Source organism: Gilvimarinus sp. 2_MG-2023 (genome assembly GCF_030547685.1).
Classification (GTDB): Bacteria; Pseudomonadota; Gammaproteobacteria; order Pseudomonadales; family Cellvibrionaceae; genus Gilvimarinus.
Map to the genome: position 1 here is coordinate 457 of NZ_JAUOQM010000022.1, position 51167 is coordinate 51623.

The window sequence follows — 51167 nt, forward strand, 5'->3', positions numbered from 1 at the left end:
GATGTTGGATGTTGGATGTTAAAAGTAGCGCTTCATGGCCAGATACAAAGGCTCCACCCCTTGTCAGGCTGGATTTGAGGCGCGATACCGATTATCGTACGCGTCTCAATGAACCCCATAGAAAGAGAGACAATTATGCCTCAAGCAGCAGCACGTCACATTCTGGTCGACAACGAAGCCACCTGTAACGAACTCAAAGCCAAAATCGAAGCCGGTGAAGACTTCGCCAAGCTGGCGCAAGATCACTCCAGCTGCCCTTCAGGCCGCAACGGCGGCGACCTGGGCACCTTTGGCCCCGGCCAAATGGTTGCCGAGTTCGACAAAGTGGTATTCAGCGCGCCTGTTAACGAAGTACAGGGGCCGGTGAAAACCCAGTTTGGTTACCACCTGCTGGAAGTCACTGAGCGTCAGGACTAACTAAGAGTTAGAACCTCCACGGCCGAATCTACACTGACCGTGGAGGGAAATAAACGGCAACTGCAACCCCTCCTCTCCCCAACCTGTCCAAACTAAAATTACTTAGGCCGCTAATTTAAGTGACGCTGTAAGTTAAAAGAGTGCCGATTGGTAGATATCCCGAAACCATCCAAAAGCACAGCCGCCAGCACACGCTTGGCTTGGCGACTCTTTACACTTAAAAAGGCTTAGCCCGGTCTCCCAAGCTAAGCCTTTTTTATTTTTATACCACAGGCAAGTTTAACCAGCCCTGTATCGCAGCGAGATAAAGCCTGTGAACATGAGCGCCAGACACATCAGTAACAGAGCTTGCCATCCCATTACCGGTAAGTGGGTAGGGCCCAGTGCACTACTTGCCAGTACCCGCGATGCCGTGGCAGCAGCGCCAAGGTTACCAGCGGCATCTTCCAGTGTAACCGACAACGTAATAGTGCCGGGGGCCATGGTACTTAGATTAATACCTGTGATTTGATCAGTGGCTGTGGCAACTACACCACTGCCAGTCACATTGGCACCACCACCGGTACTGCTGAATGTATATTGATAAGTAGCCCCAACCTCGGCACCGGCAAAGGTAAAGCTCACGGCATAAATATTAATCGCCTCAAGCACTGCCTGATCAATTGTTACTGAGTAACCAGAAGGCACAGTGGTCTCTAAACTGGCTGAGTTGTCGGATACCGGCGCGCCCGAGTTGCTGCTTGCATCTGTCAGTGTTACTTCAACGGTCAGTACGCCATCAGTCAGCGAGCTGATATCCGCGCTCAATACTTGTGTTGCATTGGTCGCGACGAGGCTACCGGTTACGGTGGCGGTATTGCCGTCGCCCGAACTACTAATGCTGTAGTCAATGGTCGCACTAATTTCTGCGTTGCTAACGGTAAAGGGGGCTGCGGTAGCCTCTGTCGCGCTGATTAACGCCTCATCCCAGCTAACAGTGTAACCCGTCGGGGGGCCTGCATCTTTGGTTTGCGTATCGGTCGCATCAGTACCAACATTCCCCGCCGCATCTTCCAGAGTGACGGTTAAGGTGATGGTACCGTCGGTTAGCCCACTGAGATCAAACCCTGCTCCCGCATTATCAAATTGCTCTGAGGCGGCGCTTACCGTTTCGGTTCCTGTCACAGGCGCCCCTCCGCCATCACTGGTAAACGCATAGTTGAGCGTGGTGCCCACGTCCAAACCTGTGCCCATAAACTCAATCACGGATTCATTGGTGACATTAATTTGTGCCTCGCCCAACAAATCAATACTGACGCTGTAACCCGATGGCGCTATCACATCTTTAGTTACGGTATCGGTTGTAGCGACACCGGTATTGCTGTTGGAATCAGTCAAGGTAACGGACAAGGTTAAGGTGCCGTCACTCAGGCCGCTTAGATCCAACCCGGTATGTTGATCGGTAGCGGTTGCAATCGTGCCGCTGCCAGTGGCGTTAGCGCCCCCCCCATCGCTGCTAATGGTGAATTGGTAAGTGGTACCGACTTCGGCCCCCGCAAAAGTAAAACTGGCAGCGGCTTCGTTAGTGGCGTTAATGTACGCTTGGTCAAAACTCACGCTATAGCCGGTTGGTACTTGCACATCCTTCGCTAGCGTATCGGTTACCGCCGCAGCGGCATTGCCCGCCGTATCGGTCAATACGACTGACAGCGTCAGCGTGCCATCAGCTAAACCGCTAACATCCAGCGAGCTTACTTGCGCGCTTGCACTCGCCAAGGTGCCAGAGCCGGTCACATTGGCACCGCCGCCATCACTGCTGATGGTGTAGCTATAATCCGCACCCACCTCGGCTCCGGCAAAAGTAAAGCTGATGCCTGTCTCGTTGGCCGGCGTCACCGAAGCTTGATCAAAAGTCACTGAGTGCCCACTGGGTGATGTGGCATCCTTGCTCACGGTATCGGTGGCGGCCACACCTGTTCCCACAGTATTGGTGAGCGTAGCGGATAAAGTTAAGGTGCCGTCACCCAGCCCACTCACATCGATACCTGTAATTTGATCGGTGGCGGTTGTAATGGTCCCTGAGCCTGTCACGTTCGAGCCGCCACCGTCGCTGCTGAGGGTATAGTTATAAGTCGCTCCTACCTGTGCGGCGGCAAACGTAAAGCTAACAGCGGTTTCATTGGCACTACTAATACTGGCCTGATCCATGGCCACGGAATAACCACTGGGTGGTGTAGTCGCCTTACTCACGGTATCGGTGATTGCCGTGGCAGCATTGCCTGCCGTATCGGTCAATACGACCGACAGTGTCAGCGTGCCGTCACCTAAACCGCTAACATCCAGCGAGCTTACTTGCGCGGTCGCACTCGCCAAGGTGCCAGAGCCGGTCACATTGGCACCGCCGCCATCACTGCTAATAGTGTAGCTATAATTCGCACCCACCTCAGCTCCGGCAAAGGTAAAGCTAATACCTGTTTCGTTGGCCTGCGTCACAGAGGCTTGGTCAAAAGTCACTGAGTGCCCGCTGGGCGTTGTGGCATCTTTGCTCACGGTATCGGTGGCGGCTGCACCTGCACCCGCAACATTGGTGAGCGTGGCGGATAAAGTTAAAGTGCCATCACCCAGCCCGCTCACATCGATACCTGTAATTTGATCGGTAGCGGTGGTAATGGTCCCCGAGCCCGTCACGTTAGAGCCGCCACCGTCGCTGCTGAGGGTATAGTTATAAGTCGCGCCTATCTCTGCGCCGGCAAACGTAAAACTGACAGCGGTTTCATTAATACTATTAATACTGGCCTGATCCAAGGCCACGCTATAACCCGAAGGGGGGAAGTCATCATCAACAATCGTATAAGTTATTTGCTGAATACCATTTTCTACGCCGTTGGTGACACTTGTAATATCAACCACCACCGTTTCATTACCTTCTTGGGCACCATCATTAACATTAGTGATATTTGCGGTGCCGGTGGTTGAGCCTGCGGCTATGGTTATGGTGCTCGATGATACCGTGTAATCCGCACCGGTAGCAGTACCGGTAAAACCCAAATTAACCACCGTATTAGCCACATAGCTGCCGGATAAAGTCGCGGTAATAACATTGGCTGTGGTGTTGGATTCTACCCGACTGGTTGGGGATACCGCTATGGAAACGGTCGGGACTGGGGTCATATTCAGCGTAGCCACATAGTTGCCCGTACTGGTATCGGTGCCATCGTTTACTTCAAACTGGAAGCTGGTATCGGTCGAGCCTGACTGAACGTACTGTAAATGACCGGCGTTTAGATTAGCCAAGCTGACCTGATCAGAAACAGAAAGCTCCTCGCCAGCGTTATAGGTGTCGCTCGAATTGGCATCAACATAAAGTGTGCCAGCAGCCGGTAGCGCCTCAATAAGCAAGTGCGACAATGAGTCACCATCGCCGTCACTGTAACCAAAATTGGCCGTGGCAAAAGTGTAAGTGGCATCTTCATACGGGCCATTCGCCGCTGTAAATGAACTTGCGGTGGGAGGGGTGTTAGCGGCAACTGTGGTGTTACCGCTAAAGGCATCAAAGTGGACGTTGTCAAAATCGGTAGACGTTATTCTAATTTCATCAACTGTAAGGCCGCCAAAGTTTAGGGTTTGTGGCGATGCCCCCACAGTAACACTCTGGGATGATCCCTGCGCAATCCCACCGTTATAACCCTCAACGGTGACTGTCTCCACGCCAAATTCATTATCTATTTCGATGCTATTAAATAAAAATTCATTACTACCTGCGCGAGTAATGGTCACCCGCTCAGGCGTCGGACTGCTGTTGGGAAATACTGAGAGAAGGTTAATGTCTTCCTCACCGCCATCCCAGTTCATATCGCCGCCATCACCATCACCCGTGAAGGTATACGTAAAAGTTGCGCCACCATTATTGGTTGTGAAAGTGGTCACAATACCGCCGCCACCCGTTGGGTCGACATCAAAATTCTCAGTAAAGGCTACCGCATGCGCATTCTGGCCTATCAGGCTAAATATTAAAGCCAAGCAAGCCAAACCTAGGCTGTGAACAAACCGTTTAGATAAACGGGTAGTGACTAATCGCAGATATAAAAATTGCCCTAGCATGCGGTTTCCTTATTCGCGCTTTGCGCCTTTTCTTCCATTTTAGGTATGTCGATACTGACCCGCTAGGAAGACCTAGCGAGCCGTGCACACAGAATATTGGTTAGTTACGAGAGGGGAAAATGCCTTGCATTGCTATTACATAATAAATACCCAAATAAGGGTCGCGGGTTTCAAGGGGGTACCCCCCCCCAATTGAGCTGGTGGATCCAGTCACGGGAAATGGAGCTAACGTGGTATCGACAGCCTCTTCAGAATACAGCTCGGCAGCCCGACCGCCATCTTGTGCGGGGCCTAGGTGCTTAGTTTTATCAGGTTCGGAGGAAAGATTTTCGCTATTAGTGGTCGCCGGTATTGCAACCTCTAAGTTTACGGACGAAGAATGAGGGGGAAGATTTGCAACACTGATGTTTCTTTGCTCTGCTCCGCCTTTTTCGCCCCAACTCGTATTGCTTAGCCCGGGGCCGTGCCCAAAGCCAACAATGCTGCGACTACGCAAATCAGGCAAGGCAAAAGACGTGCGGCCATCTCCACCATAGGTGGTCCCAAGTAATGAGAATAATGCACTATTGTTCGATATAGGTATCAGTTGACCAGCACAAAGCTCCCAGCCACGGGGCGCGAAATTAAAGCCAACGGTACGGATCTCACCGAGAAATGGTTCCATGATTACTACTCCTAGTAGGTTTTTAGCATTTAGTTGTGACACTATCCATAATCCTTGTTCAAACAACTGAATTTTTTATCGATTCACTATTCCAAAGTAATGACAGGTGTGTGCTCGTTTCTCCACACACGATAAACTCACCTTTTTTATACCAGCACAGTGCCGCAATATTATTTTTATCAACCGACAAACTAATCGCCAAGCCGCAGGTTTCAGCCTTCAACTTCAGCGCATTAATAATAGAGGTACCAACTCCTTGCCCTTGAAATTCAGGATCAATACAAACCTCTAAAATATGGAAAGACGTTTTATTTACATCGATTGAAATAACACCTATCGGTCGTGCATCGCTACAAATAACCCAAGAACTATAACTAGGCCACTGCTTAGCAAAGCTGGCCTCCTTCATTAACCATTGTTGTTTTATCAAAATAGCTTTTGAGATGCTAGGTAGTGGTAACGCTTGCAAATGAGGCCGAGCCGATAAAAATAATGTTTCTAAAAATTCACTATCGGCTTTTATAACTCGGCGTAGGGTTATGTATAGAGAAGTATGAAGTTCAAGATCTGAAAAGTCCTCCATAACCAAAAGATTCATTTGTGCTTAAGACCCATACATATAGCGGATATACATGCGAATGAGAACACACGAAAAGACCCTATTGCAATAATATAGCTATATCTAATTTGAATTATACTCAGATACAATTATTCAATATCCGAATGTTGAGGTTGGCGCCATTAGTTTTTCACCTCTACTTGCCCATCTCTAACGACCTGTTTGATTATTTCGCGGATTCAACCGCGAAGCGCATTGTAGTCTGCGCTGCTAGTTTAGCGATGCCTTAGGTCATTCAGTGGGCCAGATTTATAGCTCCCTTTCTCGGACGAGAATTCAACCGGCTCACTGCACGCGGCACTGCTTTTTCTGCCTCACCCTTAAAGTCCGTATTCTTCAAAAAATTTTGGCACAGAAATTCGCTAAAGCTTGTATTCAAATTGAATACAAAGTTAAAACCTGCTCGGGAAAATATAAATACGGACTTTGGGAATCACACCGGGCATAGCAGGCCGCTAAGAAACCCCTTGCTTGCTCACCTCATGCTGAATATTTTCGCTAGGTAAAAATGCGAGTGCTAGACAGCTTCGACACCGAACTTTATGTCGTCATCGCGTGGATTCTGAGTTCATCGATGACACCCGACAATCAGTAAAAAAGATATTGGCATTGGGCTATGACTGCCTAAAAGACGAAGCCGAACAGTGGCCAGACCAAAGAGCTCGACCCGCAAACAAGGACGTCGGAATTTAAATAATTATTTTCACGCCAAAATTTTCATCTAACCTGCCCCGCCACACCTACTCACAATAACAAAAGGTAAGAACAGTTGCTTCAACACAAACAATACCATACAGTATGGTATTACTTTAAAAACTGAGGGATTGACATGAAGGTGGCTCAATATAGTGGCTGGTATTTACTGGCCACGGGGATAATTCACAACACCATCGGCCTGGTAATGGGCTGGCCGATTCTCAAAGGTATACACAGTGCAGGTTGGTGGAACGCGGTAGAGCGCGGCGGAGAGATTGATTTTGCGCGCAGCGCTATTGTTTGGTTTTTGGTGCTTGGCTTTTTCTGGATGCTAATGGGTTACCTTATGCAGCAGTGGCTCAAGCAAATCCGCCGTCCTCTGCCAATAGCCATGGGCTGGGGTATGGTGCTGATCGGTGCCTGGGTGGCGCTAATGCTGCCGGCATCAGGGGCTTGGTTAGTGATCGTACAAGGTCTGATCGTATTGCTGGACAGGCGCGAAGCGTGAGGCTACATAAAACCGATTGGCTGGAGGCGGGCCTGACTTTACTAAAAGTCGCAGGCCCGCGCGCACTGACTATCGAGCAACTGTGCCGTGTGCTGCAGGTCACCAAAGGCTCCTACTATCACCACTTTGGCAACCGAGAGGGCTACCAAAGCGCCTTGATAGCCTATTGGCGCGAGCAAAACACCGAACAGCTGATTGCCACCACAGAGGCCGTCGATCCACAGCAGCGTTCGCAAGTGCTCAGTGAGTTGGCGCGAAGCGCTGACGCAGGCGTGGAAAATGCCATGCGCACCTGGGCCCAGCAAGACGCGGCTGTGGCCCAGGAGGTCGCAACGGTGGACTTGGCCCGCACCCATTACCTTGAACGCTTGATTGCTCCGCGCTTATCCAACGAGCACGACGCCAACCTAGTCGCCAAGCTAATTTATTCCCATTTTGTCGGTGTGCAGCAGCTACCCGGATTAGTCACCGACACCGAGTGGGAAAACATGGATAAACTTTTGATGGAGACGTTTTTAAAAGTGTAGCTCGAGCTGACTATCGCGGGGATGGGAAATGTGTAGGCAACCATTTGGCCTTCGGCCCCGGCCAAATGGTTGCCGAGTTCTACAAAGTGGTATTCAGCGCGCCGGTTAACGAAGTACAGGGGCCGGTGAAAACCCAGTTTGGTTACCATCTGCTGGAAGTCACTGAGCGTCAGGACTAACTGATGTTTAGCCCCGCGTCCGACTTAGATTCGAATCGGTCGTGGGGCATCGAGCTCAGTCACCCGTTTCCCATAAAATAGCCACCCAAACACTGGGGCCAGGCTAGACTGACACTCCCTCCAACCCAGCTGTGGGCTCAGCCGGCTCGCTTGGCTTCGGGCAGATTAAAACTAAAACTGGCGCCTTCACCTTCTGTGGATACCACAGATATACGGCATTGATGCAAATCTAAAATACGCTTCACAATAGCCAGGCCCAGTCCGGTACCCTTTTCAGAGCCCATTAAGGTATGGCGACTGCGAAAGTAGCGGTCAAATATTTTGGGAATATCACAAGAGGGCATACCCACGCCATTGTCGGCCACCTCAACTTTCACACCATCGGGGCTATCGCCTATTGCAATATCGACTCGCCCCCCTGATGGGGTATAGTTTAAAGCGTTGTCGATTAGATTTTCTAACACACGCTCGATCAACCCAATGTCTGCATTGACCACATTGGCTTGGTTAGGAAGTTGGGCGCGCAAACTGATTTGTTTTTTTTCGGCTTTAAGTTCGTACTTTTGAATAATATCCTGCAACAATTCGGTCAGTGAAAAATCCTCTTTCACAATCTCAGTTTTTCCTGCATCCAACTTCCCGAGCTCAAACAAATCTTGCACTAAACGGGTTAACCGTTTGCTATGGCTAAAGGCTACCTTCAGGTATTTCTCACGATCTTGCTCAGACAATGTATTCTTGCGCACAAGCAAGGTTTCCAGATAACCCTGCATAGAAGCCAAAGGAGTGCGTAAATCATGTGACACATTCGACACCAGTTCACGCCGGAGGTTATCGGTTTTAGACAAGGCTTCTATTTGCTCGATAATGCGCTGCTGCATTTGAGAAAAAGACTGTTGAATTACCCAAATTTCGTTTCCAGACTGAGAGCCTTTATCGATATCATCTTGCAGGATTTCGCGCTGAAATTTTTGCATGTCGTGGGCTAATCGTCTTAATGGTTTGGTCATAAAAGAGAAGAATATTATCGCTGTTATCAAAGCAAATAGACTTATCGCCAACAGCCCTGCCGCACTCAACCGGTAGACATAACTATCTCCCAGAGAATCCCGCATTTTTTGATATTTTTCTCCACCTAAAACCACATATAAATAACCTGCTTTCTGGCCGTTATCGTCGACGGGCCACGCGGAGAACACCACATCCCGCTTTCCGCTTCTCGGGTTTGTACCAAACACGGCGGCGGGATTATTCGTGTTTAACCACGCATCTATAGGCGCCACATCGACAATTTTATGGTTTACTTCAGACTCTTCCACCGCGTGCGAGATAATCTGCCCATCTCGATCCAGCAAGTACACTTCAACAATAGGATTCACCACCATAACTAAATCAGCAAGCTCGTTCATGGCTTTACGATTGACGGCTCCATCGACAATAAGCGGGCTTCTCCCGGCAATATACATTCCCAAGCTTTTGTTGAGATTTTGTGTGACTTCTTGGTAGTAGCGGTTTGTGCTCCAATTGACTAGTACCAGATAACCGACACAAATCACCACAAACAAAAGTAGAAGAACAAACGATAGGCGAGCATTGAGCGATGTAAATGTTATCTTCACGATAGATTGTCCAGTTCGTCGGCCGAGCAAAATTTGTAACCCACACCCCACACTGTTTTAATAAACACATAGTCCGGATCTACTTTTTCCAGCTTGCTGCGCAACCGGTTTATATGACTGTTCACAGTATGCTCGTAACCTTCGTGACCGTACCCCCATACATGATCCAGCAATTCAGTGCGCCGGAAAACACGGCCTGGATTTTCAGCAAAGTACCAAAGCAAATCAAACTCTTTAGCCGTAAGGTCAAGCGCCTTACCGCCAATCGATACTTCGCGGGAGATTTTGTCGAGCGTTAAATTGCGTATTTCTAAATATTGACCTGCGCCATCGTCTACAACCAACTCTGAGCGGCGCAGCAATGCTTTAACTCTTGCCATCAATTCCAGCGTACTGAACGGCTTTGTTAGGTAGTCATCAGCCCCTAACTCTAAACCAAGAACTCGATCCAATTCCGTCGAACGAGAGGTAAGCATAAGCACGGGGACATTGTTACCATCGGCTCGGATCGAGCGACAAATATCTAACCCATCCACACCAGGCAGCATTAAATCCAGAACCACAACATCCCAGGTTTGACTTGCAATCAACGTCAGCGCTTCATCGCCACGACCACAAATTTCGACTTCAGCATCAAGCTCTTTTAAATGCAGTCGAATTAACTCAGCTAAATCCTGCTCATCTTCCACGACCAAAAAGCGTCTTTTTTTGCGGTGTTTTGGGAGGGCGTGGTTCACGTGGGCCAAATGAATGCGATTTGACATTAAAACTCCGGGTGTCGGCCCGGCACACAGTGCCGAGCCTATAAGTTATATCAGTGTTACTCAATACGAGACACTTTAACGAGCATAACCGGATTATCCCAGCGGTGCTCTGCCTGTAACACTGACGTTTCCAACCCGTCAGCGGCAGTAATCACACCACTGTGCATCAGAACCTGATTTACAAAGTCGTCGCGCACTTCGCTGAAGCCCTCTTGCATTCCTCCGGCCGCAGCGGGACCAGGGATATGATCGGCGTGCTCCGTATTAGCCTCCGTCCCTGCATCATAGCTCAAACCTGTGAATGTTACGCTCTCGCCCACGTTTAAGCTCGCAATAGACTGACCATTGATCGCGGTGACAGCATCGTTGGTATTAACTAGCATGCTCACTACAGACACTTGCATGTCGAGCTCATCATCGCTGTCTGGACGCTCAAACTCCAGCGTAACACTCTCAGTGGTACCCGGGGTGAGAACACCTTCACCGCTCATAGTCGCAAGGGTCGTCTGATGCTCTGCAGCCATAGCCAGCAGTTGAGAATTGTCTCCACCTTCGGCAAGAACCTCAAGCTCGGTCGAGGCAGTGCTACCCACCGTCAGCAGCTCAAGCTCCGGGCCGTGAGACATCACCGCAACCGGCGATAGTGGTTGTGCCGCCGTCATATTGGTGACATCCACTTCAAAAGTATAGTGAGTCAGTGTCGCTTCGGGCTGCGAATCATCATCACTACCACAGGCCGATAACAAAACCGCCACGGCCATAAGTTGTGCTTTAAATATAAAGGATTTCATGACGCCCCCTACTGAACCGTAATGGTGAGGTGAGCAACAGGGTTTAACCAGCGATGCACACCAGCGTCAAGATCACTTGATCCGCCTTCGGCATTTGTATCCCCTAATACCCCACGGTGGATGTGAACGAACTCCTCTGCATTAGCCTCCACACCGGTTGCGTTATGACCAACCATTTCTTCCAATGGCGGTGGTACCGGCAAGCCCGGCTCCCCTGGCGCACCACTGCCACGCAATTCATCATTCGCCTCGGTGCCCGCGTCATACGCGTTGAGCGTATAATGATAAACGCCTGTTTCAGTCGGCAACATTAGTGAATTCAAACCAACAAAACCGTCGTTAGACGGTACAATCATCCCCGCTAATGACAAATAAGTATTAGCGGTAGAGTCGGTATTCAGCACCACCTCCACACTATCACCCGCCATTAAAAGCCCTTCAGCCGGATTGTTAGAAATAGTCGCGCCCACCGACTCTAATGAAGTCACCAAACCACTAATGTCTCCACCTTCGGCCATAGCCTGCACAGCGGTAGAGGCCGACTCCCCGACCATAAACAAAGAGTCACTACCAGAATGAGCAGCCACCACCAAAGGGGCAAAAACTGAACCGCGGGTAAGGTTTTGAATGTCGATAGTATATTCGGCTGCCTGAGCACCGCTAGCGCTCAACAAAGCACCTGTAATAATTGAAGTTAACACTTTCATTAGGACTCTCCCTTAGCATCGTTAGATAAACGACTGAATCAACGAGTCACCATTGTGTCCTGTAGCCATTGGGGGATTCCTCACGAAAGTATCACAAGAAGTTCATTTTTTAAGTCAAATTGAAATTGGGGAATTGGGGAATTGGGGAATTGGGGAATTGGGGTCAGATGAGAATGGCACTTACTTAAGCTTTTTGGGGTGGCCATTCTTCCTGACCCCATTTAATTGCAGTAAAACGGGCCCGCAACCACGGCGGGCCCTGCAAGTCTAAGGAGTCATGAAAACTGGCGCCCCCATAACAGTGCCATGATGGTTGCCCAGAGCGTCGCGGCCATCTTCATTGAGTGGCCAAACGGCTATAAGCCCTTCTTGAGGTTCGGTTATGGCAAGATCCCAGGCGGCGGCTATCTGCACCTCTGAACGGACCAGCCCCCACAAACGAATCTCAGATAACGCAATAAACCCAACGTTATCCCCAAAATCTACATCGCTGCCAATCCGCAACGCAAGGTCATTGGCTATCAAGTCCCCCGGGGCTTCAACTTCATCCATTAGCGCACCATTGAGATAGAAACGTACAATACTATTGTCCGACGTTACCGCCCAGTGAGTCCACTTATCCAGCTCAAAACCAAACGAGGCATCAACGTTGATTGCATCGCCAGGATAAAAGCGAAATTTGGTACAAACACCTAGCCAGTAGCTCGAGGTCCATTGTTTTCCGATAATGTTGGCGCAACTTACGTCAAAGGAATCTACCCTGATCCAACCTTCGATCGTAATGCCTTCGGTGGGGTTTAGATCGGCATGATGAGGGATCTCAATGTAATCATCGTTAACGCCCTCCAGCAGCATAAAGCCATCAGCTACAGGGGCGGGAACAGTTTCTGCAGAACTTGAACTTGAACTTGAACTTGAACTTGAACTGGAACTTGAACTGGAACTGGAACTAACGCTAGACTCAGAAGATGCTTCGCTGCTAGAGCTAGAAACTGATGAGGTTACACTGGACGACGAAGCTGACGAATCTGATCCGCCACCACAGCCGCTTATTAATACACTAAACAACAGCACAAACATGAGTAAGGTGGTATTTTTCATGGCCTAATCTCCCTAATATATTTCCCAACATATTCCGATTCCACATAACACCCTAATACAGTGCAAACCGGGGACAGTAGGCGAAAACTATGAAACCACCCAGCTTTATGTTATTCGCAATCCCCGTTAAACGCTAGTTTTTATCCAACATAGCATTTAGGCGCCAAACACAAGCGACCTGTTGTGATTGAACTCTATTTTTCGGCTTGGCAAGGAGCGACTCCAGTGTATTGTACGTGAGCAATTTTGAGCGCGTATGTGGAAGTGTTATTTAGAGCCACAATTAATTCGTCATCATGTAGATTCTGAGCTGACCGATAAAATCCGACAATCAGTGAATAAAAGATTGGTACTAGGCAATGATCGCTTTAAAGACGAAGTCGAACAACTGACAGGCCAAAGAACTCGCCCTGCAAAACAGGAGCGACCGGCGATAGAATCCTGATCCCTGCGCCAAAAGTTTCATCTGACACCATTTAATTCACTCGCGCCTGCGGGGAACGGTTAGCTGGTCGCGTTTCGGCTGAATGCTGTAGCGGTTAATCCCCGTGCCTGCGGGGAACGGTGATGAAATGCAACTCGCTATTACTGACGCCCCGGTTAATCCCCGCGCCTGCGGGGAACGGCGGTCCAGCTTATATCCGCGCTGTTTGGCGTGCGGTTAATCCCCGCGCCTGCGGGGAACGGCAATAACTACCCCCTCAACCTATGTGGCTATCCGGTTAATCCCCGCGCCTGCGGGGAACGGCGTTTTTAAATCCCGTAATGCCCGATTAAATGCGGTTAATCCCCGCGCCTGCGGGGAACGGCACGGTGGGAGGAAGTAGGCCATTTCCCAAACCGGTTAATCCCCGCGCCTGCGGGGAACGGCTGGTCGAAACCGCCCGAGGCCTCAATGACGGCGGTTAATCCCCGCGCCTGCGGGGAACGGACAACCCAAAAGCCGCAAGAGATATACAAAACCGGTTAATCCCCGCGCCTGCGGGGAACGGCGCCTGAGCTTGACCCTCAGTTGGAATCTGACCGGTTAATCCCCGCGCCTGCGGGGAACGGCAAATACAGGGCCAGCCAGCCGGGGCGGCAGACGGTTAATCCCCGCGCCTGCGGGGAACGGTGAAAGCCGCTAAGGAATGCCGGGGCGGGTAACGGTTAATCCCCGCGCCTGCGGGGAACGGTAGATGATCCAGAGTCGAACCCTGCAAACAAACGGTTAATCCCCGCGCCTGCGGGGAACGGCTTCGACGCCCTCGGTTTGTCTGCCGTCTACGCGGTTAATCCCCGCGCCTGCGGGGAACGGATGAGCGGCAATAACTCGAGTTTCAATCTCTCCGGTTAATCCCCGCGCCTGCGGGGAACGGATAGGCGCTGTTATTGTGAGCGAGGCCGTACGCGGTTAATCCCCGCGCCTGCGGGGAACGGGTCTTTTTCGCGAGCCGCCACGGCTTCAAACTCGGTTAATCCCCGCGCCTGCGGGGAACGGATAAGATCGGTGGTGATAACAGAGAAGCCACCCGGTTAATCCCCGCGCCTGCGGGGAACGGCAGTATTACCCGTGCCCGGCTTTTGGGTATCTCGGTTAATCCCCGCGCCTGCGGGGAACGGATCATCACAACAATATACAGCGCCTGAACGTTCGGTTAATCCCCGCGCCTGCGGGGAACGGTTCTGATCGTTGTTCTAGTCGCCTTCTTTATGCGGTTAATCCCCGCGCCTGCGGGGAACGGCAAACAGATGAGCCCGCGACGTACACGATCCACGGTTAATCCCCGCGCCTGCGGGGAACGGCTGGCTAATTTAACCGGTGTTTCACCGGATCGCGGTTAATCCCCGCGCCTGCGGGGAACGGGAGTAGCTTGATGTACCACTCCCGCATCTGCGCGGTTAATCCCCGCGCCTGCGGGGAACGGACAAAGTTCTTTAGGCTGTCTAGCGATAATATCGGTTAATCCCCGCGCCTGCGGGGAACGGCAGGTGCCATGGCCGAAGGTGGTTTAAGTGGCCGGTTAATCCCCGCGCCTGCGGGGAACGGAAAGGCGGGCCTCCCACCCGCTCGGATCACATCGGTTAATCCCCGCGCCTGCGGGGAACGGACACATCTAAGGCATTTTTGTAGTGTTTCTCACGGTTAATCCCCGCGCCTGCGGGGAACGGGGCAAGCTCTTCTAACACCTCCACCAATTCATCGGTTAATCCCCGCGCCTGCGGGGAACGGGAACATGCTCGCGGTGATTGCTCCGGTGCGAGCGGTTAATCCCCGCGCCTGCGGGGAACGGATGATTTCCGCTGTGCGCTCAAAGGCGTCACACGGTTAATCCCCGCGCCTGCGGGGAACGGTGCTATCACGGTGCTGACCACGGTTAGCGGTGCGGTTAATCCCCGCGCCTGCGGGGAACGGAATCTCAAGTTGTTCGTCGGTCATGCTATACGCGGTTAATCCCCGCGCCTGCGGGGAACGGCCTGTAACGCCACCGAGATTCTCGATTTTAACCGGTTAATCCCCGCGCCTGCGGGGAACGGGGCCGCTTCGGGATCGTCAATGAAGTCATCTGCGGTTAATCCCCGCGCCTGCGGGGAACGGGCTCGCCCGGCGATGGGGAAAAGTGCCCTTGGCGGTTAATCCCCGCGCCTGCGGGGAACGGGTGCTCAACTACTTGATTTGCGTTACTCATACCGGTTAATCCCCGCGCCTGCGGGGAACGGTCGTAAAGCTTGGGTAGCGCGTGAACAATCACCGGTTAATCCCCGCGCCTGCGGGGAACGGCAGCGTTAATTGCATTTTTCTGTCTCCGGTCGCGGTTAATCCCCGCGCCTGCGGGGAACGGCTGAGCCAACTCCAAAGCCTGCTGAATCTGAGCGGTTAATCCCCGCGCCTGCGGGGAACGGGCATGGGTTGATGCTAGCGGAGGGAATGCCTCTCGGTTAATCCCCGCGCCTGCGGGGAACGGGTCCTGACGCTTCCAGCCCCAATCAACGCACTCGGTTAATCCCCGCGCCTGCGGGGAACGGCGGCCCTGGATCCATTGCTCTAGGTGTTCGCGCGGTTAATCCCCGCGCCTGCGGGGAACGGATCAATTAGCGCGCTGAACAAGTCGTTGGGCTCGGTTAATCCCCGCGCCTGCGGGGAACGGGCCCCCAAAGTAATGCCAATCAAGAGCGATACCGGTTAATCCCCGCGCCTGCGGGGAACGGACATGGCCTTCTTTATATATCCGCTCTTCACACGGTTAATCCCCGCGCCTGCGGGGAACGGCGTTTTCCAGACACGCAGACTTCGACGATCCACGGTTAATCCCCGCGCCTGCGGGGAACGGTTTGCTCCCCGCGTGGTAAAAATGCCCAGCATCGGTTAATCCCCGCGCCTGCGGGGAACGGACTAATTGTAAACACTTGTTTTTAAAGAGCAAATCTCATAGTGAAAATTCTACGGATTTATTGCGGCGGGCCTTCAGGCAAGAAGCGAACTAAGCGCATACCTTCTAGCTCGATAGGCTCTCGGCGGTTTGCACCATAAGTAACAAAGTCAAAGCCGGATTCGGTATTGGTTGCCCAGCTCATGACCACGTTGCCATCAGCCGCCATAGCGTTCACTTGATGCCAAACCATTTCTCGCACACGCTTTGAAACATCACCAATATAAACACCAGCCCTAACCTCTAGTAGCCAGATAGCCAAACGCCCCCTTAAGCGTTGAGGTATAGCCTCAGTAACAACAACCAGCATTGCCATACTCAACCACTCCTGTGACCGGTATCGCCAATACTGTCAGGCTCGGGAATCGCTGGCGGCTGAGCATCATCTGGCGGGGGTGGAGGCGCAATTTCTCCTGCGGCCAGCACCTCTTCGGTTAATGGAATTATACGTTTCAGCAGGTTTGACGAGCGGAACAGTTCGCGGCAGGCAATACGTGTCTGACGATCAGGGGCTTGGGGCGACTTGGCAGCCACTTGAAAAGCCGTAGGAACCACTGTTTCAAATTTAACAATATCAGCTATATCGTATACAAACGATAGTGGTTTACCTGAGTGAATAAAACCAATCGCTGGTGCATACCCTGCCGCCAGTACGGCTGCTTCGGTTACGCCGTATAAACAGGATGTCGCAGCGCTCAGGCACTGGTTTACCACATCACCTTTTTGCCAGTCCTTCGGGTCGTAGCGCCGCCCCTGCCATTTAACGCCGTATTGTTGAGCCAGTAACTGATAGGTTTTACGCACTCGCGCGCCTTCGATGCCGCGTAACTGATCAACGCTACGCTTAACTGGGGCGGGCTCTCCAAAGCGCAGCTCGAACATTTTTCGCACAACTTTTAAGCGCAAGCCTTCATCCAAGGCAAGTTTGGCCTGATACAACAATTTATCTGACCGAGCGCCACCTGGCTGGCCCGATGCATACAGCCGAACCCCCGCTTCGCCCACCCATATAAGCAACGTCCCCACTTGTGCTGCCAGTTTTACAGCGGCATGAGATACGCGCGTGCCCGGCTCTAACATGATGCAGGTAACAGACCCCACGGGGATATGCATACGTACGCCACTTTTGTCGATAACGACAAAGGCACCATCAAGCACATCAATCTGGCCATACTCCACAAAAATCATGGAATTGCGATCTTTTATAGGAATCGGCTTTAGGGGGACAAAGGTCTCATCAGCCATTGGGTTTATCGCCCTCCAACACACTAAGGGAATGCACTTTGGTCAAAACCTTCATCTGACTAATGGCTAACGCATTCAGTTTTTGCAGACGTTTCTTCTGTGGCATTCCCTCAGCAATATAATGAGCATTCATGGACTCAAGATTGGCCAGGCACACTAATTGATGAATGTTGGCGTGGTCGCGAATATTACCTTTTACGTCCGGATTTTGATCTCGCCATTGCTTTGCCGTCATACCAAACAGTGCCATATTCAATAGGTCAGCTTCGGTCACATAAACCAAACTAACCTGTTGCGCAGTCAGCGTATCTGGCACTAGATTTTCCTTGATTGCATCGGTATGAATCAGGTAATTGACTTTGGCAAGGTTGCGACGAATATCCCAGCCTAGCTGAGAAAACTCTTGTTCTTTAAGCCGCTGAAACTCTTTGATCAGGTAGAGTTTAAACTCGACCGAAATCCAACTGGCAAACTCGAAGGCGATGTCCTGTTGCGCATAGGTGCCGCCATAACGGCCAGCTTTGGATATCAGCCCAACGGCACCCGTCGCCTCAATCCACTGCTTTGGGGTAAGGGTAAAGCTATTAAGCCCCGCCTGTTTTTTAAACCCGTCGAATTCGACGGGTTTAAAATTCGAGTTATTCAGCTGCTCCCAGATGCCCAAAAACTCAATAGTATTGCGGTTTCTGAGCCAGTTACGGATTAGATCGTCTGTTCGATCCGCATTTTTGTACCGAGCAATATCCGTAATACAGATATATTCCAGCCCATCTTTCACGCTGGTCGCGATCTCCTGGTCGAGTACCTCAAGTTTTGCCTTCATGGTAACTCCGTGTAATTAATAACCTTTAGATTCTCCGAATCATCATCAAGCCGCAACCGAATGCTTTGGCGCGACCAATGCCCTGCTGCAACAGCTGCAAAAAACACTCAGGATCCGTCACGGTTAGCGTTCCCTCGTAGTTAACTGAGGCGAACTGAATGGGTTTTACCTGGCCACTCTTACCGCCTGACTTGTAAACCTGATGTTGCAGGTGCTCAGTCACCTCCGGTGCGGTGGCAAACGCCACTCCCATACGCGTCTGTCGCGCAGGGTCCATGAGCCAGTCTTGAGCGGCTTGTTGTTGAACTTGCGCAATATCAACGTCTGTCATTTGCCGCGCCTGCTTTTTGGCGTGCATCAACACATCAACTCGCCGCCCACGTTGGCCGGGCGTATCGTGCTTTAACATACGGGTTGGGTTGGCACGCAGCGTATAGGCCAACTGATCGCCTTCTTTTAACTTGGGGTTAAAGGGCTTTGATACCACCTGGGCACCCTCAAGCTCGACACTTGGCTCAGCAGAAGACAAAAGGTAATAGCATGGGCCGCTTCTTTCTTGCTCGTAACGGAAAAGAAAATTCCGGTTCTCTTGATTCGGAAACAACTGCCACAATAGCTGATGTTGAGCGTAGGCATCGCCTTGGTGTGCTCTCTCGGTCAACTGAGAAAGCAACAAGCCTTTAGTCGGTAATACTTTTGTTAAAAACATCACTCACTCCTTTGCTCGCGGGCGCTATGAACCAATCGCTTTTCAAACTGCCAGCGTAACCGAGACGCGGGATTATCCCAGCGTTCGTGTGTTTCCGACGGTTTTAAATTGGTTTCCAAACCGTCATCCCATTCATACTGCACCGTTTGACTATATAAAACGGACTCTGAACGAGCCACGGGCGATATGGGAAACTGATAGCGTTCAAGCGCATGGTGTAAGCCGCCCTCATTCAGCAGCAACGGATAAATCGGTGCGGACAAGGGACAGGATTTACGGCCTAAATAAAGTGGAAACACCGGCTCGTTTAAAGCATCGCGAATAGACTCTAAGGTGTAACCCGCATCAACTCGAAGCGTCAGAGCGACCAACCAATGCCCATCAACTCGGTAATCTCGGGTAGACAATATAGTATTAACATCGCGCAGGGTGTTTTCCAGCTCGGCCTTTCGGTGCGGCCAAATAGCTTTTTTATCAGCACTCGGAACTTGAGTTGTGTGATAGTCACGAAGCAAGCGCCCATCGGACTCAGACTTAATCATCATCCCGATACTGTTGTTCAGCCGAGCGACTTCATCCTCCTGCTCACGACGTAAGCCCAAAGCGGCACTCAAAAGCCCAATAACCGCCGAGCGAGAGGGTGCGGGGCGAGTGGATCGAACACCACCCACGGCGGTGCCACCCCAACTGGCCATAGCACCGTAAAGACGAAAAACTAAACACTGCATAGCGCCCCCTAAGACTGAGTGGCCACTTGGATAATCGATGGCAAGCTTCCCTCACCTGTCGATGCGTTAAAACTGGCGCGCTGTTCAGCACAAGGTCCATAAACGGAGTCAAAATGTTTTGTCTGTGTTTCAATTGCGGTAATGGCCGATGGTAAATAATCGTCGCCTTTTACCGGCGCAAGAAAAGCAGCCGATAAACTGCGAGGTTGTTTTTTACCTATTTCCACCATCATGTAAGAGGCATAAGCGTGTGAGCCAAAACTGTTTTGTTTGCCTTTAGGTGAGACAGTGGCAATAGCTTCAATCATGGCGGCAACCGCCTTATTAACGAGCTCTTCATCGCCACCAAGTGCTTCCAACAGCGCCTCACGCTCGATGCAAACATAGCTGTAAAAAACGGCCGAGGCGAATCCGGTCTCACCAATATGCGCTGCCCCTCGATCATCATGGTCGGCATTCAAATCATCGACAGCGGTAAAATAATCGTCCTCAACCGTCACGCCGTGAACACTTAACGCATGAGCCACCTGGCAAGCCGCCTCGACATTGAAATTAGACGAATCTGCCAGCATTCGGCCAAACAATGCGATATCCACGGCGGTACTTTTTTTCAGTAATCCTTTTAATTCGTCCAGCTCAGGCTTGCGGTTTTCAGCGGCTAACGTAGCCACCAGATCATCAACTGCTTGCCATTCCTCTGGGCTGAAAAAAACCAACTGCTGAGTCGTAACTTTGCCCTTTTCTACTTTTCCGAACACTCCTGCAATGGAGAACGCCCACTCTTCGGCTTTTTTTTCATTGATGCCTTTTTCTAATAAAGACTTTTGTACATACTTACCAATATCTTTTGTTCGCGTGCCCAGATGATCGCGCAGCGCTTCTTGAAATACATCGGAGGTGCGCCAGTGCCGCTTTAACGACTGGGAGCTGACTCGAAGGCGCTCAACACCACCCATCATGGCCGTTTTAGGTCGCCCTAAATCGTCTCGGTTCAGGTTGGCAGGTGGGTATGACGTTAATGTATGAATTTGAATAAAACGTGACATAACAAGATCCTTATTGTTTGATAGTTTAAGAAGTTTTAGGGGCTGCGGCGTAATAATCCATGGCCCAGCGCAGCACTTGGCGTTTTGCGGGGTTGACTTCTGGCATTGCAGATCGGCTTTGCCAATACCAGCGCTCAACCTCTTGCGCTAAGCTCTGCACAGAAACGGTATCGTCAATTTGGTGCAATATACGGCGTAAACGGCGAGCAAATTCGGCTGTGTCTCGTGATTTAATAAGCTGCTGAAAACGCAAGGTCGACACCCGTGGACGATCACTACCTTCACCAGCTTTACACGCCATAGCTTTGGCAAGACCTGCGTCCGAATCTTTGCGGACGGACGCCAACACCCACGCAATCAATGCAGCCACCTCCATGTACGGCGGCGAGCGCTTTTCCTCCGGCATAAATTGCCATAACACTTGAAACGGTTCAGACAACATGACTTCATCCAAATTATTACAACGTTTTAATATGGCTTTGTGTGCCGTTGGCAGCGCTTGCAACTTATTACGCTGACAGACATCACTGTTGACCAAACGATGCCACCACCGGGTGAATAACCCCTGTTTTTTAACAGAATCTTGCAGTTGAGCTGCTTCAGTGCTCATACGTTAATTACTCCCTTTTTATCGAGCCCGTGTTTTTGCAAGTAAGCTTTGTTTAATTTAATCCACTCAAGCGATCGGCGTGCGCGCAGCTTGCGTTCTATATGTTCAGTTTGACTCGCGTCACTCAATACCAAAGCATCAAACAGTAACAAAGCGTGCTGCTTTAACATTCCCAGCCAATTCTGGCAGCTTTGAGCATTCAGTTTTTGCTCCCCTGCTTCAATATCTATTTTGAGATGGTCGATCATAGAATAGAAATCCTGCTCGGTCTCCGTCCAGAACTGTTCGTCGATAAAACCCAAGTCCCTCTGTATTTTTTTCTTCTTATCCGGATCACTGAACCATGCATTCTCACAGGATTTACGAAGGGCTTTTCGGTAATCATTGGCGACCTGCACCTGATCAAAAATCTCCTGCACAAAAAGGGGGATACTATCAACCGGCATTGATAATAAGGGCATTTTAGCCGCGTGCCATGAGCGGGCCTTCATGTTGTCCATATCAAAACCAAATACCCACACGCTCAGCTGATCTTCAAACTCTAGCTCTTCCTCCAACAGCTCTTGGTTTGTGGCCATACGGGCTACCACCTTTGCCGGAAGGTGGCCTTCGGCGTGATTTTCAAATAAAAACTGGTGCCATTGACGGTAGCCAATGCCGCCTGGCTGACCTTTACTAGAAAAGTGTTCTAACTCAGGATTTTTAGGGTCGAAGCGATAAGGCGTCAGAGGATGTGCCCAAGTACCACCGTAATTGGCACCGTAATTCTTGGTCCTGTAGCCCGTCACCGTGATCCCGGCATGCTCATGGGTCAGGTCGCAAGATCCCGCCTCAGCTAACTCTAGGCGGATTCGACGTGGCATAGCCCAATACTGCTGTAAGGGGTGCACACTTTCATCATTCAGGTACACCTCTGTGCCTTTTTCTTTACTGGTGCGGGTCGGTGCCAGCCAAGGGAATATACTTTCATCGTATTTAACGACACGAGGTAAGTCGCAATCGATTGGAGCTATATTGAGCCACAAACGGCGAAACAGACTTAGTGATGAGTCATTAGAAACTACCAAGGTCGTTAGAGGACCGCCGCCGCGCAACCCAGTTCGATGACCTTGCCCACCGGCAGGCGCATTAATTTGCAGTGTAAACAGCGCCATCGCCGCCATGGCTGGGGATAAGGTGTTGACCTGCCCCCGCTTAATAAAATGATCCGTATTTAGTTTAAGAGTATTACCACCGGGCGCGTCAATCAGCAAACTGGATATATCGACATAGGTTCCATCTTCTAGTGGCTCCCAGTCCTGCATAAAGCAAGGGCCATCACCAAACAGCTCGAAAGCATGTTCAACTTTACTAAGTGCTGCAGCCAATACTTCAGGTGACGGCGGGCTTTCATACCAGTCCAGCCATTCTTCTTCATCAGCTAGCGCAAAAACTGTTTGCAATATGCCAATCAAAAACTGCCAGCCAGCACCGTAAAAATCTTGGCGAGGTAACACAACATCCAGCAAATCTTCTCGCCCTAGCTCTTTTAGTGGCAGTGCCACAACCTCCCCTGATGCCAGCCGAAACTTGAGCCATGAATCAGTACATAAGTTTAGATTCATTGATTCCTCCTTATCAATCATTATTCTGTGCCTCACTCGCGCTAGAACTTCCCCACCCCACTTGCTCCGAATAAGGAGTTGCCTCGACATCCGCCACTCGGGCGTATTTTGCCCGCCGGTGGCGTAATACGAATGCCTCCTTTTCATCTTCGGTCAACGCTTGCAGCTGCTTAAGCCGTTTACCGGATAACTTCACCACACTCAGCTCAACAGAGTCTCTATCAGCTTTGATATAAGGCTCGTATCCGAACTCGGTTCGGCGCACTAATACCACCTCTTCCGACTCTTCGCCGAGACGCGTGCCGATATCCACGTTATCTTCACCCCACGCACGGTTGCTCTCGTGAGTGTAGCCCTGCTCTAACACTAGGCAATTAAACTGCCCCTGATTACTACTGGCGCGAACCAAACCACTGTACTCCAGCTCAGCTTCATCAAACGCTTCTGGCACAGTTACCTCTTCGCCATACACAGACTCGATCATGGTGCGTGATGCCTCTGGTAATCGTATTTCTCCTGCGTCTCGTAAATACTCCATTGTGCGCCAAATACGGCCCGGTCGTTTGTAGACATATTGTGTGTTTGGAGAGTGACTCTTTAACCAGTCGGCTTTTGGGGTCGCATCCCACGGCGGCGCATGAATCAAAAGTCTGGGTGGGTTCCGCCCATCTGGCTGGCCAGAAATCGGCGAACCGGTCTCGTCACGAGTATGGCGATGCAGCCTCCCGGCGCGCTGAACCAAATCATCAATCAGACACAAGTCACTAATCATTACATCGGTATCGGCATCGAGACTTTCTTGAAATACTTGAGTAGCTATCAGCACTCGGCCCATTCGCTGTTCTTGAGTAGAGCTCTTGCCAAAGTGTTGCATCACCCATGCTTCGCGGTCTTTACGATGCTGGAGTACAAACCGGCTGTGAAACAGCTGACAATTTTCCGGGTGAGATAATCGCTCGCGTAGCTGGCGATACGCTGATACGGCTTCATCCACCGAATTGCGAATCCAAACCGCGCATTGTCCGTGCTCTACTGCAGCCACTATATGTTCTACGCATGCAGCTTCTGTATAAATAAAATCAACAGTGATTTGTTTCTCGGTTCCCTTTCGGCAAGGCAAACGTTTCTCTTGAACGCCATCGTTACCAGCCACCCGAGTAGCCAGGGGGAAGTCATTGAGCCCTGTGTGCTGCAAACTATACGGTGATTGACCCAGCGCCCGCTGCCAAGCATTCACTAATCGTTGTCGCTGAGCTTGAGGCAAGGTTGCTGTTAGTAAAATTATGCTGCCGCCCTGACTCGCATGGAGCCGCATTAACTGCCCCAGTAAAACCAGCATATACTCATCCGCCGCGTGTACTTCATCGAGTATTAACACTTTCCCATACAAGCCTAATACTCGTAACGATTGGTGTCGTTTGGGTAATATGGCGAGCAAAACCTGATCAATAGTCCCAACGCCTACAGGGGCCAGCAAGGCTTTTTTCCGGCTGTCTGCTAGCCACTGATTACAATGCAGCGATGCTGTCGCTTCGCCTTTCTCGTAGGGCTGATCAGTATTGCTTTCACCCAGCATTGCCTCCCGAAACCGATCATTCATATTTCGCGCACCGTGAGCCAAAACAATACTGGGCACGGCATTTTCTGCCCCTGCCAACATTTTATGATAATGCTCCGACACCCGATCAAACATAGCATTAGAGGTGGCCATGGTAGGCAAGCCAAAATATAAGCCTCGCCCAGCGCCCGAAGCTAACAGTCGGTGCGCCAGTGTTAACGCAGCCTCAGTTTTACCCGAACCAGTGAGATCCTCCAATATAAACAGCTGCGGCGATGCGCTCACGGCAACTTTTTCAGCATAAGACTGCAAAGGCGATGGATCGAAAGGAAAGAGTGATTGAAAACCATTAAATGGCAGTACGGTTACCGGATCAAATACTTCGGTTTTGGCGAGCGCTAGACTAGCAGCTGGCAAAGCCACTTGATGCCAATACTCTTCAAGTGCAATAGGCTGATCGTGGTAGGTAAATACATCACTGTCTGATCCGACCCAATCACAATAAGTTGCCAACCCCGCCAACAGCCAGCTGACCTGCTTTAAACGATCTGAAAATACATCGTCCGTCCAACAGCCTGTGGGAAGTTCAGCACCAACCAAGCTCTGGCAATCATTAATCCAAGCCTCAGCGGCTGCGATATCTTGCGGGGTTAGCTTGAGTGTGTCTTTTATGGTTTTTTCTTGGCGGACGGGCTTTCCGTGGTGTCCCCAAAAAATTCCGAGAAAGAATTGAAAACGTCGCTTCTCTCTCAAGGTACTACCCGTAATTTTAGTCGTTTTTTGCACTTTTTTCCAAACATCGTAGCCTAACTGATCATGACGACCTCGCTTGCCGTCATAACTCACCCCCTCAGGTAAATCTACTTTTACGAGACCGGATGACTCAAATACGCTCTGAAACGAGGAGGTCATTTTTCCTAAATCATGCAACAACAAGCCAAACAAAAACAAGGCGCGGAACTGCACGGGCTCAATATTGAGAAAGCCCGCCAAATTCGCCTCCAGCCGAGGACAAGCATCCAACGCATGCGCCCCAACCGCTGCCACATCCATAAAGTGATAAGGCAGCAAGTGGCACGTAGCCTCCATCCCCTCAGGACTCTGCGCTTTGCCTATGTATAAAGAGTATGGTTGCGACAAAAAACTTACCTCGCCTACTATTTTTGTTTATTTTAACAAGTCACACTATTTACGTATTACTGTGCAAATAACCCCTGCAACCTAGTGATAACAAACGACCAACATCACCCAGCAAATTTACATAACCCGGTAAAAACTCAAAAAGAAACACTCACCTGCATTACACTCCCTGTAGCCTGCGCCTGTACCTACCGGAAATGCCAAGCCCGTTATAGTGCTCCCATCGTCGGTAGTAGTGCCCCAAAATTGGTAGCCTCGGGTATTATCCGGTGTAGAAAACTGGTTTAAAATGTACGGGGCCGCCGCTGAATGACTCACCGACAAATCAAACCCACTGCTTGTCATCACGCGTATGACATTGTCATCTCGTGGCACGCAGACACCTTCTAAACAATCCATTACCACTTTTTCCGACCGCACTAAGGCCTGCTTATCAAGCGTTTTACTGGTGTCTACATCGTAACGGTAGCCTTCGTAAACACCTTCAATAACTGGAATAAAAGCATCACCCCCGTCATCGCAAGCATCAATTTTCTGACCTGCTATCGCTTTAAAACTGCCCGTAAAAAGCACATCTGTCGTTACAACGCCCGAGTAGTCTCCTGTGGGTGTTACCGCGCGAAACTCTCGCCCAAACGCAGTGGTTGTAAGCATTGCATCACCGGTAACGTAAGTGCAGGTTGAATAATCGTTAAAACATGCTCCGTGCTGGCTGATGTCACTGGCATCATTTTGCAGCCCAGCGATGGATATTGGGCTTTCTGTGCGGCACTCGGATGCTATATCTCTCTCGCTATTCGCCCCCGATATTGTCAGGCTATTTACCTTGTAGTTACCTTCCATACTGTTGTGAAGATTTACAATTTTGTCTAGCCCGCGGGGCTCATCCGGGCGACCATCAGAACCCGGGCCAAGATCGTCACCACCATCGCTACTGCCACCCCCACAGGCAGATAAAATTGTTGATATCAGCAAAACTGTCAGAATACGGAACATACAAATCACCTATGGAAAGTCGTCAACTACGGTTGATCCAATGTGGATCGCGTTTTGTTGACACCACTGTAACGATTCGAACCTTGTCCGCAATACTGTAAATTTAACCCGCAATAACATCTGACAACCCTCTTTAACGACACCCTGTTTCATCAGAACAACCACTGTTTTATGTCATTTAAATTGACAAGGATGATTTGCTGGGCCTCAGGCACGGCGTCTAGCACTTTGGTGTTAACTCGCATTTCTTGCAGTAGGTATTGAACAAGGCAGGCGCGGGTTTTTATGCGCAGTTGGCCATTGTGCATTTGGTAGTCGTGCTCTATAACGCTGCGTTTATCGAGGGTTAAGCGCAAATCGGGCTCGAAGATGAGCTCTACTTCGGTGTTCCAGGCGGTATCTTGCCCGGCGCTGTGGGTGGCGGGGCCGGATAAGGTGGCATCGCCGCGAAAGCGGCTGAGCACAAAATCACGAAACTGCTCTTTGTGCTCACACCAGGCGCGCAGGTGCCAGCGCAGGCCGGTTTGCACCAGCGAGTGCGGGGCGATTACCCGCCCCCGGCGGTTGGGGTTGGTGAGGGAGACGTAATCAACCTCTAGCCGTTGGTTGTGGCGAATCGCCTGTGCAATCGCACGCATCAGTGCAGGCTCCAGGCCGCGACTGGGAAGGCTTAGTGAGTGAATGGGCAGTGTTTGCAGGGGTAAAGGTTGCGACAGCCAAGCGAGGTACTGCTCTGCCTCACCGGTAACAAACAATGGTTTAAAATTTGAGCTGGGCTGGTGGCACTTGCGGCTATTGCAGTAGTTAAGGTTGCCGGGCATGAGGGCGGTGTAGCGCTTTATGTCTTGGCTGGCCTGCTGGCGCGACAAACCAAAGTGCTTAACCAGAAGGCTGCTATTGGCCGCCCCCTCCCAGTAAACAACTAGCTCGAAGATGTGTAACCGCGCTTTCTGCGCATCGCTGATGTCCATTGCAGCGTGTCCTTGTTGTAGTGTGGCATTTATTCAACTGCTTATAGTGCCACACTAGCTCCGGGCATGTAATACACGCCCATTTGTCATTGGCGTTATCGCTTACGCAAGCCTTGCAAGAGGTGAAGAATCGCCGGCAGCATAAGCGCCACACCCACTACGATAAAAACCAGGCCGTCTTTTTCAAAGCGCAGCGATTCGGGCAATAGATCAATATTGGCAAAGTGCATGGCCATGCCCAAGCCAATGAGTATGCAGCCGATAAAATCCAGCACGAGTAGGTGTATGGGTAACTTCATAATTTTTCCTTTTGTTATTTGCGGCGGGAATGTTTTTCCCAATTTTCCCGGCGTTTTTCTTCGCTTTTTTTCAGCAATATATACGTGGCGCCGCTGGCGCCGTGGTGTTTTTGCGCTGAGTGGAAGGCGAGTACGTCGTCGAACATGGGCAGCCAATTGGCGACGCAGCTTTTGAGCAGTGCCGGTTGTTTGCGCCCCTCGCCCTTGCCGTGGGTGATCAGCGCGCAGCGGATATCGTGCGCCATGCAGTCGCGCACAAATTGGTAGAGTGCGCGGCGGGCTTCGTCTACAGTCATGCGGTGCAGGTCGAGCCGGGCGTCGATACTGTATTTGCCCAAGCGCAGATTTTTATACACACCGTGCTGCACGCCGTCGCGTTTGAACTCGAGAATATCCAGCGGTTGCACAGGGTCGATGTGCTCGCCGCTTAAAAAGTTAGTGTCTTTGACTTTGGTGGCGGTGGCCGCCGCCCGGCGCTCGGCCAGCAGTTGCTCACTGGGTTTGTCTTTTTCCAGCACGACCTTTTTTTCCGCTTTTATGCGGCGAACGTCGCTCATCTCACGGGTAAAGAGATCGTCATCTTGATCTGTCATAAGAGGAATCCTAAGCCGTTACATCTTGGGCTTTCAACGCCACTGATGGCCTATTATGCCCAAATTCGGGCACAACAACCACGGCCGTGCGCCCTGCTCTGCTATAGACTAAGCTCAGAAGGGGTAAGCTCAAGCAAGGAATGTGTGGCTATGTCGCAGCAAGATTTAAACAACAGCACTCTGGCTATGTTCTCGATACTGGTTATGTTGGCGCTGGCTTTTACTTGGTCGGGGCTAGGCATGATGACCGGGGTGATTGAGCCTGTGGCCAATATTGTTTGGGCTGAGCTGATCAGCGATATTCTCGCAACCCTCGCTACCTTCGCACTTTTGGCTATTTCGGCCTTTTTGCCTATCCGCCGTCATTTGGCGGTTGCGATGGTGTGCGCCAGCAGCCTACTGTTTTTAGGCGCCTGGCACGGGCTGATCCTGTCGCTGGTGAGCCACTTGCCCAGGGCCATGACGATTATCGGGGCGCTGACCTACCCGGCGGGAATGATTATTTTGGCCGCCAGTGTGTTTCATTTTGGCCGGGCCTACCGTCTGAGTCGGTTACTGTTGGGCAGCTATCGCAAAATTGAATACAGTTTGGCCACGCAAGATCAGCTAACCCAGCTGTTTAACCGCCGTTACTTTTACACCAGCGGGCCCGAGTTATTGCAGTCTTGCCAAAAGCACCAGCAACCTTGCGTGCTGATTATAATGACGATTCAGAACCTACCCGATATTAATCAAGCCCACGGGGTTAGTGCCGGGGATGCGGTGCTCAGCGAAATGGGTAACCTGTTGTACCAAAGCACCCGCCGTGTAGATTTGGCGGCGCGCTTAAGCGGGCGGCGCATTGCTATTTTTTTACCCGATACTCCACAGGCGAATGCCGACGACATTGCCGGGCGCGTACTTGGCTTGTGCCAAAAGCTCACCATCACCAAGGGCAATGGTGAGCGTATTGAGGTGGCGTTAACAATAGACCAGTGCGTTGTGCTGGCCGGCGATCATGAAGCCTGGGAGGATTTGGTCGAGCGCTGTTTAAGCTAGGGCACCTCTGGCTTACAGCGCAACTCGCAATCTAGGCGCTACTTAGCAGGAATGTCTAAACCTTCCGAACAATAGCAACGACGAGTGCGGGTTGCGCTTGAGGTCTCGCAGAGGCATTCCTCTTATTCTGAGGTGCCCTAGGGCCACCTCAGAGCGGCCCTAGCCTTGCGCTAACGGTTGACGCGGCCGTCGATAAGTTCATCCACCACCGACGGGTCAGCCAGAGTGGAGGTGTCGCCCAGGGTGTCGATCTCGTTGGCGGCAATCTTACGCAGAATACGGCGCATAATCTTACCTGAGCGGGTTTTCGGCAAACCGGGTGCCCACTGGATAATATCCGGTTTGGCGATGGCACCAATCTCTTGCACGCACAGTTGAATAAGCGCTTTTTTCAGTTCGTCATCGGGCTCCACACCATCCATCGGGGTAACATAGGCGTAAATACCCTGGCCTTTAATATCGTGCGGGTAACCGACAACCGCCGCCTCGGCAATGCTGTCGTGCAACACCAGTGCGCTCTCAACTTCGGCGGTGCCCATGCGGTGGCCAGACACGTTGAGCACATCGTCGACCCGGCCGGTAATCCAGAAGTAGCCGTCTTCGTCGCGGCGGGCTCCATCGCCGGTAAAGTAGTAGCCGGGGTAAGTGGAGTAGTAGGTGTCGATACAGCGCTGGTGATCGCCATACACGCTGCGAATCTGGCTAGGCCAGCTGGCTTTAATGGCCAGGCTACCTTCGCCGGCACCTTCAACTTCGTTGCCCTCGGCATCGAGCAGTACCGGCTGTACGCCAAAGAATGGTTTGGTGCAGGAGCCGGGCTTAAGATCGGTAGCGCCGGGCAGCGGCGTCATCATGTGGGCGCCGGTTTCGGTCTGCCACCAGGTGTCCATAATCGGGCAGCGCTCGTCACCTACAACTTTGTGATACCACTCCCAGGCTTCTGGGTTAATGGGCTCGCCCACACTGCCCAGAATGCGTAAAGACTTGCGCGATGTTTTGGTTACATACTCATCGCCCGCGCCCATCAGTGCGCGTATGGCGGTGGGGGCAGTATAGAAACTGTTTACGCCGTGTTTGTCCACCACCTGCCAGCAGCGCGAGGCATCGGGATAGGTAGGCACACCTTCAAACATTAGAGTCGTCGCGCCGTTGGTGAGCGGGCCGTACACAATGTAGCTGTGGCCGGTTACCCAGCCCACATCGGCCGTGCACCAGTAGACGTCGCCTTCGCGCTGGTCGAATACGTACTTGTGCGTCATGGCCGCTTGCAGCAGATAGCCGCCGGTGGTGTGCAATACGCCTTTGGGTTTACCGGTGGAGCCCGAGGTATAAAGAATAAACAGCGGGTCTTCGGCGTCCATCCACTCGGGCTCACACTCGGCGGAGACTTTTTCTACTGCGTCGCGATACCAAATATCGCGCGAGTCGTCCCAGGCGATATCGCCGGCGGTGCGCTTGACCACCAGGCAAGTGTGCACGCCGGGGCAGTTGGCCAGGGCTTTATCGGCATTGGCTTTGAGGGGCACAGTGCGTCCACCGCGCAGACCTTCATCGGCGGTAATAACCACCTGGCAGTCGGCGTCGAGGATTCGATCTTTCAACGCGTCCGGAGAGAAGCCGCCAAACACCACCGAGTGCACAGCACCAATACGGGCACAGGCGAGCATGGCGTAACTGGCCTCGGGAATCATCGGCATGTATAAGCAAACACGGTCACCTTTTTTTACGCCGCGCTCGCGCAGCACGTTGGCCAGGCGGCTCACTTCTTCGTGCAATTCGCGGTAGGTAATCAGTTGATCTTCGGCGGGGTCGTCGCCCTCCCAGATGATGGCGACCTGATCGCCCCGGGTTGCCAGATGACGATCAATACAGTTGACGCTGACATTCAGCTTACCGCCTAAGAACCAGGCGACTTCGCCTTTTTTAAGGTCGGTTTTATTTACGGTGTGCCATTTTTCTTGCCAGTCGAGAAAGGATTCGGCCTGCTCGGCCCAAAATTGGTCGGGCTGCTCCACCGACTGGCGGTACATTTGTTCGTAGCGATCCGCATCGATCGCTGCGGCCTTCTTAATCGCTTCGGGCACCGGATACACATGCTGCTCGGTCATATACATCATCTCCGCATTTATTGCTGTTATGGGGGGCCGCCCGGCACACGTTGGTTGCACCGAACTTTTATCTGTTTATATCCCAGTGCAGAAATCTTAACAGCGTTGGCGGGGTTTCGCCACAGACAACGTTGTCAATTGGGCAAAATATTGTCAGTAATTATTAAGGAGAAAAGAGAGGTGATTGACGGGACAAACCGGCTGGCTTATCCCGCGTGTGGCTTACCTTGATTACACCAATTGCATGGGGATGGTGTTAGTGGTGCGCTCAACCTTGTTGTGTTCATCCAGATACACCAATCGAGGCTGGTAGGCCTCCAGCTCTTGGGTGCTGTACTGGGCATAGGCACCGATAATAACCCGGTCCCCCACCTGCACCTTGCGGGCGGCAGCACCGTTCATGGAAATGGTGCCCGAGCCGCGCTCGGCGAGAATGACGTAGGTAGTGAAACGCTCGCCGTTGTTGACATTGTAGATGTCAATTTGCTCAAACTCGCGCAGGCCGGCAAGTTCGACCAGGTCGGCGTCTATCGCGCAGGAGCCGTCATACCACAGCTCGGCCTGAGTGACCGCCGCCATATGAAGTTTGCCTTTGAGCATGGTAGAGAGCATAAGCTCCTCCTTCGTTGTTTCTGGCTGTAGTGTGAATTACAGCATCGCCCGCAGTTTAGACTACTGTCAGGGATATATTATCTATCAAACGGGCCCCGTCGGTATACATGGCGCCCAAAATGGTAATCTCGGTGTCATCCACCGCGGCTGGTTTAAGGCTGCGGCTGTTGCAAATTTCCAGGTAATCCAGTGCGAAGCCCGCCCGTTCAATGCGGTGTGCGCCTTCTTCCTGCAGCACCAGAAAGTCTCGACGACCGCCTTTAATGGCATCGCCAATCCAGTTAAGGGTGCGGTTAAGCTCGGCCACACGGGGGCGTTCGTCATCGGTAATAAAACCGTTGCGCGAACTCAGGGCCAGGCCATCGCTCTCGCGGTAAATTTCGCTGGCGGTAATTTCAACCGGCATACATAAGTCTTCCACCATACGGCGAATAACAGCCAGCTGCTGATAGTCCTTAATGCCGAACACCGCTTCGTCCGGCTGAACAATGTTAAACAGTTTAGTGACCACGGTGGTCACACCCTCAAAGTGGCCGGGGCGGCTAGCGCCACAGAGCACATCCGTCATGGTGGGAACGATCACCCGAGTTTGCTCATCCATGCCGTTGGGGTACATCTCGCGCTCTTCCGGGCAGAACAGATAATCACAGCCAATGGCTTCTAGCTTGGCAGTGTCATCCGGCAGGGTGCGCGGGTATTTGTCCCAATCCTCGTTCAGGCCAAATTGCAGGCGATTGACAAAGATACTCGCCACCACAATATCGCAGGTTTGCTGAGCCTGCTTTACCAGGGCCAGATGCGCGTCGTGCAAATTCCCCATGGTGGGGACAAAGCCGATACGCTTACCTTCGCGCCGGGCGCGGGCCAGCTCTGCGCGCAGTGAAGCAATATGATGAAAAACGTGCATACCGCCCTCTTGGCTCGCGGATTTCTGGGGGCGGAATAATACACTTTTGCCGATAAATTGTACATTTTTACCGAAGCTTTAACCGCATTCAGGGCCGACACAGTCCAGTGCGCGAGCCATATAAAAACCGAGCCCACAAAAAGGAGGGCGGCACACCGCAGTGTGCCGCCCCAGGCTGCCGTGCAGCCAGTCACAATAACGCCTTAAAAAGGTAAGGTCGTTACTGCCCTCTTATTGCCAGCTGTTGCTCTGGCCACCACCTGCCTTGCGGTATTCTGACGCTGACAATTTGCCATCGCCATTTTCGTCGAGCGTATCAAAACGATCACCGCTCACGCCACTTGCTTGCGCTTCGCGCTCATCAATAGAACCATCGCGGTTTTTATCTGCCATGGTAAACGCTGAGCTAGTGGTTGCCCCCTGGCGCTCGGTTTCATCGGCAACAGCCGACATAACACCTAAAGACATCAGCAAAGAAACGGTTAATACAGATAAAGTTTTCATAGATATCACCTCATTAAAAATGATTGATTTCAAAAAAGTAGCAAAGCTACATAGGCAATGTTCCTATCGCGAAGAGCATGCCAAATCCGCAGAACCAATTTATTTCAATTCAGTGAGGAACTTCAAATAACCACAGTGATTACAATCACAAAGGCCGCGCATTAAAAATGAAAAAAATCTAAAACCTAGCGCTTATATTTATAACGTCTGTAAATTTTTCATAGCCTAATTTTTTACCATAACGAATAACCGCACCGTGTTAGTGCTTTAATGACACCCCATTCAACCTTAACTCGCTTTTATACTCTGAAAGATTAATAAGTTTTCGTGTAATTATTTTTACTTTGAATTTTTTACAGAGCCCCGAACGAATTTAAATTTTTACGAGTAAATAGTGGAAAATACACAGGCCAACAATATTGCCGCTCTTCTATTGTGCCAAGCTCGTCACAGAATAGCGGCTGGGAAATGGGAATAAAAAATACAGAAACTAAAAGACGACGTGGTTACTGCGGTAATTTTTATTAATTTATAATCAATATGCAAGCAACGGTTAAATTCACATTACAAAAAAACACTTATTCTTGTGGCAATCGCTCGATGGAATCGCCCACTGTTATTACCCCGCCTTCGACAATTTTGGCACACAACCCACCAAAACCATACATGGCAGCGGCACCGCCGGGGCCCAACACTTCATTCATGCGCGAACATGGGTGGCATAACGCGGCGGGCTCTAGAATCGCGCCACCGACTCTTACTCGCTGATGGCGCAACAGATTTAAATTGATGCCCGATACTAAAAGATTGCGACGCAGCCAAGCTGGTGAAATACTATCGCGGCCGGAAAAGCGACATATCATCTCGATAAACTCGACACTAATAATCGTTACCTGTCGACCAGAACCCGGCGTTTTGGTACTGCGGTGGTCGCCCTCAAGTCCTAATTCGGCAAGAGCTACGACAGACTCAACCGAGCGCACATCACCACGGCGCTCGGTGCGCAAGCCAATCCACTCCAGACGCCCAGGCTTAAGATCTTGCGCCAGTCTATCGAGCAGTCGCGCTTGAGAGGGCCGACTTCCGCTTGGTTTTACGCTCCGGACTCGGTCTGACAATGTTGAATGGGTCATAGGTTTACCGTGCAAATAACACAAGCACAGCGCGGCGGATACATGGCCCAAGACACAATAAGATTTATTGAGGCTTAACTTCCAGCGGCTCTGCGCTGTTATCAAGAGACTGAACCGGCATCGCTGACTCGTGTATGTTCGCCTTTTTCATTAAAGGTTGATTACGTACGCACATTAACGCCTCCTGCATAAGCTGGCAACTACCAATATACAAGCTATCTGCGTGTTCATACTGACAACTATCATGGCGCTGATGGTCCTCACAGGCCTCTACCGAGGCTCGATGAGTATGGCCTTGATGCGCCAACGCCGGAGCGGTCAATACTATTGCCACCAGCAACACATTCAATTGACGTAGGGATGTAGAAAATATTTTAGTCATTATTACAACCTCGTTTCGACAATGTCACCTTGAGCACCGTGGTAACAACCAATAAACATATTTTCCCCGGGGCTGGCCGCATGGTAGTGATAACCACGCTCGGTATCGCTATGGCCTCGGCACTCGTCCAAACCCTCGGGCTCGAGGCCCAAGTCATCGGTCATGGCATAAATACCGTAGCCGTCGAGGGCGACACCAATCATGGCGGCGTGACCATCGCTTTCAGGCTCCGATTGCGCACAACCAATGGCAGCATGATAGTGATAACCTTCGGCTGGATTAATATGACCGCCACAATCATCAAATGCCGCAATGGTGTAGTTCGATAAAATTGCATCCACCGGTGCCGGACCTGCAAATACAACACCGTTAAGGCCAAGCCCAATATCAAACCCTAAACGTTCAGGGCTATTTAGCGCCACAGGCTGAGTAGGAATTAAAAAGGTTTGTTGCACTGGCCCACCGGTGTATTCAAGTTTGCACTCAACGCAATAGTTTTGATACGCGGGGTCGACGTTTGGCCTTGCTGCCGATTCGCAGGCAAGCTGAGTGTCGGTAATATTAATCAGCCCAGTCACCGGGTCGTATAGCATCCACTCACTGCCATAGAGTGTATCGAGGTTCATGATAAAGGCGCCGTCCAGCTCGTAAACTTCGCCGCTACCATCAAACCAAATGCCGCCTTCACTGGCATCTGAGGTAATTGACGGCGGGCAGAAAGGGCCAATGTCGGCGTTGCTCGGCGCACCGTTAATGGTGACCTGATAGCAAGTACTGGCTGTGCCGTCGGACAGGGTGCAGTCGACCGTGCTGATGTCTTCGGCCAGGGCTCCGTCGAGAAAGCGCTCCGGGTCGATACCCTTTGAAATGGCCGCGGCGATAGAACTACTGCTGGCACTGCTCTGGCTGGACGAGCTATTAACGCTATCCGCACTGTCTGAGCCGCTACCGCAAGCGGTAGCGAGCAAGGTGACACAAACGAGCATAACAATCTGTATTAAATGCATTGGATAATTCCCGGTTGATAATCGTATTCAGTCATTTACCGAAAGGTAGCGGCTATAGGCTGAGAACTGTATTGGTGCAATATAAGGTTGTCGGCCTCAGGATTAAAAAAGACGGAACCGACAATGGTTTTAGCGCTATGCGTCCAATTTTCATGTTGATGACTGTTTAACGATACCGCTATTTGATTGACCCCAGGCTTGAGCCAATGCGCAGGAATATGAACATCTGTCGCGTATAGCCGTTGCTGTTTAACGCCATTAATAAAAAGGTGTGCATGTCCACTTAACCACTGATTATTCTGTGCACCGGCATTAGAAGGTGAGCCCATATTGTAATTTTGCAACTCAACATGAAGGTTCACGCCATCCATTGCGTCCCGTGCAAGAGCGATTTCAATTTTGGGGATTGGCATATTTTCTATATCGCGACTTTTATGGTCATGCACCTCAAGCTCTGCTGCTTGGGTGAATGATGCCAATAGCAATAACGCAATGCCTTTTAGCCAACTCATGATAAACCTCCGATTGTGATTGACTGTGTTCATCGAGGTGGTGCGCCTTCCGGTGGTGGCCCCATTACACCGGTACTGCACTGCGCCAATGAGTTATCGGCCAAGTCTCCGGCAAAACGATCACCCACTATGTAGGGAAATGCGGGAGTTAAAGTGCTCTCTTCATCGGTAACGGTAATGTGGTAGTGGTAGCCTCGCTCGGCATCATAGTGGCCGTTGTATTGATCGAGATACACACCACCTTGCGCCGTCAGAGTCTGATCCCAATAGAAGTCTTCTCTGTAATATCCGGCAGTCGCCACTAAAGAGTTGCCCGATAAAGTCGTGACAACAGTGTCAAAGTCAGGCCCGGCACTGACTATTTCTGTTCCCTGGCTAACATCGTATTGGTCAATTAACTGACAGCTGCGCGCCTCGTCTGCGCAACCTGTATCGGAATCGGCGGAGTAATCCCGCACAACCCACGCACTGACCGCCAGAGTATTTTCCGCCTGCCAGGGGCCGTAAATGGGATAACCGTCGGCGGCAAAACCGTAAAGCGGTGAGTGGCCATCAGCAGTGTCGCCTACCATATCGGCCAAACAAGAAGAATAGAAATGATGATGGTAATCACCCGATGCGGCATGCCCGCCGCAAATATCGACATCGTACTGTTCGGCCACCGGCGCCAGGGTATACCAGTCGCCCGTCTGGTTATAACTCATGCCATCGCCCCAGTTATAAATGGACGAGCCATTAACCCACAGCCCCACTTTGCCTAAGCCCGTTTCACACACCTCGGATGATGAGGTTGGCTCGATAGGCAAGTAGCCTTCACGCGTGTCTTGGGTGGGGCAATCGGGCCCTGGCGGCCAATACCCGTAGCCGGCGTTATTACCGCAGTTGGGGTTGCTGTTGTAGCCAATGTCCTGACCAAACTCGACCACATCGCCCACCTCGATGAAGGGCTCGCCTGCGGCAAAGTCGTTATCCAGTCGCGGCCTTTGTTGCAGTTGATTCAGTATTTCTTGACTGACAACCACACTGTAAGCCGGAATACCGTCAGAGGTGACCTTGGTGAAGCTGTCGCCGTTAACGTCAACCGTTTCCACAGCCTGCACATTCACCAATACCCCGAGACCCGTGTCGTCTTCCAGTATGTGCTTGGCTCGAACATTGTCGCTGTTGATAATCCAAACCGAAGAGTCGGTCTGATCTGTTGTGTCCGAATCTGACAGGGGATTAACGCTAACGCTGATGGTGGCCGTCGCACTATCAGAGCCGTCACTGGCCGTTAAAGTAAAGGCGAACTCGGTCACTTCATCCACCGAAGGTGCGGTAAAACTTAAATCGGTGAGATCGATTTGCGCCAGCTCAATGCTCGCTCCGCCGGTTTGGCTCCACGCCAGAGTTAGCTCGTCGCCATCGGCATCACTCACACTGGCCGAGAGAGTAACACCGGCACCAGCGTTAGCCGTGGCTTGTTCGGCCAGAGTGATGACAGGCGAGCTGTTAACACTGCCTGTGGCATCTGATTCCGAGTCGGTATCGACTGCATCGGTACTGGAACCACCGCACGCAGACAGACAAACGGCCATTGTAAATGCGCTCAGGAAAAGGCGAAGGTGTTGAGAAAGCATGATAGAGCCCCAAGGTGTATTCGAGGCTTACCATGGTACGAGGCAATTGTGCAGATACTACGCAGAAACAATGAGTATTTGGTGCAGTGTACTACTCAAGTTTATAGCCGACCCCGTAAACGGAGTGCAGAAGGTTATTCTCGGCCTGCGCTTGATTGAGTTTAGTGCGAACGTTTTTCATATGACTGTCGATGGTTCTGTCGCTGACAATCCGAGAGTCATCGTAGGCATTTTTCATTAATGACTCGCGCGACAAAACAACACCCGGCCGCCGCACCAGAGCCGTTAATAACCGAAACTCCACCGGCGTAAGGTCCAGAGGGGCCTCCCCAAGCTTGCAGATGAACCGGTTGGTATCAATCTGAAGATTTTTATAACTCAAGACATCGACTTGTTGCTGTGTTGTTTTTTGCATGCGGCGCAAAATAACTTTTACCCGGGTAACGACTTCGCGTGGTGAAAAAGGTTTGCAAATATAGTCATCGGCGCCAATGTTTAAGCCCGTTAAACGATCAATTTCATCCACCCGTGCGGTCAGCATTAAAATAGGCACATCTGAAAAGGCCCGGACTTCTTCGCAAATCGTCAGTCCGCTTTTATGCGGCAGCATCAGATCGAGTATCACCGCCTGAGGCCTACTCGCTTTAATAGCTTCACTGGCATGAAGACCGTCACTAACGATTTGTGTTTTAAAGCCTTCGAGCTGAAAAAAATCCACCAATATTTGGGCAATTTTTGGCTCGTCTTCAACAATAACAACTAAGGGTTCAGTGTTCATCTCGCCCCACTCTGCGTTTGTTTAGCCTTATGCTGACCTTTAACCCGCCCAGCTCAGACGCTGTGGCACTGATCTCGCCCCGGTGAGCATCGACAATAGAGCGGCAAATACTAAGCCCCAAGCCCGCCCCCGTCGCGTGTCTTTGGCGGGAGTAATCCTGGCGGTGCAAAGGGGCAAAAAGCTGCTCAAAGTTATCTAACTCCGCCCCGGGGGCGGAGTCCTCAAGCACTAAATAAACCTCGGACTGGTCTTGCCGCACAGTCAGCCTGACGGTGCCCGGCGCATCGGTGTATAGACAGGAGTTAGCCGTTAAATTCAGTAACAATTGCTTAAACCTAAGCGGGTCAACTTCGGCCCAGAGGTTTGGCTCACCACGATATTCAAACTTCAGCTGGTCGTTTGCCGCGCGCTCGGTAAACGATGGCGCCAACGATTCTATCAACTCACTGAGATTTAGGTGCTCGAACTGGTAGCGCAAAGCGCCTATGTCGGTCAGGGATATTTGGTATAAATCATCCACCAAATGGTTGAGCAAATCTATTTCGTGCGCAAAAGACTTCAGCTGCTGCTGATCAAAGGGGCGTATGCCCGCCTGCAATGTTTCTATTTCGCCCTTTAAAATGGTCAGGGGCGTGCGCAATTCGTGAGAAATGTTGGCAAACCAACGCTGATTGGCGGTACGGTCTGCCCGTAAAATGCGCCCCAACTCGCTGATATTAAGCATTAGCTCACCCAACTCATCTCTGCGCGTATCGGGCAGAGATGTTTCGTAGTCACCCTTAGAAAGCTCACCGACGGCATGCAAAACAGACTTAACCGGCTTCAATAGACGCCGGGCAACGAACCACGAAATTATACCCGCCAAGGCCAGACTCAGCAGTGCGATAAACAAACTGGCCATTAGCTGCTTACGGGAAAACTCACTGGCGGATGAGAAAGCGCCTGGCGCTTCTGGCCAACTGCGCAGCTCGCCAACCTTTGCCTCGTTATAAAAGACGGGCACCACCACACTGCCGGCATTCGCTTGCTCTGGCACATGCCCCATTAACCAGTTGCCATCGGCGTCGTATAGCGCTGTCGGCGGTGTTGTTTCATGCGCGGGCTTGCGCCCGGCCAGTGGCGGCGGATGCCGCTCGCCCCGAACACCGCGGCGCGGGTGAATGGGCAGAGTCGCTCGCCCACTCAAGCGGTTAAACGTCAACCCCTCCCAGCTTGCATCGTTGCGGTCATACTCGCGCTCCAGATCCAGCCCCAACACGGTCAGGCGCTCCCGCTCTAACTCATTGATAAAGTCGAGAAAGCCCTGCTGGAAGCTCCATCTAGCCAGTGCAACGTTGGCTAAAATAACGCAGCTGATTACGGCTAAGAAAGTGAGGAAAAGTTTGGCGGTAATTTTCATGGGTTAAGTATAACGAAACGCCACGACAAGACGAGCGTTATCCGTAAACTGACCTACTTGTCTGTATTTTTTGCGCAGAATCTGCACATTTTGCCGTTATTGTTACTGGGTGCTTGCCAATCAGAACACCGAGTGGCGTTATGAATTTGTATTTTATGAGATTAAAACTATGTTGAAAAAAATCGCTGTATGTTTAGGAACTCTTGCCCTACTAGCCACCACAGTTGCCAGCGCAGCCCCTGGCCAAGGCCGGGGTAAACCACCACAAGAAGCCTTCGATGCCTGTATAGATAAAGTTGAGGGCGATAGCGTACAAATCGAGACGCCACACGGTGATACCCTGGAAGCAATTTGCAAAGAGATGGAAGATGGACTGGTTGGCGTGCCCGCCGACAGACCTGAGCGCCGATAGTAAGCGCCAAGACTTGTTAATATGAGGCTTGCCAGTGCAGCGCCTAATCACCTACCGTTAAGCATGACAGCCCGTCAAATATTCGCCCATAAAAAGGCTTTCTTCGGAAAGCCTTTTTTCAACCAGGCAACAACACGCGCTGTTACTGCGAGAATCAAACCTGCCCGAGCGCATAAGGCCCTGGCCGAAGCGCCAAGTAAACGATAGGGAGTGTCAAGCTGGCCTGAGGATGGACAGCATTGCCCCTACAACATCCATAGCCCATGCTGAGCAGCCAAGACTTTATTAGTAAACGGGCAATATTTTTTACCAATACTACACGATTAGCGTTCACCCATTCGTCTATACTGTTAACCTCAACTCAACCAACGTGAGGATTTTTACATGGCGTATATAGATGGAATGGTCGCTGCTGTACCGGACGAAAACCGAGAGATATTCATAGAGCACGCCAAGGATATGGCCGCCGTTTTTAAGGAAAATGGCGCCATAGAAGTTGTCGATGCCTGGGGTGATGAAGTGCCCGACGGAAGTGTCACGTCTTTCCCCATGGCTGTTGATAAAAAACCGGGCGAGACAGTGGTTTTTTCCTGGATTATGTGGCCCTCAAAAGAAGTGCGCGATGCCGGCTGGCAATCCTCGATGGAGGACCCACGCATGCACCCGGACAGCAACCCCATGCCCTTCGATGGCAAGCGGCTAATCTACGGCGGCTTCACCCTTGTGGCAAAGACATAGACTAAAAGAGTTTTTTGAAATGGAAGATTCAAAACAGAAAATTGCGTTGTTTATTGATGCAGACAATGCCCCTGCGGCCAAATTTGAAGATGTACTGAGTGAAGTTGCCAAGTACGGCGTAGTGACTATACGCAAAGCTTACGGCAACTGGAAAAAGTCGTCTCTCAAGGCATGGGAGGAACTTCTTCACGAATACGCTATTCAGCCCATTCAACAATACGACCTATCGAAAGGAAAAAATGCCTCTGATATTGCACTGGTCATAGATGCCATGGACGTCATGTACACCAAAGATATTGACGTTATGTGTTTCGTCTCATCCGATAGCGACTTTACCCCGATGGTGACCCGCGCTCTTGCCGAAGGTAAGGTCGTACTGGGTTTTGGTGAGCGAAAAACTCCAACGCCTTTTGTTAATGCATGCTCTAAGTTTTTATTCTTAGACAGAGACCCAAGCCCTCACGAAAAATCGCAAGATCAACCCAAGAATATTAAATCTGATACAAAGCTCATCAACTTACTGCGCCAGGCCATAGAAGCGACCGAAGAGGACAATGGCTGGGCGGCTCTCGGCCCCCTCGGATCGCACATCTCCAACAAAACATCATTCGACACCCGCAACTACGGCTATAAGAACCTCAGCAGTTTAATTAAGGCCATTGACCTATTTGAGCTAAAACGTGGGCCTGGTAATTTATACTTGGTAAGAGATGTTAGAAAGAAAAAGAGTTGAAGGGGTGCAAGTAGTTAAACTTTCAGAAACTTAATAAAAAAGGCCTTCGTTTGAAGGCCTTTTTTACATCTGAATAATTCAGCTTAGTGATTATTCAGTGATATTGTGCTTAGCCGCCACTTCGCGGAATGATTTCTGGAAAATCTCTAAGCCTTCTTTCAGAATGTCATCTTCGATGGTAAGCGCCACAAAGATTTTGTTTACCTGACCGGTCGCACCGCAGGTTTCTGAAATCAGTTTATTTTCAAACGCTTGAGCGGAGACTTCACTGGCAAAATCGGGGTGATCGGTTTCAATACCCAACACCAAACCGCGGCCACGTACATCTTTCACTAATTTAGGGAACTCTTTTTGCAACGCGTAGAGCGCCTCAAAAATAATCTCAGACTTGCGTTTCACTTCATGCGTTAACTTATCGTCTGACCAGTATTTATCAATCAGCTCTTTCGCCGCCACAAACGCCAGCGAGTTACCGCGGAACGTACCGGTATGCTCGCCCGGCGACCAAGCATCCACCTCGGGCTTAATCAACAGAACGGCCATGGGGTTACCACCACCGATGGACTTTGACAAACACACCATGTCGGGCTCAATGCCCGCTTCTTCAAAGCTGAAGAATTTACCGGTGCGGCCGTTACCGACCTGAATATCATCGATGATTAGCAACATATCAAACTCTTTACAAAGAGCCGCTAAACGCTGCAACCAATCTTTGGAAGCGACATTCAAGCCACCTTCACCCTGTACGGTTTCGATCATCACAGCGGCGGGCAATTCCAGGCCGGAGCCGCTGTCTTCCAGGAAGCGACGAAACACATGCAGTGTGTCGATATCGTCACCCAAGAAGCCGTCGAACGGCATAAACGAAATCGCACCGCGAGCGCCGTAAGAATCGTCGCGATAGGCTTCGTTACCAGTGGCGGAAAGAGCGCCCATGGTGTGGCCGTGGTAAGCGTTGGTGAAGGCAACAAGGTTAGGGCGGCCTTTAACCTGGCGCGCCAGTTTCATGGCCGCCTCGGTACAGTTGGTTCCGGTAGGGCCGGTAAACTGCATTTTATAGTTGTAATTGCGCGGCTCTAGAATTTTCTCGACAAACGAAGTCATAAATTCTTGTTTTGCCACAGTGGCTTTATCTAAGCCGTGAGCGATACGACGATCCTGCAAATACTGGATTTGCGCATCCACCGCCACATCAGGGTTGTGCCCATAGTTAAGCGTGCCAGCACCGGCGAAAAAGTCGATGTAGCGCTGCCCTTCGTTATCAAAAATCTCAGAGCCTACGGCTTTATCAAAGACCTTCGGAAAAGAGCGAATATAACCGCGTACTTCTGACTCGTGATCGTTAAAAATATCCATTATATACCTTTTGGGTTAAATGAGATGGGTGAGGCGTGCATCGCGCAGCTCGTAAATTAGAAGAGTAGGAAGCAAAAGCTGATAAGACCAGAGTACTGGGTAGGGTCATACTTACAGGCAGGGTCACTGAGCTGCCCCACATTCGAAGCGGCCCCAAAACAATACTTATGCCTATCAATTTACCTGAAAGCCAGGTCACTGCTATTGCCCCATTATGCAATCGTGAGAATATTTAAGCTGGCAAATACCTTGCCAGGCGCCGTATACGGCGACAAAGCGCTGCTGTTACAGTACTAAAGCAGGCCAATTTAGAAGATATATCATACCTTTACCGGCCCCAGCGTACAAGGATCGCCATGGCGCCCACTCCTCATGAGTGGGCGAAATAATTATTCTAAGCTAGAGTATAAGCCGCAGTATTTAATATGGATTTTTCACCTTACTTCTCTAAAAGTAAGGTATATGAGCGAATTAAGCCAAGAACTGAAGAGATTGGATTGATTGAAATAACCGTCCACCCATCATTATTCAGTGATGCAATTTTAGAATTTAACTCACTGATACTTGGCTGACTGCTCCAAAATGACATTTTTTTTAAAAAGTACCACCTTTTGCATAAAAATTTCCTTTCGTTACACAAGCCTAACCCACAGCGTTAACGGTTGAATGAGATTCACAACAACTCCGAAATCGACCACTGCTCCTTAAAGCATTATCTTAATTCAGGCTTGATGATATCAGAACTCAATACCCGCCCCCAATTTCCCGCGCACGCAAACACTTCTGGAGCTTGAAAAAACTTACAAATACGAAGAAAAGAAAACCATAAGACAAAAAAAGTTCGCCATGCTCTTCATCTCTCCAATGCAAAAAAAACCAAAATTCTTCCCCTAGATCCATCCCCATTCCATTGCTGAACATATACACCCTAATGTAGTGTAAGAATGTATAAATTGAAAAACAAACAAAGAAATATGGCGCTAAAAACCAATCAACAACCACATAATTCAAAGCATTTTTATAGCTCAGCTTCCATCTAGATAATATTAGACTACCAAAAACCCAGGAAAAGGCACCGTACGCTGAAATAGCAATGTAAGCGTGGCGTAAATATGACTGAATAGTATTTAAATTGTGAATAGTCAGCTCATTTTGTACATTATTTTTTTGGAAGTACTCGGCAGTTGAAATTTCGAAAATTCGTTGTCCCCAACTAATTTCCTCCAAGGACACAAATAATAGACCAACCCCCAGAAAAATAAACAGAAAACCTACAACAAGTAGCCTATGTTTGATTGCCAACACAGACATATAAATAGAACAAACCCCTGCAATAAAATAATTAAACGATTGTAAATACTCGCTAAACGAATCCTCCCTTATAAAATACTTATAAATACCAGGTGAATAAAGCTTGCTCAAAAGCACAATAAGAATCAAGAAAAGCCAAAATATAAGCAATCCATTTTTAAATCCCAACCTAGCAACCATGGAAATCACTTAATCCCCAATTAAATTGAATTGTTGTTAGAATGAAAACTGGGCCAGATGACAGAAAGAAAATGGGGTTACGCGAACAACAATCCCGGGATTCACAATTCATAGCCTGACGCCGAATTTTTAAACGTGTTTTACACAAAGGTAAGGCTAATGACCCAATTAATCCAATTCTAATTTTCTGGCAACAACCAAGTCACTTACTAATTTTTTGTCAATATTCCAATCATTAGGAACTTGAAACAAATTCTTTTTAACAACACACCCTTGTCTTTCGAGCTCTTCCTTAAAATTTTCGATCACCTCAGCACTCCATGGAGCAAGAGCAAGATGGTTTTTTAGTGCCGACACCCCGAACACATAATCATCACCCTTATAAACCTGAGGCACATTCCAAGCCAGCTTGCAATTTAAATCAGGAAAGCTTTCGATAATAAAGTTAATAACCTCTCTAAGAGTTTTCCCTTGTTTAGCATCTAGTGAACTTAAATAATCTTCAACTGAACTAAACTTCTTTGAACTCATACTTTCACCCTCTTACAAAGAGTTTCCCAGCGCCACGGATCACACGCAGCTTTGCAACAATCAGAATATTGGAAAGTCGATTAAAGATCTCGGCATTTAAATGCCACATATATCATCTGATCACAAAACTTACGATGGTTGAAAAATATTTTTCATTCAGGGTGTTTCATGCACTGAAACCACATCCCCTGTTTTAGGGTTTTTGACCAACACTCTAACTGGCCGAAATCCTTTTTCATTCCTTAAACATGCAATATACTTTCGGTTGACATCTTCAATTTTCTTGATTGATTCTGGCAGTGATTTCGAATTAGCATACTCATCGAGATGACTCACATATTCATTGAAAGATTCCCGAGCCTGATTATTTTTTATGTTGACACTAGTGCTTGCAACACTTGCAGGCTCAATTATATCCCGCTCCTCCTCCATTCGTTTTTTAATATACTCAAACCTATGCTTTGACCATATAGACAACAACTCATCTCGATCTGTCAATAGATCACCATTTACTAAAATGCCACGGCCGAAAGTTTCTGATTCGCACTCCCTGCTTGCCTTCACGTACGCCGGATGGTTACTGCTTACATCCCCATACTCTTCACTAAACTGAATCACTTCTATACTATTTTTTACCGGCGAAGATGGCTGTATATTTGACGAACACCCATAAACACAGATGGGAATAAATAAACTCATTACTTTTTTCAACATCATCGCCCCAACCTCAGGCTTAGTGATTAACTAGTCGCGATAAACACCTTCTTAGAAAAAGTGGCCGCAGATCAATGATTATGGATTTAGACGATAAGCGAATCTCATCTGCCCCCTCTTTCTATACATAAAAAATTTTCGCTAACGGCCTGAATGTGATAAATTATGACAACATTAAACGCCATAGCTCGTGATAATCAGCCGTGGATAGAGGCATAAATTAGCCAAAGATAACGTTGCTGAAGGCTTGATTTTAACCACAGTCGCTTGTTAACTCAATAACGCTTCAACATTAGTAATAAGTGCATCAATTGAGTTTCTTTTGTGCTCATTTAGAGCATTTTTAGGAACAGCCTTAACTGCATTTGCAACGACATACTTAACCTTCGACTCGACGGTATCACTCCATCGTTTACCATCATTTAGAAATGCTGATTTAACACGTTCAGACCATTTTTTATTACACCTAAATGCTGGCTGACTTAGGTCAACACCAAATTCTTCGATTATTTCATTACGATAAAGATCAAGATTTAAACAGTCCTCGAACTCCGTATTCCGAGCGCCATTACAAGTAACAAACGTATTTTTCTTACTGGAAATAATCCCATCCGACTCAGCTTTGTCGTAAGCCGCTCGGCCTGATTCATCATTGTCTAAAAAAGTATGATAAACACACAGGGAGTTACTAAGAAGAGTTAATTTATAAGATAAATTAGAAGCGCCACCAATTTCATCTATTACTAACAGATGACTATTTATTGCCTTCTTAATTATTTCACTCTCAGCGGATAAGATAGCTTTTAATGAGATGACATCATCCCCCCCTTCTACAACTAAAACATAACTTGCATTTACGAGGTTGTCAGAAGCTTTTATACCCAATAAATCTCTGATTTGACCTATATTCCTCGCAGGAACGGCCTTGCCGCTATTTACGATAATATTTGATCTTATATCGGTTCTATCGACAAACAATGGATTATGTGTCGTGAGAACAACCTGATTATTTTCTCCCAGAGCCATAATGACTTCATTTAACTGATGAATCGCGGCAGGGTGTAAATGTGATTCAGGCTCTTCAATCGCAATAATCGAAGCACCAACTGAAGCCCCCCTATTCTTTAGAAGGCCTAGAGCCGCTAAGCTTTTAACTCCGTCTCCCTTGAAAAATAGACTTGTAGGAGTTCCATCGTCAATAATGATTTCGAATTCATTTCGAAATGACGAGCGCCTGCTGTCATCAGGTATTGCGACATCTACATTTTTTATACCGGGCAAAAATTCTTGCAAAGGCTCTTTGATTTGTTCTCCTAGTTCTTTTAAAACGGGCTCTTGAATTTTCCTTATTGTTTCAAGTGCAACCTTGTAATCGTTATTAGCTTCAAGCTTACGCATTCTTTGCATTAGCATAACCCTAACAACTTCCATAGCTTCTTGATCTGTACGAACAGCAGGAATGTAATTAAAAGTAATATTTTTACCTATAAATTCAGCAATTTGACCAGACTTTGCATTTAGTGCTGCCCCACCTGCCCCTCGCTTCTCTACCACCCTGATGCTTGGCTTGTCATCTTTCCCTACTCTGATTTCAATTGGAAGAGATCCGTTTAGCCTTGACTTGATTTCTTTTCTAAACATATCGATTTCTTTCGAAGTCAAAAGAAATTCAAGTCTAAATATAGTTTGAGTATTGGACTTCCTATCTTGAAGAGTTATTGGGAAATCTCTTTCCCAAAAGTAGTGAGAATCATCTTTCCGAGCATATCTTCTAGACCCTAAATAAACTCCTCCTCGTCTTTCCGATATTGCATGCTGTTGCAATGTCGTCATGGCAATATCTAGCGACTTCAGCAGGTTTGATTTCCCCTCATTATTACGCCCAATCAAAATAGTTGTTTGGGATAGAGACACTTTATGAGCCTTAGTTATGCTTCTAAAGTTTGTGACCGAAAAATCAATTAGCTTCATATTTATTCTACAATCCCTGACATTTGGTAGGTGGCTATGTGGAGTTAAAGAAAAACATCGGGGTCAGACCATACATTTTACACCTTGACGTGAAATGTAAGGCCTGACCCTCATCTATTTTTTTTCTGAATGCACTACATTTAATGAGTCAGTACAAAGGAGCAAAGCCGTAAGCGCCTCATAAGACGTTACATTCAGATCGACTCCCACAAAAACATTTACCTTCCCACCTTTTACTCGGAAATTTTCGAGCGCATCTTTCATCCTAAGAACGCCACTGTTCTTTGCAAAGGCGACTACGATGTTTAAAGTGTGATAGTCCTGTGATTCAAGTAACTCTATCAAACGATTTCCGAGCTGACCGTTAAAAGGTTGATTCATTAATTCCATAAATGGCTTCTCTCAATATTGGTTTGATCTAAGGTTGATGAAAAATCCACCACCACCCGTCACTTTCTTTCGAAGAAAAACATCTGGGTCAGATACCCTCATCTATTTCACGGCTGATTTCCATTGTTAGGTTTTGGTAATATAAGCATAAATTGCTAGTTCCACCAATAGATACCATAGAACAAAAGCCATGGAGATCGCTCCAGATATTGCCGCGTCAAATTTTCCGTAAGACTTGAACTCTCTTCTAATACTGAAAACAATAAACCCAACGATAAAGAAAACAACTAAATATGGTGGAAAGAATCCAGAGAAGTTAGGGACTATTGATGCAATAACCATCTGGGGCGCAGCTATCACAAAGCGAACAAAAATCGCGATAGCAGCTATAAGGTAGGCCGTTCGCAATGGGTTCGTCACTTAGAAAATCTTCCATTTTCTTCCCGACCATAACAGCAACACACCAGGGACCAGTGTAACGACGAGGAAGCCAAATGCAAAAAAAATTCCTATCAAGAATATTGGAGGCGAAACTGTCATTCGGAAAACCTAACGCCGCGCTCAGCCGCGGCTAACTTTGCGCATTATTAAGGCTGAACCCCTGCCTTGACAATTTCTTTGTCAATTTTTCGATTGATAAAGAAACTTGTTACTACAGGCAAAATGATTGCAATACCAACTAGATCAGAGACAATTCCTGGCGCTATGATTAAGCCCACAGCAATACCATATCGTGCGATAAATAATAATGGCGGAAATTTTTTTAGCTGATCTGTAGACAGTGCGTGTTCTTTTTCAGAAATTTTATTTTTAAACTTCTTTCCTAAATTTTTAGAGGCCTTCATAGAGCGCTTGAATTCAGGATAACGTACATAAAGTAGAATACCGCCTATGGCAGTAGAAATCACATAAAGTCCAATAAGCGTGTACAGCCCAAATATTGAATGAAGTTGACCAATGACTACAACTTCACTTACTCCAAGAATTATCAGAAAAAATAGCGACTTCATATGATCCTGAATGCCTCAACAGCTTATTAATGTGCGAGTTGAAAATTTCGCCTGGCAACCTATTTCTCCTAGAATAGCTTTAGAAATCATTTACAACTCTCTATTTAGCCTAGAATTTTTATTAAGTTGGCGCATTATTCCGAGTTTAAAATGGGCCGGCTTTCTTTACAATTCTCAAAGACAATTTAAAAACGTTCTATAACTGAATTGAGATACTGGCTAAGTAGTTATTTATGTATGCCAGATAAACGCAGAAAAACAGAAGGGATAAGTGCCCGCACACCACTCCCGATGCACTTATTTACCTCACCTTCCAACTGGCTAGCCTACTGATTTGTGGTGATCTGTCAGAACATCATCAAACCTGTAAAACACTTGAGGAAAATAGTGCCATGGAATGGCCAGTTTGGCAACAGGCATGGCTGAAGTCGGAGGTCGGACGTCTGACGCAAAAACAAAACCCGCTACTAAGCTCCCACTCCCCATCTCATCCAGCCGAATTCGAGCCAATTTTGTGGGTTAATTGCACATGGAGGAGGTGAATGTTGCTCAGCAACAGAGAAGCCAGCCTGGGCTGCGTGCGATTAAGGAAAAGCGCTGGGAAGCGATCTTTTCCGACTCTCAAAATTGGCTCGAATTCGGGACCCCGAAGGGCTGAGATGTGCGGGGTGAGTTTCTTGGCTACTTCTTTGCTCACCAAAGAAGTAGCTCGCCCGCCCGGCGAAAGAGGGCAAAGGATAAATTAAAATCAGATACCTGACGGGAAATGAAAGTCTGACGTCTGACGCCTGATGTCAGACGCAAAAACAAAACCCGCTACTAAGCCCCCTCACCCCCATGCCACTGAGCCGAGTGGAGGTTGATTTTAGTGGGTAAGCAAACAGGAGGAGGTGAATGCCGAAGGCAGAGAGGCCGGCCTGGGCCGAGGCCTATCGATACGGCCCACTAAAATCAACCGGAGTGAGGGCACCCGAATAGCTACATGGATGTAGTGTATTAGAGCAACGCAGGAGCGGTTGCCGAGGGCCAGTTGCCGGGGTGAGTTTCTTGGCTACTTCTTTGCTCACCAAAGAAGTAGCTCGCCCGCCGGGCGAAATCCGGCACATACTCAGTAGCGACCGTTACTTTTTGCAGAAAATTTTACTCAATTATCAGGCCGAAATATTAAACCTAGATGCCCTCTGTCGCCGGGCAGGCGAATTCCTTCTTGTGACGCGACAAGAAGGAATCAAGAAACGCGCCCCGATGATTGGGCCCTGCGGGCTACCTTCGCTACAGCCAATGCTAGCGGTCGGCCTAAATCGCGCGTCCATGCGCGCTTATGCCTTTCGCGCACGTCCTGTGCGCTCAACCACTACCATTGACCTACACTCAGCACAATCATAAGGGGAAGAAGCAAATCGCCCGCCCGGCGAAAG

The 51167-nt window shown here is 49.6% G+C and carries 48 protein-coding genes, 1 pseudogene and 1 CRISPR repeat array; of the genes and pseudogenes, 9 read left to right on the forward strand and 40 right to left on the reverse strand.

Annotation, left to right across the window (positions count from 1 at the left end):
• The first annotated feature begins 135 nt into the window (after positions 1 to 135).
• Positions 136 to 417 carry a peptidylprolyl isomerase gene (locus Q4526_RS05355; RefSeq protein ID WP_215975869.1) on the forward strand — a complete coding sequence of 94 codons (282 nt, stop codon included), beginning with the start codon at positions 136 to 138 and terminating at the stop codon, positions 415 to 417.
• Positions 418 to 696: 279 nt separating this feature from the next.
• Here Q4526_RS05355 and Q4526_RS05360 read toward each other — a convergent pair whose 3' ends face one another.
• The 3 genes from Q4526_RS05360 to Q4526_RS05370 all read right to left on the reverse strand — a co-directional run bounded on the left by Q4526_RS05360 (position 697) and on the right by Q4526_RS05370 (position 5759).
• Positions 697 to 4497: a hypothetical protein gene (locus Q4526_RS05360; protein ID WP_303609549.1), complete on the reverse strand. Its 3801-nt coding sequence runs from the start codon at positions 4495 to 4497 to the stop codon at positions 697 to 699.
• 100 nt (positions 4498 to 4597) lie between these two features.
• On the reverse strand, positions 4598 to 5161 hold the full coding sequence (locus Q4526_RS05365; protein ID WP_303604432.1) for a phage tail protein: 564 nt from the start codon (positions 5159 to 5161) through the stop codon (positions 4598 to 4600).
• Between the two features lie 58 nt (positions 5162 to 5219).
• Entirely contained in the window at positions 5220 to 5759 is a 540-nt protein-coding gene (locus Q4526_RS05370; RefSeq protein WP_215975871.1) for a GNAT family N-acetyltransferase, read from the reverse strand.
• An 850-nt stretch (positions 5760 to 6609) separates the two neighbouring features.
• Between Q4526_RS05370 and Q4526_RS05375 the strand changes: the two genes are divergently transcribed.
• From Q4526_RS05375 to Q4526_RS05385, 3 genes and pseudogenes are all read left to right on the forward strand, one after another.
• Positions 6610 to 6984 (forward strand): DUF6463 family protein, encoded by a 375-nt coding sequence (locus Q4526_RS05375; RefSeq protein ID WP_215975872.1) that lies wholly within the window; start codon positions 6610 to 6612, stop codon positions 6982 to 6984.
• On the forward strand, positions 6981 to 7511 hold the full coding sequence (locus Q4526_RS05380; protein ID WP_215975873.1) for a TetR/AcrR family transcriptional regulator: 531 nt from the start codon (positions 6981 to 6983) through the stop codon (positions 7509 to 7511). The genes Q4526_RS05375 and Q4526_RS05380 overlap by 4 nt, the downstream gene beginning before the upstream one ends.
• Before the next feature lie 35 nt (positions 7512 to 7546).
• Positions 7547 to 7690: pseudogene (locus Q4526_RS05385) on the forward strand (peptidylprolyl isomerase); the annotation flags it as partial.
• A 137-nt stretch (positions 7691 to 7827) separates the two neighbouring features.
• Here the strand turns inward: Q4526_RS05385 and Q4526_RS05390 are convergent.
• The 5 genes from Q4526_RS05390 to Q4526_RS05410 form a co-directional block, all read right to left on the reverse strand.
• Positions 7828 to 9309, reverse strand: coding sequence for a cell wall metabolism sensor histidine kinase WalK (locus tag Q4526_RS05390; protein WP_215975874.1), 1482 nt, complete (start codon positions 9307 to 9309; stop codon positions 7828 to 7830).
• Complete coding sequence (locus tag Q4526_RS05395; protein ID WP_215975875.1) at positions 9306 to 10073, reverse strand: response regulator transcription factor; 768 nt, start codon at positions 10071 to 10073, stop codon at positions 9306 to 9308. Before Q4526_RS05395 ends, Q4526_RS05390 begins: the two co-directional genes overlap by 4 nt.
• Positions 10074 to 10129: 56 nt before the next feature.
• On the reverse strand, positions 10130 to 10864 hold the full coding sequence (locus Q4526_RS05400) for a spondin domain-containing protein (RefSeq protein WP_215975876.1): 735 nt from the start codon (positions 10862 to 10864) through the stop codon (positions 10130 to 10132).
• A gap of 8 nt (positions 10865 to 10872) precedes the next feature.
• Positions 10873 to 11571 carry a spondin domain-containing protein gene (locus tag Q4526_RS05405; RefSeq protein WP_215975877.1) on the reverse strand — a complete coding sequence of 233 codons (699 nt, stop codon included), beginning with the start codon at positions 11569 to 11571 and terminating at the stop codon, positions 10873 to 10875.
• A 267-nt stretch (positions 11572 to 11838) separates the two neighbouring features.
• Entirely contained in the window at positions 11839 to 12672 is an 834-nt protein-coding gene (locus tag Q4526_RS05410) for a LamG domain-containing protein (protein WP_215975878.1), read from the reverse strand.
• Positions 12673 to 12928: 256 nt separating this feature from the next.
• On the opposite strand from Q4526_RS05410, the gene Q4526_RS05415 reads away from it, so the two are divergent.
• Positions 12929 to 13117, forward strand: coding sequence for a hypothetical protein (locus Q4526_RS05415; RefSeq protein WP_215975879.1), 189 nt, complete (start codon positions 12929 to 12931; stop codon positions 13115 to 13117).
• A 30-nt stretch (positions 13118 to 13147) separates the two neighbouring features.
• A CRISPR array of direct repeats spans positions 13148 to 16044; the repeat unit is 29 nt; unit sequence CGGTTAATCCCCGCGCCTGCGGGGAACGG.
• Between the two features lie 57 nt (positions 16045 to 16101).
• On the opposite strand, the gene cas2e is transcribed toward Q4526_RS05415, so the two are convergent.
• The 13 genes from cas2e to smrA all read right to left on the reverse strand — a co-directional run bounded on the left by cas2e (position 16102) and on the right by smrA (position 28404).
• Positions 16102 to 16398, reverse strand: a complete 297-nt coding sequence (gene cas2e, locus Q4526_RS05420; RefSeq protein WP_215975880.1) for a type I-E CRISPR-associated endoribonuclease Cas2e — start codon at positions 16396 to 16398, stop codon at positions 16102 to 16104.
• 2 nt (positions 16399 to 16400) lie between these two features.
• Positions 16401 to 17327, reverse strand: coding sequence for a type I-E CRISPR-associated endonuclease Cas1e (gene cas1e / locus Q4526_RS05425; RefSeq protein ID WP_215975881.1), 927 nt, complete (start codon positions 17325 to 17327; stop codon positions 16401 to 16403).
• Positions 17320 to 18150: a KilA-N domain-containing protein gene (locus Q4526_RS05430; RefSeq protein ID WP_215975882.1), complete on the reverse strand. Its 831-nt coding sequence runs from the start codon at positions 18148 to 18150 to the stop codon at positions 17320 to 17322. Before Q4526_RS05430 ends, cas1e begins: the two co-directional genes overlap by 8 nt.
• 25 nt (positions 18151 to 18175) lie before the next feature.
• On the reverse strand, positions 18176 to 18859 hold the full coding sequence (gene cas6e / locus Q4526_RS05435) for a type I-E CRISPR-associated protein Cas6/Cse3/CasE (protein WP_215975883.1): 684 nt from the start codon (positions 18857 to 18859) through the stop codon (positions 18176 to 18178).
• Complete coding sequence (gene cas5e, locus Q4526_RS05440; RefSeq protein WP_215975884.1) at positions 18859 to 19587, reverse strand: type I-E CRISPR-associated protein Cas5/CasD; 729 nt, start codon at positions 19585 to 19587, stop codon at positions 18859 to 18861. The genes cas6e and cas5e overlap by 1 nt, the downstream gene beginning before the upstream one ends.
• Before the next feature lie 8 nt (positions 19588 to 19595).
• Positions 19596 to 20633 carry a type I-E CRISPR-associated protein Cas7/Cse4/CasC gene (gene cas7e / locus Q4526_RS05445; protein WP_215975885.1) on the reverse strand — a complete coding sequence of 346 codons (1038 nt, stop codon included), beginning with the start codon at positions 20631 to 20633 and terminating at the stop codon, positions 19596 to 19598.
• 25 nt (positions 20634 to 20658) lie between these two features.
• Positions 20659 to 21243, reverse strand: coding sequence for a type I-E CRISPR-associated protein Cse2/CasB (casB, locus tag Q4526_RS05450; protein ID WP_215975886.1), 585 nt, complete (start codon positions 21241 to 21243; stop codon positions 20659 to 20661).
• Positions 21240 to 22847: a type I-E CRISPR-associated protein Cse1/CasA gene (casA, locus tag Q4526_RS05455; RefSeq protein ID WP_215975887.1), complete on the reverse strand. Its 1608-nt coding sequence runs from the start codon at positions 22845 to 22847 to the stop codon at positions 21240 to 21242. The genes casB and casA overlap by 4 nt, the downstream gene beginning before the upstream one ends.
• A 13-nt stretch (positions 22848 to 22860) precedes the next feature.
• Entirely contained in the window at positions 22861 to 25545 is a 2685-nt protein-coding gene (cas3, locus tag Q4526_RS05460) for a CRISPR-associated helicase Cas3' (RefSeq protein WP_215975888.1), read from the reverse strand.
• A 117-nt stretch (positions 25546 to 25662) separates the two neighbouring features.
• Positions 25663 to 26541 (reverse strand): hypothetical protein, encoded by an 879-nt coding sequence (locus Q4526_RS05465; protein WP_215975889.1) that lies wholly within the window; start codon positions 26539 to 26541, stop codon positions 25663 to 25665.
• A 152-nt stretch (positions 26542 to 26693) separates the two neighbouring features.
• Entirely contained in the window at positions 26694 to 27512 is an 819-nt protein-coding gene (locus Q4526_RS05470) for a YafY family protein (RefSeq protein WP_215975890.1), read from the reverse strand.
• 95 nt (positions 27513 to 27607) lie between these two features.
• Positions 27608 to 27811 carry a DUF1418 family protein gene (locus Q4526_RS05475; RefSeq protein WP_215975891.1) on the reverse strand — a complete coding sequence of 68 codons (204 nt, stop codon included), beginning with the start codon at positions 27809 to 27811 and terminating at the stop codon, positions 27608 to 27610.
• 14 nt (positions 27812 to 27825) lie between these two features.
• Positions 27826 to 28404, reverse strand: coding sequence for a DNA endonuclease SmrA (gene smrA / locus Q4526_RS05480; protein ID WP_215975892.1), 579 nt, complete (start codon positions 28402 to 28404; stop codon positions 27826 to 27828).
• Between the two features lie 150 nt (positions 28405 to 28554).
• On the opposite strand from smrA, the gene Q4526_RS05485 reads away from it, so the two are divergent.
• Positions 28555 to 29442, forward strand: a complete 888-nt coding sequence (locus Q4526_RS05485; RefSeq protein WP_215975893.1) for a diguanylate cyclase — start codon at positions 28555 to 28557, stop codon at positions 29440 to 29442.
• A 170-nt stretch (positions 29443 to 29612) separates the two neighbouring features.
• Here Q4526_RS05485 and acs read toward each other — a convergent pair whose 3' ends face one another.
• The 11 genes from acs to Q4526_RS05540 form a co-directional block, all read right to left on the reverse strand.
• On the reverse strand, positions 29613 to 31550 hold the full coding sequence (gene acs, locus Q4526_RS05490) for an acetate--CoA ligase (protein WP_215975894.1): 1938 nt from the start codon (positions 31548 to 31550) through the stop codon (positions 29613 to 29615).
• Between the two features lie 231 nt (positions 31551 to 31781).
• Positions 31782 to 32162: an aspartate 1-decarboxylase gene (panD, locus tag Q4526_RS05495; protein ID WP_215975895.1), complete on the reverse strand. Its 381-nt coding sequence runs from the start codon at positions 32160 to 32162 to the stop codon at positions 31782 to 31784.
• A gap of 55 nt (positions 32163 to 32217) precedes the next feature.
• Positions 32218 to 33069 carry a pantoate--beta-alanine ligase gene (gene panC / locus Q4526_RS05500; protein ID WP_215975896.1) on the reverse strand — a complete coding sequence of 284 codons (852 nt, stop codon included), beginning with the start codon at positions 33067 to 33069 and terminating at the stop codon, positions 32218 to 32220.
• Positions 33070 to 33300: 231 nt separating this feature from the next.
• Positions 33301 to 33573: a hypothetical protein gene (locus tag Q4526_RS05505; RefSeq protein WP_215975897.1), complete on the reverse strand. Its 273-nt coding sequence runs from the start codon at positions 33571 to 33573 to the stop codon at positions 33301 to 33303.
• 578 nt (positions 33574 to 34151) lie between these two features.
• A complete protein-coding gene (locus tag Q4526_RS05510) occupies positions 34152 to 34706 on the reverse strand; it encodes an MOSC domain-containing protein (protein WP_215975898.1) in 555 nt (184 codons plus the stop codon).
• 64 nt (positions 34707 to 34770) lie between these two features.
• Positions 34771 to 35088 (reverse strand): hypothetical protein, encoded by a 318-nt coding sequence (locus tag Q4526_RS05515; protein WP_215975899.1) that lies wholly within the window; start codon positions 35086 to 35088, stop codon positions 34771 to 34773.
• Between the two features lie 2 nt (positions 35089 to 35090).
• Complete coding sequence (locus Q4526_RS05520) at positions 35091 to 36095, reverse strand: YHYH protein (RefSeq protein ID WP_215975900.1); 1005 nt, start codon at positions 36093 to 36095, stop codon at positions 35091 to 35093.
• 35 nt (positions 36096 to 36130) lie between these two features.
• A complete protein-coding gene (locus tag Q4526_RS05525) occupies positions 36131 to 36607 on the reverse strand; it encodes a hypothetical protein (protein ID WP_215975901.1) in 477 nt (158 codons plus the stop codon).
• 29 nt (positions 36608 to 36636) lie between these two features.
• Positions 36637 to 38184 (reverse strand): YHYH protein, encoded by a 1548-nt coding sequence (locus tag Q4526_RS05530; RefSeq protein WP_215975902.1) that lies wholly within the window; start codon positions 38182 to 38184, stop codon positions 36637 to 36639.
• Between the two features lie 133 nt (positions 38185 to 38317).
• Positions 38318 to 39004 carry a response regulator gene (locus Q4526_RS05535; RefSeq protein ID WP_215975903.1) on the reverse strand — a complete coding sequence of 229 codons (687 nt, stop codon included), beginning with the start codon at positions 39002 to 39004 and terminating at the stop codon, positions 38318 to 38320.
• On the reverse strand, positions 38994 to 40403 hold the full coding sequence (locus Q4526_RS05540; protein ID WP_215975904.1) for an ATP-binding protein: 1410 nt from the start codon (positions 40401 to 40403) through the stop codon (positions 38994 to 38996). Before Q4526_RS05540 ends, Q4526_RS05535 begins: the two co-directional genes overlap by 11 nt.
• A 169-nt stretch (positions 40404 to 40572) precedes the next feature.
• On the opposite strand from Q4526_RS05540, the gene Q4526_RS05545 reads away from it, so the two are divergent.
• From Q4526_RS05545 to Q4526_RS05555, 3 genes are all read left to right on the forward strand, one after another.
• Positions 40573 to 40815, forward strand: coding sequence for a hypothetical protein (locus Q4526_RS05545; RefSeq protein WP_215975905.1), 243 nt, complete (start codon positions 40573 to 40575; stop codon positions 40813 to 40815).
• A gap of 384 nt (positions 40816 to 41199) precedes the next feature.
• Complete coding sequence (locus tag Q4526_RS05550; RefSeq protein ID WP_215975906.1) at positions 41200 to 41553, forward strand: DUF1428 domain-containing protein; 354 nt, start codon at positions 41200 to 41202, stop codon at positions 41551 to 41553.
• Positions 41554 to 41572: 19 nt separating this feature from the next.
• A complete protein-coding gene (locus Q4526_RS05555) occupies positions 41573 to 42286 on the forward strand; it encodes an NYN domain-containing protein (protein ID WP_215975907.1) in 714 nt (237 codons plus the stop codon).
• Positions 42287 to 42376: 90 nt separating this feature from the next.
• Here the strand turns inward: Q4526_RS05555 and ectB are convergent, their stop codons facing one another.
• The 8 genes from ectB to Q4526_RS05595 form a co-directional block, all read right to left on the reverse strand.
• The gene (gene ectB / locus Q4526_RS05560; protein ID WP_215975908.1) at positions 42377 to 43642 is read right to left on the reverse strand and encodes a diaminobutyrate--2-oxoglutarate transaminase; all 1266 of its coding nucleotides are present in this window, start codon (positions 43640 to 43642) and stop codon (positions 42377 to 42379) included.
• A gap of 744 nt (positions 43643 to 44386) precedes the next feature.
• Positions 44387 to 45142 (reverse strand): hypothetical protein, encoded by a 756-nt coding sequence (locus Q4526_RS05565; protein WP_215975909.1) that lies wholly within the window; start codon positions 45140 to 45142, stop codon positions 44387 to 44389.
• Between the two features lie 159 nt (positions 45143 to 45301).
• Entirely contained in the window at positions 45302 to 45664 is a 363-nt protein-coding gene (locus Q4526_RS05570) for an iron chaperone (protein WP_215975910.1), read from the reverse strand.
• Positions 45665 to 45820: 156 nt separating this feature from the next.
• Positions 45821 to 46381 (reverse strand): hypothetical protein, encoded by a 561-nt coding sequence (locus tag Q4526_RS05575; RefSeq protein ID WP_215975911.1) that lies wholly within the window; start codon positions 46379 to 46381, stop codon positions 45821 to 45823.
• 267 nt (positions 46382 to 46648) lie between these two features.
• Positions 46649 to 48349 carry an ATP-dependent endonuclease gene (locus tag Q4526_RS05580; RefSeq protein WP_215975912.1) on the reverse strand — a complete coding sequence of 567 codons (1701 nt, stop codon included), beginning with the start codon at positions 48347 to 48349 and terminating at the stop codon, positions 46649 to 46651.
• Positions 48350 to 48463: 114 nt separating this feature from the next.
• Positions 48464 to 48739, reverse strand: a complete 276-nt coding sequence (locus Q4526_RS05585; protein ID WP_215975913.1) for a hypothetical protein — start codon at positions 48737 to 48739, stop codon at positions 48464 to 48466.
• A 126-nt stretch (positions 48740 to 48865) separates the two neighbouring features.
• The gene (locus tag Q4526_RS05590) at positions 48866 to 49159 is read right to left on the reverse strand and encodes a hypothetical protein (protein WP_215975914.1); all 294 of its coding nucleotides are present in this window, start codon (positions 49157 to 49159) and stop codon (positions 48866 to 48868) included.
• Between the two features lie 167 nt (positions 49160 to 49326).
• Positions 49327 to 49749 carry an FxsA family protein gene (locus Q4526_RS05595; RefSeq protein WP_215975915.1) on the reverse strand — a complete coding sequence of 141 codons (423 nt, stop codon included), beginning with the start codon at positions 49747 to 49749 and terminating at the stop codon, positions 49327 to 49329.
• Between the last annotated feature and the right edge of the window lie 1418 nt (positions 49750 to 51167).

What these genes read in the sequence shown, in the direction of transcription:
- Q4526_RS05355 (WP_215975869.1), top strand. Translation starts at nt 136, where the DNA reads ATGCCTCAAGCAGCAGCACGTCACATTCTGGTCGACAACGAAGCCACC.
- Q4526_RS05360 (WP_303609549.1), bottom strand. Translation starts at nt 4,497, where the DNA reads ATGCTAGGGCAATTTTTATATCTGCGATTAGTCACTACCCGTTTATCT.
- Q4526_RS05365 (WP_303604432.1), bottom strand. Translation starts at nt 5,161, where the DNA reads ATGGAACCATTTCTCGGTGAGATCCGTACCGTTGGCTTTAATTTCGCG.
- Q4526_RS05370 (WP_215975871.1), bottom strand. Translation starts at nt 5,759, where the DNA reads ATGAATCTTTTGGTTATGGAGGACTTTTCAGATCTTGAACTTCATACT.
- Q4526_RS05375 (WP_215975872.1), top strand. Translation starts at nt 6,610, where the DNA reads ATGAAGGTGGCTCAATATAGTGGCTGGTATTTACTGGCCACGGGGATA.
- Q4526_RS05395 (WP_215975875.1), bottom strand. Translation starts at nt 10,073, where the DNA reads ATGTCAAATCGCATTCATTTGGCCCACGTGAACCACGCCCTCCCAAAA.
- Q4526_RS05400 (WP_215975876.1), bottom strand. Translation starts at nt 10,864, where the DNA reads ATGAAATCCTTTATATTTAAAGCACAACTTATGGCCGTGGCGGTTTTG.
- Q4526_RS05405 (WP_215975877.1), bottom strand. Translation starts at nt 11,571, where the DNA reads ATGAAAGTGTTAACTTCAATTATTACAGGTGCTTTGTTGAGCGCTAGC.
- Q4526_RS05410 (WP_215975878.1), bottom strand. Translation starts at nt 12,672, where the DNA reads ATGAAAAATACCACCTTACTCATGTTTGTGCTGTTGTTTAGTGTATTA.
- Q4526_RS05415 (WP_215975879.1), top strand. Translation starts at nt 12,929, where the DNA reads ATGTGGAAGTGTTATTTAGAGCCACAATTAATTCGTCATCATGTAGAT.
- cas2e (WP_215975880.1), bottom strand. Translation starts at nt 16,398, where the DNA reads ATGGCAATGCTGGTTGTTGTTACTGAGGCTATACCTCAACGCTTAAGG.
- cas1e (WP_215975881.1), bottom strand. Translation starts at nt 17,327, where the DNA reads ATGGCTGATGAGACCTTTGTCCCCCTAAAGCCGATTCCTATAAAAGAT.
- Q4526_RS05430 (WP_215975882.1), bottom strand. Translation starts at nt 18,150, where the DNA reads ATGAAGGCAAAACTTGAGGTACTCGACCAGGAGATCGCGACCAGCGTG.
- cas6e (WP_215975883.1), bottom strand. Translation starts at nt 18,859, where the DNA reads ATGTTTTTAACAAAAGTATTACCGACTAAAGGCTTGTTGCTTTCTCAG.
- cas5e (WP_215975884.1), bottom strand. Translation starts at nt 19,587, where the DNA reads ATGCAGTGTTTAGTTTTTCGTCTTTACGGTGCTATGGCCAGTTGGGGT.
- cas7e (WP_215975885.1), bottom strand. Translation starts at nt 20,633, where the DNA reads ATGTCACGTTTTATTCAAATTCATACATTAACGTCATACCCACCTGCC.
- casB (WP_215975886.1), bottom strand. Translation starts at nt 21,243, where the DNA reads ATGAGCACTGAAGCAGCTCAACTGCAAGATTCTGTTAAAAAACAGGGG.
- casA (WP_215975887.1), bottom strand. Translation starts at nt 22,847, where the DNA reads ATGAATCTAAACTTATGTACTGATTCATGGCTCAAGTTTCGGCTGGCA.
- Q4526_RS05465 (WP_215975889.1), bottom strand. Translation starts at nt 26,541, where the DNA reads ATGTTCCGTATTCTGACAGTTTTGCTGATATCAACAATTTTATCTGCC.
- Q4526_RS05470 (WP_215975890.1), bottom strand. Translation starts at nt 27,512, where the DNA reads ATGGACATCAGCGATGCGCAGAAAGCGCGGTTACACATCTTCGAGCTA.
- Q4526_RS05475 (WP_215975891.1), bottom strand. Translation starts at nt 27,811, where the DNA reads ATGAAGTTACCCATACACCTACTCGTGCTGGATTTTATCGGCTGCATA.
- smrA (WP_215975892.1), bottom strand. Translation starts at nt 28,404, where the DNA reads ATGACAGATCAAGATGACGATCTCTTTACCCGTGAGATGAGCGACGTT.
- Q4526_RS05485 (WP_215975893.1), top strand. Translation starts at nt 28,555, where the DNA reads ATGTCGCAGCAAGATTTAAACAACAGCACTCTGGCTATGTTCTCGATA.
- acs (WP_215975894.1), bottom strand. Translation starts at nt 31,550, where the DNA reads ATGACCGAGCAGCATGTGTATCCGGTGCCCGAAGCGATTAAGAAGGCC.
- panD (WP_215975895.1), bottom strand. Translation starts at nt 32,162, where the DNA reads ATGCTCTCTACCATGCTCAAAGGCAAACTTCATATGGCGGCGGTCACT.
- panC (WP_215975896.1), bottom strand. Translation starts at nt 33,069, where the DNA reads ATGCACGTTTTTCATCATATTGCTTCACTGCGCGCAGAGCTGGCCCGC.
- Q4526_RS05505 (WP_215975897.1), bottom strand. Translation starts at nt 33,573, where the DNA reads ATGAAAACTTTATCTGTATTAACCGTTTCTTTGCTGATGTCTTTAGGT.
- Q4526_RS05510 (WP_215975898.1), bottom strand. Translation starts at nt 34,706, where the DNA reads ATGACCCATTCAACATTGTCAGACCGAGTCCGGAGCGTAAAACCAAGC.
- Q4526_RS05515 (WP_215975899.1), bottom strand. Translation starts at nt 35,088, where the DNA reads ATGACTAAAATATTTTCTACATCCCTACGTCAATTGAATGTGTTGCTG.
- Q4526_RS05520 (WP_215975900.1), bottom strand. Translation starts at nt 36,095, where the DNA reads ATGCATTTAATACAGATTGTTATGCTCGTTTGTGTCACCTTGCTCGCT.
- Q4526_RS05525 (WP_215975901.1), bottom strand. Translation starts at nt 36,607, where the DNA reads ATGAGTTGGCTAAAAGGCATTGCGTTATTGCTATTGGCATCATTCACC.
- Q4526_RS05530 (WP_215975902.1), bottom strand. Translation starts at nt 38,184, where the DNA reads ATGGCCGTTTGTCTGTCTGCGTGCGGTGGTTCCAGTACCGATGCAGTC.
- Q4526_RS05535 (WP_215975903.1), bottom strand. Translation starts at nt 39,004, where the DNA reads ATGAACACTGAACCCTTAGTTGTTATTGTTGAAGACGAGCCAAAAATT.
- Q4526_RS05540 (WP_215975904.1), bottom strand. Translation starts at nt 40,403, where the DNA reads ATGAAAATTACCGCCAAACTTTTCCTCACTTTCTTAGCCGTAATCAGC.
- Q4526_RS05545 (WP_215975905.1), top strand. Translation starts at nt 40,573, where the DNA reads ATGTTGAAAAAAATCGCTGTATGTTTAGGAACTCTTGCCCTACTAGCC.
- Q4526_RS05550 (WP_215975906.1), top strand. Translation starts at nt 41,200, where the DNA reads ATGGCGTATATAGATGGAATGGTCGCTGCTGTACCGGACGAAAACCGA.
- Q4526_RS05555 (WP_215975907.1), top strand. Translation starts at nt 41,573, where the DNA reads ATGGAAGATTCAAAACAGAAAATTGCGTTGTTTATTGATGCAGACAAT.
- ectB (WP_215975908.1), bottom strand. Translation starts at nt 43,642, where the DNA reads ATGGATATTTTTAACGATCACGAGTCAGAAGTACGCGGTTATATTCGC.
- Q4526_RS05570 (WP_215975910.1), bottom strand. Translation starts at nt 45,664, where the DNA reads ATGAGTTCAAAGAAGTTTAGTTCAGTTGAAGATTATTTAAGTTCACTA.
- Q4526_RS05575 (WP_215975911.1), bottom strand. Translation starts at nt 46,381, where the DNA reads ATGATGTTGAAAAAAGTAATGAGTTTATTTATTCCCATCTGTGTTTAT.
- Q4526_RS05580 (WP_215975912.1), bottom strand. Translation starts at nt 48,349, where the DNA reads ATGAAGCTAATTGATTTTTCGGTCACAAACTTTAGAAGCATAACTAAG.
- Q4526_RS05585 (WP_215975913.1), bottom strand. Translation starts at nt 48,739, where the DNA reads ATGGAATTAATGAATCAACCTTTTAACGGTCAGCTCGGAAATCGTTTG.
- Q4526_RS05595 (WP_215975915.1), bottom strand. Translation starts at nt 49,749, where the DNA reads ATGAAGTCGCTATTTTTTCTGATAATTCTTGGAGTAAGTGAAGTTGTA.